This is a genomic window from Antarcticimicrobium sediminis (assembly GCF_004348975.1).
In the GTDB taxonomy this organism is placed as follows: Bacteria; Pseudomonadota; Alphaproteobacteria; order Rhodobacterales; family Rhodobacteraceae; genus Antarcticimicrobium; species Antarcticimicrobium sediminis.
This window is the reverse complement of sequence record NZ_SMFP01000001.1, coordinates 56,908-113,671: the sequence shown is the minus strand read 5'-3', so window position 1 is coordinate 113,671 and position 56,764 is coordinate 56,908. Positions and strand designations below refer to the sequence as shown.

General features: G+C 63.4%; 49 protein-coding genes and 1 tRNA gene (2 of these 50 running past the window's edge). 27 read left to right on the top strand and 23 right to left on the bottom strand.

Annotation, left to right across the window (positions count from 1 at the left end; translation table 11 throughout):
* The 3 genes from E1B25_RS00520 to E1B25_RS00510 all read right to left on the bottom strand — a co-directional run.
* On the bottom strand, positions 1-926 hold the 5' portion of the coding sequence (locus tag E1B25_RS00520) for an acetolactate synthase 3 large subunit (protein ID WP_132826728.1). The gene continues 826 nt to the left of window position 1, outside the view; 926 of the gene's 1,752 nt are visible here — the first part of the coding sequence; its start codon is at positions 924-926; its stop codon lies off the left edge, out of view.
* A gap of 336 nt (positions 927-1,262) precedes the next feature.
* Positions 1,263-1,907: a response regulator transcription factor gene (locus E1B25_RS00515; RefSeq protein WP_132826727.1), complete on the bottom strand. Its 645-nt coding sequence runs from the start codon at positions 1,905-1,907 to the stop codon at positions 1,263-1,265.
* Entirely contained in the window at positions 1,904-3,337 is a 1,434-nt protein-coding gene (locus E1B25_RS00510) for a cache domain-containing protein (protein WP_132826726.1), read from the bottom strand. The genes E1B25_RS00515 and E1B25_RS00510 overlap by 4 nt, the downstream gene beginning before the upstream one ends.
* Before the next feature lie 240 nt (positions 3,338-3,577).
* On the opposite strand from E1B25_RS00510, the gene E1B25_RS00505 reads away from it, so the two are divergent.
* The 3 genes from E1B25_RS00505 (at position 3,578) to E1B25_RS00495 (ending at position 8,098) form a co-directional block, all read left to right on the top strand.
* On the top strand, positions 3,578-4,663 hold the full coding sequence (locus E1B25_RS00505; RefSeq protein WP_132826725.1) for a TRAP transporter substrate-binding protein: 1,086 nt from the start codon (positions 3,578-3,580) through the stop codon (positions 4,661-4,663).
* 136 nt (positions 4,664-4,799) lie between these two features.
* On the top strand, positions 4,800-5,726 hold the full coding sequence (locus E1B25_RS00500) for a TRAP transporter small permease subunit (protein ID WP_132826724.1): 927 nt from the start codon (positions 4,800-4,802) through the stop codon (positions 5,724-5,726).
* 17 nt (positions 5,727-5,743) lie between these two features.
* Positions 5,744-8,098, top strand: a complete 2,355-nt coding sequence (locus E1B25_RS00495) for a TRAP transporter large permease (protein WP_132826723.1) — start codon at positions 5,744-5,746, stop codon at positions 8,096-8,098.
* Between the two features lie 278 nt (positions 8,099-8,376).
* Here the strand turns inward: E1B25_RS00495 and E1B25_RS00490 are convergent, their stop codons facing one another.
* The 4 genes from E1B25_RS00490 to E1B25_RS00475 all read right to left on the bottom strand — a co-directional run bounded on the left by E1B25_RS00490 (position 8,377) and on the right by E1B25_RS00475 (position 10,839).
* Positions 8,377-9,198 (bottom strand): arginyltransferase, encoded by an 822-nt coding sequence (locus E1B25_RS00490; protein ID WP_132826722.1) that lies wholly within the window; start codon positions 9,196-9,198, stop codon positions 8,377-8,379.
* 93 nt (positions 9,199-9,291) lie between these two features.
* Positions 9,292-9,729, bottom strand: coding sequence for an RDD family protein (locus tag E1B25_RS00485; protein WP_132826721.1), 438 nt, complete (start codon positions 9,727-9,729; stop codon positions 9,292-9,294).
* Positions 9,730-9,802: 73 nt separating this feature from the next.
* Positions 9,803-10,258, bottom strand: a complete 456-nt coding sequence (locus E1B25_RS00480) for a DUF2852 domain-containing protein (protein WP_132827225.1) — start codon at positions 10,256-10,258, stop codon at positions 9,803-9,805.
* Between the two features lie 98 nt (positions 10,259-10,356).
* Positions 10,357-10,839 carry a YbaK/EbsC family protein gene (locus tag E1B25_RS00475; RefSeq protein ID WP_132826720.1) on the bottom strand — a complete coding sequence of 161 codons (483 nt, stop codon included), beginning with the start codon at positions 10,837-10,839 and terminating at the stop codon, positions 10,357-10,359.
* An 83-nt stretch (positions 10,840-10,922) separates the two neighbouring features.
* On the opposite strand from E1B25_RS00475, the gene E1B25_RS00470 reads away from it, so the two are divergent.
* From E1B25_RS00470 to E1B25_RS00455, 4 genes are all read left to right on the top strand, one after another.
* Entirely contained in the window at positions 10,923-13,718 is a 2,796-nt protein-coding gene (locus E1B25_RS00470) for a bifunctional [glutamate--ammonia ligase]-adenylyl-L-tyrosine phosphorylase/[glutamate--ammonia-ligase] adenylyltransferase (RefSeq protein ID WP_132826719.1), read from the top strand.
* Entirely contained in the window at positions 13,702-13,974 is a 273-nt protein-coding gene (locus E1B25_RS00465; protein ID WP_132826718.1) for a hypothetical protein, read from the top strand. Before E1B25_RS00470 ends, E1B25_RS00465 begins: the two co-directional genes overlap by 17 nt.
* A 296-nt stretch (positions 13,975-14,270) precedes the next feature.
* Entirely contained in the window at positions 14,271-15,482 is a 1,212-nt protein-coding gene (locus E1B25_RS00460) for an RSP_2647 family RNA methyltransferase (protein ID WP_132826717.1), read from the top strand.
* Complete coding sequence (locus tag E1B25_RS00455) at positions 15,479-16,021, top strand: RSP_2648 family PIN domain-containing protein (RefSeq protein ID WP_132826716.1); 543 nt, start codon at positions 15,479-15,481, stop codon at positions 16,019-16,021. The genes E1B25_RS00460 and E1B25_RS00455 overlap by 4 nt, the downstream gene beginning before the upstream one ends.
* 11 nt (positions 16,022-16,032) lie before the next feature.
* On the opposite strand, the gene E1B25_RS00450 is transcribed toward E1B25_RS00455, so the two are convergent.
* Both E1B25_RS00450 and E1B25_RS00445 read right to left on the bottom strand, forming a co-directional pair.
* Complete coding sequence (locus tag E1B25_RS00450) at positions 16,033-17,022, bottom strand: LLM class flavin-dependent oxidoreductase (protein WP_132826715.1); 990 nt, start codon at positions 17,020-17,022, stop codon at positions 16,033-16,035.
* 30 nt (positions 17,023-17,052) lie between these two features.
* Positions 17,053-17,742 carry a M48 family metallopeptidase gene (locus E1B25_RS00445; protein WP_132826714.1) on the bottom strand — a complete coding sequence of 230 codons (690 nt, stop codon included), beginning with the start codon at positions 17,740-17,742 and terminating at the stop codon, positions 17,053-17,055.
* Positions 17,743-17,855: 113 nt separating this feature from the next.
* On the opposite strand from E1B25_RS00445, the gene E1B25_RS00440 reads away from it, so the two are divergent.
* Positions 17,856-19,016, top strand: a complete 1,161-nt coding sequence (locus E1B25_RS00440; RefSeq protein ID WP_132826713.1) for a WD40/YVTN/BNR-like repeat-containing protein — start codon at positions 17,856-17,858, stop codon at positions 19,014-19,016.
* A gap of 10 nt (positions 19,017-19,026) precedes the next feature.
* On the opposite strand, the gene E1B25_RS00435 is transcribed toward E1B25_RS00440, so the two are convergent.
* The 6 genes from E1B25_RS00435 to E1B25_RS00410 all read right to left on the bottom strand — a co-directional run bounded on the left by E1B25_RS00435 (position 19,027) and on the right by E1B25_RS00410 (position 25,132).
* On the bottom strand, positions 19,027-20,211 hold the full coding sequence (locus E1B25_RS00435) for a vWA domain-containing protein (protein ID WP_132826712.1): 1,185 nt from the start codon (positions 20,209-20,211) through the stop codon (positions 19,027-19,029).
* Positions 20,212-20,221: 10 nt separating this feature from the next.
* A complete protein-coding gene (locus E1B25_RS00430; RefSeq protein WP_132826711.1) occupies positions 20,222-20,389 on the bottom strand; it encodes an apolipoprotein acyltransferase in 168 nt (55 codons plus the stop codon).
* A 7-nt stretch (positions 20,390-20,396) separates the two neighbouring features.
* Positions 20,397-21,710 carry a DUF2927 domain-containing protein gene (locus tag E1B25_RS00425; protein ID WP_425358916.1) on the bottom strand — a complete coding sequence of 438 codons (1,314 nt, stop codon included), beginning with the start codon at positions 21,708-21,710 and terminating at the stop codon, positions 20,397-20,399.
* Positions 21,711-21,763: 53 nt separating this feature from the next.
* Positions 21,764-22,210 (bottom strand): GNAT family N-acetyltransferase, encoded by a 447-nt coding sequence (locus E1B25_RS00420; protein WP_132826709.1) that lies wholly within the window; start codon positions 22,208-22,210, stop codon positions 21,764-21,766.
* A gap of 281 nt (positions 22,211-22,491) precedes the next feature.
* Positions 22,492-23,298, bottom strand: a complete 807-nt coding sequence (dmdD, locus tag E1B25_RS00415) for a methylthioacryloyl-CoA hydratase (RefSeq protein ID WP_132826708.1) — start codon at positions 23,296-23,298, stop codon at positions 22,492-22,494.
* 64 nt (positions 23,299-23,362) lie between these two features.
* The gene (locus tag E1B25_RS00410) at positions 23,363-25,132 is read right to left on the bottom strand and encodes an acyl-CoA dehydrogenase family protein (protein ID WP_132826707.1); all 1,770 of its coding nucleotides are present in this window, start codon (positions 25,130-25,132) and stop codon (positions 23,363-23,365) included.
* Between the two features lie 119 nt (positions 25,133-25,251).
* Here E1B25_RS00410 and E1B25_RS00405 point away from each other — a divergent pair, with 119 nt between their 5' ends.
* The 7 genes from E1B25_RS00405 (at position 25,252) to E1B25_RS00375 (ending at position 33,282) form a co-directional block, all read left to right on the top strand.
* Positions 25,252-26,286 (top strand): AraC family transcriptional regulator, encoded by a 1,035-nt coding sequence (locus E1B25_RS00405; RefSeq protein WP_132826706.1) that lies wholly within the window; start codon positions 25,252-25,254, stop codon positions 26,284-26,286.
* Between the two features lie 341 nt (positions 26,287-26,627).
* Positions 26,628-28,184 carry an ABC transporter substrate-binding protein gene (locus E1B25_RS00400; protein ID WP_132826705.1) on the top strand — a complete coding sequence of 519 codons (1,557 nt, stop codon included), beginning with the start codon at positions 26,628-26,630 and terminating at the stop codon, positions 28,182-28,184.
* A 188-nt stretch (positions 28,185-28,372) separates the two neighbouring features.
* Positions 28,373-29,353: an ABC transporter permease gene (locus E1B25_RS00395; RefSeq protein WP_132826704.1), complete on the top strand. Its 981-nt coding sequence runs from the start codon at positions 28,373-28,375 to the stop codon at positions 29,351-29,353.
* Entirely contained in the window at positions 29,350-30,297 is a 948-nt protein-coding gene (locus E1B25_RS00390) for an ABC transporter permease (protein ID WP_132826703.1), read from the top strand. Before E1B25_RS00395 ends, E1B25_RS00390 begins: the two co-directional genes overlap by 4 nt.
* Before the next feature lie 5 nt (positions 30,298-30,302).
* Positions 30,303-31,295 (top strand): ABC transporter ATP-binding protein, encoded by a 993-nt coding sequence (locus tag E1B25_RS00385; protein WP_132826702.1) that lies wholly within the window; start codon positions 30,303-30,305, stop codon positions 31,293-31,295.
* Positions 31,292-32,329 (top strand): ABC transporter ATP-binding protein, encoded by a 1,038-nt coding sequence (locus E1B25_RS00380; RefSeq protein WP_132826701.1) that lies wholly within the window; start codon positions 31,292-31,294, stop codon positions 32,327-32,329. Before E1B25_RS00385 ends, E1B25_RS00380 begins: the two co-directional genes overlap by 4 nt.
* 44 nt (positions 32,330-32,373) lie before the next feature.
* The gene (locus E1B25_RS00375) at positions 32,374-33,282 is read left to right on the top strand and encodes a LysR family transcriptional regulator (protein WP_132826700.1); all 909 of its coding nucleotides are present in this window, start codon (positions 32,374-32,376) and stop codon (positions 33,280-33,282) included.
* A gap of 117 nt (positions 33,283-33,399) precedes the next feature.
* On the opposite strand, the gene E1B25_RS00370 is transcribed toward E1B25_RS00375, so the two are convergent.
* Positions 33,400-34,239, bottom strand: coding sequence for an AAA family ATPase (locus tag E1B25_RS00370; RefSeq protein WP_132826699.1), 840 nt, complete (start codon positions 34,237-34,239; stop codon positions 33,400-33,402).
* Between the two features lie 185 nt (positions 34,240-34,424).
* On the opposite strand from E1B25_RS00370, the gene dksA reads away from it, so the two are divergent.
* Both dksA and E1B25_RS00360 read left to right on the top strand, forming a co-directional pair.
* Positions 34,425-34,847 (top strand): RNA polymerase-binding protein DksA, encoded by a 423-nt coding sequence (gene dksA, locus E1B25_RS00365; RefSeq protein ID WP_132826698.1) that lies wholly within the window; start codon positions 34,425-34,427, stop codon positions 34,845-34,847.
* 157 nt (positions 34,848-35,004) lie between these two features.
* Positions 35,005-36,174: an FAD-dependent monooxygenase gene (locus E1B25_RS00360; protein ID WP_132826697.1), complete on the top strand. Its 1,170-nt coding sequence runs from the start codon at positions 35,005-35,007 to the stop codon at positions 36,172-36,174.
* Positions 36,175-36,231: 57 nt separating this feature from the next.
* Here E1B25_RS00360 and trpE read toward each other — a convergent pair whose 3' ends face one another.
* From trpE to fabI, 5 genes are all read right to left on the bottom strand, one after another.
* On the bottom strand, positions 36,232-37,743 hold the full coding sequence (trpE, locus tag E1B25_RS00355) for an anthranilate synthase component I (RefSeq protein ID WP_132826696.1): 1,512 nt from the start codon (positions 37,741-37,743) through the stop codon (positions 36,232-36,234).
* A gap of 10 nt (positions 37,744-37,753) precedes the next feature.
* Positions 37,754-39,598 carry a SurA N-terminal domain-containing protein gene (locus tag E1B25_RS00350; protein ID WP_132826695.1) on the bottom strand — a complete coding sequence of 615 codons (1,845 nt, stop codon included), beginning with the start codon at positions 39,596-39,598 and terminating at the stop codon, positions 37,754-37,756.
* Positions 39,599-39,683: 85 nt separating this feature from the next.
* A complete protein-coding gene (locus E1B25_RS00345) occupies positions 39,684-40,859 on the bottom strand; it encodes an aminotransferase (protein WP_132826694.1) in 1,176 nt (391 codons plus the stop codon).
* 83 nt (positions 40,860-40,942) lie between these two features.
* A complete protein-coding gene (gene gpt / locus E1B25_RS00340) occupies positions 40,943-41,446 on the bottom strand; it encodes a xanthine phosphoribosyltransferase (RefSeq protein WP_132826693.1) in 504 nt (167 codons plus the stop codon).
* A gap of 42 nt (positions 41,447-41,488) precedes the next feature.
* Positions 41,489-42,295, bottom strand: a complete 807-nt coding sequence (gene fabI, locus E1B25_RS00335; RefSeq protein ID WP_132826692.1) for an enoyl-ACP reductase FabI — start codon at positions 42,293-42,295, stop codon at positions 41,489-41,491.
* 151 nt (positions 42,296-42,446) lie between these two features.
* On the opposite strand from fabI, the gene pdxH reads away from it, so the two are divergent.
* From pdxH to E1B25_RS00310, 5 genes are all read left to right on the top strand, one after another.
* Positions 42,447-43,052 (top strand): pyridoxamine 5'-phosphate oxidase, encoded by a 606-nt coding sequence (gene pdxH, locus E1B25_RS00330; RefSeq protein WP_132826691.1) that lies wholly within the window; start codon positions 42,447-42,449, stop codon positions 43,050-43,052.
* Between the two features lie 151 nt (positions 43,053-43,203).
* On the top strand, positions 43,204-43,746 hold the full coding sequence (locus tag E1B25_RS00325) for a cold-shock protein (RefSeq protein ID WP_132826690.1): 543 nt from the start codon (positions 43,204-43,206) through the stop codon (positions 43,744-43,746).
* Complete coding sequence (locus E1B25_RS00320) at positions 43,746-44,219, top strand: DUF192 domain-containing protein (RefSeq protein WP_132826689.1); 474 nt, start codon at positions 43,746-43,748, stop codon at positions 44,217-44,219. Before E1B25_RS00325 ends, E1B25_RS00320 begins: the two co-directional genes overlap by 1 nt.
* Positions 44,220-44,261: 42 nt before the next feature.
* Positions 44,262-44,338 (top strand) — tRNA-Pro (locus tag E1B25_RS00315).
* A 561-nt stretch (positions 44,339-44,899) separates the two neighbouring features.
* On the top strand, positions 44,900-48,574 hold the full coding sequence (locus tag E1B25_RS00310; RefSeq protein ID WP_132826688.1) for a vitamin B12-dependent ribonucleotide reductase: 3,675 nt from the start codon (positions 44,900-44,902) through the stop codon (positions 48,572-48,574).
* Positions 48,575-48,938: 364 nt separating this feature from the next.
* On the opposite strand, the gene E1B25_RS00305 is transcribed toward E1B25_RS00310, so the two are convergent.
* The gene (locus E1B25_RS00305) at positions 48,939-49,595 is read right to left on the bottom strand and encodes an FkbM family methyltransferase (protein WP_132826687.1); all 657 of its coding nucleotides are present in this window, start codon (positions 49,593-49,595) and stop codon (positions 48,939-48,941) included.
* A 436-nt stretch (positions 49,596-50,031) separates the two neighbouring features.
* Here E1B25_RS00305 and cysS point away from each other — a divergent pair, with 436 nt between their 5' ends.
* The 3 genes from cysS to E1B25_RS00290 all read left to right on the top strand — a co-directional run bounded on the left by cysS (position 50,032) and on the right by E1B25_RS00290 (position 54,202).
* Complete coding sequence (gene cysS / locus E1B25_RS00300) at positions 50,032-51,453, top strand: cysteine--tRNA ligase (protein WP_132826686.1); 1,422 nt, start codon at positions 50,032-50,034, stop codon at positions 51,451-51,453.
* A gap of 123 nt (positions 51,454-51,576) precedes the next feature.
* On the top strand, positions 51,577-53,253 hold the full coding sequence (gene cimA / locus E1B25_RS00295) for a citramalate synthase (protein WP_132826685.1): 1,677 nt from the start codon (positions 51,577-51,579) through the stop codon (positions 53,251-53,253).
* A 169-nt stretch (positions 53,254-53,422) separates the two neighbouring features.
* The gene (locus E1B25_RS00290; protein ID WP_132826684.1) at positions 53,423-54,202 is read left to right on the top strand and encodes a squalene/phytoene synthase family protein; all 780 of its coding nucleotides are present in this window, start codon (positions 53,423-53,425) and stop codon (positions 54,200-54,202) included.
* A 43-nt stretch (positions 54,203-54,245) separates the two neighbouring features.
* Here the strand turns inward: E1B25_RS00290 and E1B25_RS00285 are convergent, their stop codons facing one another.
* A complete protein-coding gene (locus E1B25_RS00285; protein ID WP_132826683.1) occupies positions 54,246-55,466 on the bottom strand; it encodes an MFS transporter in 1,221 nt (406 codons plus the stop codon).
* Positions 55,467-55,541: 75 nt separating this feature from the next.
* On the opposite strand from E1B25_RS00285, the gene E1B25_RS00280 reads away from it, so the two are divergent.
* Positions 55,542-56,174, top strand: coding sequence for a DNA-3-methyladenine glycosylase family protein (locus E1B25_RS00280; protein WP_132826682.1), 633 nt, complete (start codon positions 55,542-55,544; stop codon positions 56,172-56,174).
* Positions 56,171-56,764: the 5' portion of an alpha/beta hydrolase gene (locus tag E1B25_RS00275; protein ID WP_132826681.1), read on the top strand. The gene runs 72 nt beyond the window's last position; only the first 594 of its 666 coding nucleotides appear in the window; it begins with the start codon at positions 56,171-56,173; its stop codon lies beyond the right edge, outside the window. Before E1B25_RS00280 ends, E1B25_RS00275 begins: the two co-directional genes overlap by 4 nt.

Genomic DNA, 56,764 nt, shown 5'->3' with positions numbered 1-56,764 from the left:
GACGAGGGGTCGATATCGATATGGGCCTTGATCGACTTCGGGCTGAAGGCGTCAAGGCGGCCGGTGATCCGGTCATCAAACCGGGCCCCGATGGCGATCATCAGATCACAGCCATGCATGGCCATGTTCGCCTCGTACAGCCCATGCATCCCCAACATGCCCAGCCAGTTCTTGCCCGAGGCGGGATAGGCCCCCAACCCCATCAGGGTCGAGGTGATGGGAAAGCCGGTGGCATCGACCAGTTCGCGCAACAGCTGGCTTGCGGCGGGGCCGGAGTTGATCACGCCGCCGCCGGTATAAAACACCGGTTTCTTAGCCTTTTCGATCGCGGCCACCAGTTCGGTGATCTCTTCCAGATCGCCCTTGACCCGGGGCTGATAGTGCGAGGTCATGGCTTTCGGGCCGCTATAGATGCCGCCAGCAAACTGCACGTCCTTGGGAATGTCGATCAGCACCGGGCCGGGGCGGCCACTGGTGGCAACATGGAAGGCCTCGTGGATCGTGGCGGACAGCTTGTTGGTGTCCTTGACCAGCCAGTTGTGCTTGGTGCAGGGGCGGGTGATGCCGACGGTGTCAGCCTCCTGAAACGCGTCCGAGCCGATCATGAAGGTTGGCACCTGTCCCGTCAGCACGATGATCGGGATCGAATCCATCAGCGCGTCGGTCAGGCCGGTCACCGCGTTGGTCGCGCCGGGGCCAGAGGTCACCAGCACCACACCGGGCTTGCCGGTCGAGCGGGCATAGCCTTCGGCGGCATGGACCGCGCCCTGTTCGTGACGGACCAGAATATGGCGGATGTCGTTTTGCTGGAAGATTTCGTCATAAATCGGCAGGACGGCACCGCCGGGATATCCGAATATCGTATCCACGCCCTGATCCCTCAGGGCCTGAATGACCATCCTCGCTCCGCTCATCTCACGTGTCATCTGCTTTGCTCCATCCGCGACATCGCTTGCATTCGCCAGCATATAAATTTCATCAGCGCAAAAAAAAGCCCCCGGTTGAACGAGGGCGCATGGGACAGATTATGGTCTACCGTTACCGGCCCATGCGCATGATTCCTACAATTACGACTAGTCTGGCCATGGCCATAGGCTCCTTTTGCTGCGGTGCAGCTTATGTGCAGGGCCAAGGGGCGTCAACCAGCAAGTTTGTGGAAAAGATGCGTCCGGGGGTGAATTTGGGATATTTTATTTCTCCAGCCGTGGTCACGAGGGACATTTCCGGGAAGATCCGGGGGCGGGGAGGGTGCGCGCGGGCTATCAGAATCCGACGCCGGTGCCTTGCAGTACCCCATGTTCGAGCGCATAGCGCGTCAACCCGGCGGTGGAGGAGATGCCGAGCTTGCGCTTGATGTTCTTGCGGTGGGTTTCGACCGTACGCACCGAGATTTCCAGCGCCTGCGCCACCTGTTTGTTGGATTTGCCCTGTGCCAGTTGCAGCAGGATGGTCTGTTCGCGCCCGGTCAGCGGTTCGCGGCCATCACCGGTCTTGGGTTCAAGCGACCCCTTGGCGCCGGTGCACAGATAGCGTTCGCCGCGCATCACGGTGTCGATCGCCTGTTTGATCTCGTCGGTGGGCACGTCTTTCAGCACATAGCCAACCGCGCCATGGCTCAGCGCCGAAGATATGTATTCCGGGCTGTCATGCATCGACAGGATCAGGACGCGCGCGCCGGGGGCCCGCTCCAGCAGGATTTCGGTGGCGCTGAGGCCGCCGAGCCGGGGCATGTTCAGATCCATCAGGATCACGTCTGGGCGCAGCGCCTCGGCCTGTTCGACTGCCGCCTGACCATCGCCAAGGGTGCCGACCACCTCGATATCGTCATAGCTTTCAAGAATCGACTGAATGCCCTCGGCCACCATCGGGTGGTCATCGACGATCAACACGCGGATCGGTGCGGTCATGTCTGGGCCTCCATCTTGGGAGTGGCCGCGTCTTCGGGCGGCAGCAGGTGGCTGAGCGGCAAGTTGGCTTCGATCACTGTGCCCCCCTGCGCGCTGCGTGATGACAGAATTTTCAGTGTCCCGTCAAGCTGTTCGATCCGTTCCTGCATGTTGCGCAGGCCCAGCCCCGGCCCGGCGGCGCCCGGCGGGGTTGCCAATCCGCGCCCGTTATCGGCGATGCGCAGGGTGGCGCCTTTCTTGTGCCCCCGCAGATCCATCGTGACCTTGGACGCACCGGAATGACGTTCGACATTGGTCAGCGCCTCTTGGGCAATACGATAAAGCGCGATCTTGGCGTCCTGATCCAGCCGGTTGCGAAACACTACGGTGGTAAAACTGGTCCGGATACCGGTGCGCTCCTGAAAATCCTCGGCCAGCGCCTTGATCGCCGGGCCAAGACCCAGATCGTCCAGCACACCGGGGCGCAGATCGCGGCTGATCCGGCGCACCTCGGTGATGGCGCTGCCCAGATAGCCAATGCCCTTGTCGAGCGGCACCCCGGCGCCGTCATGATCGCCGCGCTGCAACCGGCGGCGGGCATTGTCCAGCGCATAGCGCACCCCGACCAGAATCTGGCTGATACCGTCATGCAATTCGCGCGCAACGCGGCCGCGCTCTTCCTCCTGGGCATCGAACACGCGTTGGGTCAGTTTCTTGAGCTTGGCATCGGCAAGCCGGCGTTCACGGATATTCACCACCATGCCCGAGCCGAAAACCAACAGCAGCGCGGCCAGCGTGATCGAGATGATATAGGAATAGGTGCGCTGCACCCGGGCCTCGACCTCGGCGCGCGACGCGGCGACCTGGGCCAGCACGTCATCTATGAACACCCCGGTGCCCACCGCCCAATGCCAGTCCTGAAGCCCCAGCACATAGGTGACCATGCGGGCCTCTTGCCCGGTCGAGGGTTTCGGCCAAAGGTGTTCGTGCCATCCCGCCCCCTGCCGGGCGATGTTGATGAACGCGTCAACGATCGGGGTGCCTTCGCTGTCGCTCAGCCCCGCCCAGTTCTGATTGATGAACTCGGTCTGGCGTGGCGACACCAGATTGGTGCCGTCATAGTCATAGACAAAGAAGAACCCTTCGTCGCCATAGATCATCGCGGCAAGGATCTGCAGCACACGTTCCTTGGAGCGTTCGTCGTCCGGCGCGGCGGGGCCGTAGATGAAGTAGAAAGCGTTGCGCGCCTGGGTGACATAGTTGCGCAGCTCGGCCTTCTTGGCCTCCAACAGCTTGTTTTCGAGCGCGTGGATCTCGCTTTCGGCCAATTGCCGCGCCTGGCTGGCGACCAGCACCGAGATCGCGATCCCGGCCAGCAACAACGGCACCGAGGCCAGAAGAAAGATCTTCTGTCCATAGCTCAGGGAGAAGGTATCGCGCAGGCGTCTCATGCCCCGACCATCGCCTGTTGAGATGGGCGAATCAATGGCCCGCTGTGTCACGGCGGGGCGCAGGTGTGCGGCGTATGTTGTGCAAACATATACCGATTTCCCTATTTATGCTCAGAATTTGCGCAGAGACTACGTACAACTAGGTATTTCGCTCTGCAAATCTTACGGCTAACTTGCGTTCACCTTCCCCGTGTCAAGGCGCGGGGATTGAAGAATGTATCCAAATGGGAGGAAACCGAAATGGATCGTCGTTCTTTTTTGAGAACATCCGCACTTGGCGGCTCGGCTGCTGCTGCAACCGCACTGGCCGCACCGGCCTATGCGCAGGGCAAGCGTACCCTGACCATGGTCTCCACTTGGGGTCGCGGTTTGGCGGGCGTCCATGACAGCGCCCAGTACTGCGCTGACACCATCACTGCGCTGACCGGTGGCGATCTGACGGTCGAGCTGAAAGCGGCTGGCGAACTGGTTGGGGCGTTTGAGGTGTTCGATGCGGTGTCCGCCGGCCAGGCCGACATGTATCACGCCGTGGATTACTATTTCCTCGGCCAGCACCCGGCGCTGTCGTTCTTCTCGCAGGTGCCGTTCGGCATGACCTTCCAGGAATTCAACAACTGGTACTATCAGGACGGCGGGATGGCGCTGGCGGACGAGCTGTATTCCATCTTCGGTCTGAAATCCTTTGCCGCAGGCAGTACCGGCCCGCAGTCGGGTGGTTGGTTCAACAAGGAAATCAATGGCCCCGAAGATTTTCAGGGTCTGAAATTCCGGATGCCCGGCCAAGGCGGTCAGGTGCTGGGCAAACTGGGCGCCAGCGTTCAGAACCTGCCGGGCGCGGAAGTGTATCAGGCGCTGTCCTCGGGGGCGATTGACGGCACCGAGTGGATCGGTCCCTGGGCGGACGAAAAGGCCGGTTTCCAGGAAATCACCAAGACCTATTACACCGCTGGCTTCCACGAGCCCGGCCCGATCTTGACGCTGAATCTCAACCTCGATGTCTATGAAAGCCTGACTCCGGCACAGCAGGCGGTGGTCGAGCAGACCGCGCGCGCCTCGAACATCTGGACGATGTCGCTGTTCATGGCCAACAACTCGGCCGCGCTGCAGCGTCTGCAGGCCGGTGGCGTCAAGGTTCTGGAATTCCCTGACTCGGTCTGGGATGCATTCGGCGCCGCAGCGAAAGAGGTCATCGAGGCCCCGATGGATGACGAATTCTACAAGAAGTGCTATGACAGCTACATGGCGTCGATGACCCGTTCCGCCAGCTGGATCAGCCGGTCTGAAGGGGCGTATTCGAACCAGCGGAACCGCGTTTACGGCATGTGATCTGACACGATCATTCAAGGATGTGCCCCCGCAATCGGCGGGGACACATCCACAGCTGCGTTCAGGTGGCCGGGGGTGTTTGCTCCGTGCCGCCGGGACTGCGCCCCGGCTCACTAGCTAATCAGAGGCATCGGCCATGGATGAAACAGCCGCCAACGGGACGTTCGGGGCATTGCTGGACGGACTCTCCTGGGTTCTCAGCAATATCGCCTTGGCATTCTATAATGTCGGTTACGCGATCAGCAATCCGCAGTTGTGGCTGGACTGGTCCGACAAGCAGGCGATCATGCGATTCGTCTATTACGGTGGATCGACCGAGTTCTTTTTCGTTGTCTTCACGCTGTTCCTGATCGTCACGATCATCGGCCTGTGGAAGAACAGCGTTCTATGGGCGGTCGTGCGCGGGCTGGAAGGCTTTGCCAATACGATCGGACGGTTCTTTGCCTGGGCCGGTCTGATCATGGTGCTGCAGCAGGTCGTCATCGTGTTCGTGCAGCGCATCTTTGCGCGACCGGATCTGGTGTTCGGCTTTGGCCTGTCTTTTCAAAAGGATATCAGCTGGTTCGCTGAAGAGCTAAAGCTTTACAACGCGATGGTCGTGGCGCTGTGCGCCGCCTACACCTTTGTGCAGGGCGGGCATGTGCGGGTCGATCTGTTTTATTCCGTGGTCAGCTTCCGTGCCAAGAAGGTGATCGACATGCTCGGCTCAATCGTCTTCATGATGCCGATGGCGGTGCTGATCTGGATGTATGGCTGGTTCTTCCTGTGGCGGCACCTGATCGTGCCGAAGCCCTCGGCCAGCGATACGTTGGAGCGGCTGCTGATGAAATCCCGCGCGCTGCGCTGGAACGTCGAGACCATCGGGTTCAGCCCAAACGGGTTCAACGGCTATTTCCTGTTCAAGATCCTGCTGTGCAGCTTTGCCGCGATGATCTTTCTGCAAGCCATTGCCGTGCTGTACCGATCCTATCTCGAATTCCGTGAAGGCAAGGCCAGCGAATTCAAGTACCTCGACAAGGACAGCCTTGGCGAGGGCGAAGAAGCCTATGAAGGCGCTCACTAAAGCAAGGAACAGCCAGAATGCTATTCGGTCTTGATGGCGTCGAACTCGGCCTGATTATCCTGTTTCTCTGCCTGTTCGGCGGCATCCTGTCGGGGTTTCCGGTGGCGTTTGCAATCGGCGGGGCCGGGATCATCTCGTTCGGGATCATCGCCGGGCTCGACAGTGCAGGGGTCTTGATCCACCAGGCGATCGACACCTCTTCACAAGCGTATACCGACCTGATCGGTACGGGGGTCAAACCCGACGCTATATCCACCTTCCGATATCCGGATCTGCCACGGGTGGCAGAGTCGCTGTTTCCCGGCGGCTGGGAGTTGGCGCTGGACCGCAACGTTTCGTTCATCGTCAACCGGATGAACGAACGGGTGTTCGCTGGCCAGTCGATCGAGACGTTGCTCGCGGTGCTGATGTTCGTGCTGATGGGCATCACGCTGGAACGCTCCAAGATCGCCAACGATCTGCTGACCACCATGGCACGCGTCTTCGGGCCGCTTCCGGGCGGGCTGGCGGTGTCGATCGTGGTTGTGGGGGCCTTCCTTGCCGCCTCGACCGGGATCGTGGGCGCCACGGTGGTGACCATGGGTCTGCTGGCGCTGCCCACGATGTTGCGCAACAATTATTCGCCGGAACTGGCGACCGGGGTGATCGCCGCCTCGGGCACGTTGGGGCAGATCATTCCGCCCTCCATCGTGATCGTCCTGTTGGGTACGTTGGCGGGGGATCTGTATTCCACCGCACAAGAGGCCCGCGCCAGTGCGGCAGGCTGCAGCGATGCGCTGACCTATCTTGGTCAGCCGGCGGTGGTCTCGGTCGGGACGCTGTTTCAGGCGGCACTGCTGCCCGGGATCCTGCTGGCGATGCTCTATGCGCTGTATGCCTTTGTCTATGCGCTGCTCAATCCGAGCAAGGCCCCGGCGGTCGCTATGGGCGAGGCCAGCAACGAGCCGATCACCCGTAACGAAGCGCTGGGCTGGTTCGTGGCGGCCCCGATCGCCCTGATTGGCGGCGCCATCCTGCTGGCCAATGTCGGTCTGATCGGCAGTCAGAACCTGACGGTGTCGAGCTATTCCAACGTTGGCGAGGCCGCCAGCCTGCGCACCAATGTCGGGCCCGAGTGCAAGGGCGCGATGATCGAGCTGCACGGTCAAAAGGCTTGGGACACCGCCGTTGCGGAACAGGCCGCGATCGACGCGTCCGGCGACGACCAGGAAAGCCACAAGCTCACCGATGAAGAACTGGTGCAGGCGCGCAGCGACATGATCGCGGCTGCCGCGCCGATCGGCACCGGCATCTCGGTGCTGATGGTTCTGTTGGGTCTGGTGCTGGTGTTGGCGCGCGGCATATCGCCGTCGTCCGATCCCAAGCCGCTGATCCTGGGCGCGGTGGGGCTGATACTGGTCGCAATGGTGGATGTGACGCTGGTGGCACCCACGACATCTTCCGGGATGACGGTGTTGCTGATGGCGCTGCCCTTCGTGCTGGTGCTTTACGGCTGCAAACATGGGGCGGCACGGCTCGCCAAGAACGATCTGATCCGGGTGGTGTTCCCGCCGCTGGTGCTGATCGTGGCGGTGCTGGGCTCGATCTTGGGCGGCATCACCAACCCGACCCCGGCCGCAGCCTTGGGCGCCGCGGGCGCGATCATGCTGGCGGCGTACCGCAAGCAGCAGGAACAGGGCCGCTCGACCCATGTGATCATCTGGACCACCTTCGCGATCATCATTTGCATCCTGATCGGGGTCAATTTCGACTTGCGCATCTCGCAAGAGGGGGCGAGCCTCGAAAGCTGGATCGCGTTCTTCGGGGCCTATGGCGCCTATCTTTATGCGCTGTTCGGCCTGTTTTACGGCTGTTGGGTGCTGTACTCTGGCGGTGTTCTTTCCCCGGTCGTGCGCGAGACGGCCAAGGTCAGCTCGATGGTGTTCACCATCCTGATCGGCTCGCAGCTTTTGAACCTGGTGGTGATCTCCTTTGGCGGCGAACACTATATCCAGCAATTCCTGAAGAGCTTTGACAACGAATTCACGGTGTTCCTGATCGTGATGTTGGTGCTCTTCATCCTTGGGTTTGTGCTGGATTTCCTCGAGATCATCTACATCGTGATCCCGATTGTCGGGCCGGTGATCTATGGCGGCTCGTTCGATCCGAAATGGGTGACGATCATGGTGGCGGTGAACTTGCAAACCTCGTTCCTGACGCCGCCGTTCGGCTTTGCGCTGTTCTACCTGCGCGGGGTGGCCCCGGCCGAGGTGACGACAGGCCATATCTATCGCGGCATCCTGCCCTTTGTGCTGATCCAGGTCGGCGGGTTGGCACTGTTGTGGTTCTTCCCGGGCATTGTCACCATCATACCGGATCTGATGCCCAAGTAAGGCGCGGCGCATTAAAACGAATAAGCGAGGGGGCCATTGGGGCCCCCTTGTCGTTTGCGCTGTTGGAGGATGAGGGCAGGGCGGGGAGTGCGCCTTAGAGGGAGAGGGGGCGCTGCCCCCGCCGCCTGCGGCGTCTCCCCCGGAGTATTTCAGGCCAGAAAAAGACCGGATCGGGTGGGGGGCGTCTGATGTCAGGTTCCACGGCGAAAGCGAGACCCGGTGGTTCCGGGGGAGGCTTGGTCAAGAAAGGGAGGGCGGCGTCCCTGCGGCAAGGCAGGTCAGGCGCGGGTGGGGCGTCGGTCGGGAAGCGAGATATTGGCAACCTGTTCGGCGATCGGTTCGCCGCCGGGCGGGTGGTCGGCGGTGGAGAATGTCTCGGGGTTGGTCATCTTTTGCCAGCGCCCGCCGGCATAAACCTCAAGCCCGGAGAACTTGGATTTATATCCCATCTTGGGGCTGCCGGGCACCCAATAGCCGAGATAGACGTAAGGAAGCCCGTTCTCGCGCGCGATTGCGATATGATCGAGGATCATCCATGTGCCCAGCGATGCCTGCGGCATGTCGGGGGTGTAGAAGGAATAGACCATGCTCACCCCGTCCTCGAGCACATCGGTCAGGCTGACGGCGATCACCTCTTGCGTGTCTTGGTCGGTATATTCCACCACGCGCGACCGGATCGGGGTTTCCTCGATCATCGCGGCGAATTCGAACACATCCATGTCGGCCATGCCGCCATCGGCATGGCGCGCGTCCAGATAGCGGCGGAACAGGGCGTATTGATCCTCGGTCGCCCAGGGCGAGGTGGCGCGCCGGGCCAGATGCGCATTGCGCTTGAGCGCGCGTTTCTGGCTTTTCGTCGGGCGAAACGCCGCCACGTCGATCCGCGCCGAAAGGCAGGCGGCGCAGTCGGTGCAGGACGGGCGATAGAGCACGTTTTGCGAGCGGCGAAACCCCTGTTGCGACAGCGCATCGTTCAGCCGTTCCGCGCCGTCGCCCTGAAGCGCGGTGAACAGCTTGCGCTCCATCCGGCCATCCAGATAGGGGCAGGGCTGAGGGGCCGTAACGTAGAATTGCGGCGCGATTGGCAGAGTGTGGCGCATGGGTCTCCCGCAGGGTTGTGGCGGGATGATAGCAATGCAACCAAGGCCCGCCAACCCATGATTCGATTCGCCGGGCCTTCACCGTGGACGGGATCAGAACAATGCCCGGCGGTTTAGGGCGACTGTGCCCAGAACCATATCGGTGAGGCCCTGACCTCGGGTCCCGGTCAGCATCATCACCACGGAGATCACCTGCAGAATCGGAACCGCGACACTGATCGTATAGCCGGCGGTATGGGCCAGGGCCCCGCCCAGATCCAACCTAGCCCCGTTTGCGTCGCGTAACTCGATCCCGGCAAAGCGCATCCCCCAAGTGGCCGAGCCGTTCGCGAGGGTCACGACGCGATAGGCGAACCCCAGCGCCAGAAACAGCAGCGGCCAGATCAACAGCCCGACAAAGGCGGTAGCAAGCACGACGCCGAGGCACAGCGCAAAGGTGACGGCGCTGTCGAACAGCCAGGCGATCAGGCGTTTGGTTGGGACGCCGTCATAAAACTGCGGCTGGTTGTACGGGTCGGGGAGGGCGGACATGAAGGGGAACCTCGGCAAAGGGAAATCGCCCCGGGGGGCAAGCGTCCCCGGGGCGTGTCATCTGTTGGTGGCCTCAGGCTTCGGTTGGGGCCGTATCATCGCCGCTTCGGGTCTCCTCGGCGGTGCGCCGCGCGCGGACCTGCATGAAGTCGTCGAACTCGGCCTTGTCCTTGGCCTCGCGCAGGCGTTCGAGAAAGCTCTCGAACTCGACCTGTTCCTGCTCCAACCGGCGCAGGGTTTCGCTTTTGTAGGCATCAAAGGCGGTGTTGCCGGAAGAGGCCATGCCATCCATTCCATGAGAATGATCGCGGGACTGGCGATGGCGGCGGTTGCGGCAGGAGGTGCTGAACATGCGTTTACTCCAGATCATATAGGCAAGAAGGGCAAGGCCGATGGGCCAGAAGAAAACGAAGCCCAGAACCATGACGGCAATCCAGGCGCCTTTGCCCTTGTCGTCAAGCCAAGCTTCGGTCCGGGCGAGCCAACGAGGGCGCGTCAGGCCGGGGGCCGGGTCGGTGAGCGTGGTCATTGTCGGTATCTCCAGATCAGAGGTGATGTGAATGCCTTTCACATTGATTAAGATCGGAACGCTTCCGCCCGTTTGCAAGGTTGGCATGTGAATGTTTTTTACATTAATTGCTGTTCGCGTGTGAAATCAGCAGGTTGCGCCATGGAGAGTCGGAGCAGAGCAGCCGGGGACACGGGGAAGACATGGTGCGGTGTGCCCGCTGCGGCCCAGACCACGTCGAAATCCTGCAGCCGCGGATCAAGAAAGGCGCGGATCGGGTTCAGGTGCCCGATAGGGGCCACGCCGCCGATGGCAAACCCGGTTTGGGACCGCACCAGCGCCGCGTCGGCCTTGCCAAGCGGCTCGCCAGCGATCCGGGCCGCCTTGTCGGGGTCGACCATATTGCCGCCAGCAGTCAGGAACAGGAGCGCCGCGCCGCTGTCCGCGCCGCGAAAGATGATGGATTTGGCGATCTGGTCCACCGCGCAATTCAGCGCGCGGGCGGCATCGGCGGCGGTGCGGGCCAGATCGGTTTCGCGGATCTGCGGGTCCAGTCCGGCGGCCTCAAGGGCGGCGCGGACGCGTTTCATGCTCTTGCTCATGGGGGCAGGATTGCCGCGGGATCGAGTATAAATCAAGCGTTTGACGCATTGACCTTGCGCCGCGCCGCCCGCACCTTGCAGCCATGACGAACCAAATGCAGATTGCGCGGCTGCCGCGCCCTTTCGATCCGGCTTTGGGCGATGAAGCCCGCGCCGCCCTGCCGGGGTTGACCGGTGATCATGCCGCGCTGATCTCTGGCGCCGGTGGCTCCAGCCCCTATCTCAAGGGGTTGATCACCCATGAAGCCCGTTGGCTGGAGGCGGCGCTAGACGATCCCGATGCCGCCGTTATGGGGGTGTTCGAGACCTGTCGCGCCCTTGCGCCGGACCAGCTCAAACCCGGGCTGCGGCAGGCCAAGCGGCGCATTGCCCTGATCACCGCGCTGGCCGATCTGTCCGGGGCCTGGCCGTTGGAGCGGGTCACCGGCGTTTTGACCGATTTCGCCGGGCTGGCCTGTGACGTGGCGCTGAAATCCGAGATCGCGACACTGATCCGGCGCAACAAGCTGCCGGGCATGACGGCCGATGATGTCGAGACCGCCGCCGGGCTGAGCGTGCTGGCGATGGGCAAGATGGGCGCGCATGAGCTGAATTACAGCTCGGACATCGACCTGATCTGCCTGTTCGATGAAACCCGCTATGATCCCGATACCTATCAGGACGCGCGCCATGCGCTGGTGCGCGCCACCCGCAACATGGCGGCGCTACTGTCGGACAAGACCGGCGACGGCTATGTGTTTCGCACCGATCTGCGGCTGCGCCCCGACCCTTCGGTGACGCCGGTCTGTATCTCGATGGCCGCGGCGGAAACCTATTACGAAAGCCTTGGGCGGACATGGGAACGCGCTGCCTATATCAAGGCGCGCCCCTGTGCCGGCGATCTGGAGGCGGGGGCACGATTCCTGCAGGTTCTGCGCCCCTTTGTCTGGCGCAGGCATCTGGATTTCGCCGCCATTCAGGACGCCCATGACATGCGTCTGCGGATTCGAGAAACCAAGGGCACCGGTGGCCGACTCACGGTGCCGGGGCACGACATGAAGCTGGGCCGGGGCGGCATCCGCGAGATCGAATTCTTTACCCAGACGCAACAGTTGATCGCGGGCGGGCGCGATCCAGATCTGCGCCTGCGCGGCACGGTCGAAGGTCTGGCGGCGCTGGCGGAGAAGGAGTGGATCCCCAAAGCCTTGGCCGACAAGTTGTCGGCCCATTACCGCGCCCATCGCGAGGTGGAGCATCGCATCCAGATGGTCCATGACGCCCAGACCCACAAGGTGCCTGCCTCGGAAGAGGGGATCGCGCGGATCGCTTGCCTGATGGGCACCGATGCCGACGCGCTGCAGCAGGATCTGGCCCGGCGTCTGGCTGAGGTGCATGAGCTGACCGAGGCGTTCTTTGCCCCGGAGACTGCGCCCGACTGCGCCCCGGAAGAAACCCAGTTCGATGCCTCGGTTCTGGCGCGCTGGCGCGGATATCCGGCGCTGCGCTCACAGCGGGCGCAGCATATTTTCGACCGGCTGAAACCCGAGATCCTGTCCCGCCTTGCCCGCACCGCGAAACCGGACGAGGCGCTGCTGGCGCTGGACGGGTTTCTCTCCGGTCTGCCGGCGGGGGTTCAGTTGTTTTCCCTGTTCGAGGCGAATCCGCATCTGATCGACCTGCTGGTCGATATCGCGGGCACCTCGCATGCGTTGGCCAGCCATCTGTCGCGTAACGCCAGCGTGTTCGACGCGGTGATTGGCGGCGATTTCTTTGCCGACTGGCCCGGCGAGATGGCGTTGCGCGCCGAGCTCGCGGCGCGGCTTGCGGCAGAGGCGGATTACGAGCAGCAGCTCGACACGGCCCGGCGCTGGATGAAGGAATGGCATTTCCGCATCGGCGTGCATTTGCTGCGCGGGTTGGTGACGCCAGCCGAGGCCGGGCAACATTATGCCGAGCTGGCCGATGCGGTGCTGGCGGCAATCACGCCGCTGGTGCTGGCGCAGTTCGCGCGCAAACACGGGGCGCCTCCGGGGCGCGGCGCGGCGGTGCTGGGGATGGGATCTCTGGGCGCGGCGCGGCTCAATGCCAGCTCAGATCTCGACGTGATCGTGATCTATGACCCGCAAGAGGCCGAAGGCTCTGACGGGCCGCGCCCGCTGGCGGTGCGCCCCTATTACGCGCGGCTGACGCAGGCGCTGATCACCGCCTTGAGCGCGCCGATGGCCGAGGGGCGGCTGTACGAGGTGGACATGCGTTTGCGCCCCTCGGGTCGTCAGGGGCCGGTGGCGACGAGCTGGCCCAGTTTCACCCATTACCAGCGCAACGAGGCCTGGACATGGGAGCATCTGGCGCTGACCCGCGCCCGCGTGGTGGCGGGCGATCCCGATCTGGGCGCGGATATCGAGGCGTTCCGGCGCGAGATCATCGCGCGGCCCCGTGAGCGCGCCGATGTGTTGCGCGAGGTGGCCGAAATGCGCGCGCGGATCGCGGCGGCAAAGACACCGGCGGGCGTCTGGGATGCTAAAACCGGTGCCGGGCGGCTGTTGGAGATCGAATTGGTGGCGCAGGCGGGGGCATTGCTGGCCGGTGTGGTCGCGCGCGATGTGGCCAGCGGGCTTCAGGGCGGTGTCGCCGGGGGCTGGCTGAGCGCCGATGAGGCGGGCGCGCTGCAGGCGGCCTATGACCTGTATTGGGCGGTGCAGACCGCCGCGCGACTGATCTCGGCCAGTGGCATCGGCGAGGATGGGCTGGGCGAGGGCGGGGCGGGCTTTCTCTGTCGCGCCACCGGCTATGAAACCCTCAATGCCTTGCGCGCCGCGTTGGAACAACGCTATGGCCAGGCTGCGGAGCTGATTGATGCCGCGCTGAGCCGGGAGGGCACCGATGAAAGGGGATCATGAGGTTGACCGCAAGGGGCTGATCCGCGAGGCCTATCGCATCGCCGGGATCACCGCACCGGAGTGCCGCAGCATCTTCCTCGACTGGGCGCTGAGCCTGCCCGAGGGCGAGGACAGTGCCGCCGCGTTGCGCCTGCTGCTCGACAGCTACGGTGTTGCCGCGCCGGATCACCCGATGACGCAGGTGCTGAACGACGGGTTGGCCGGGTCCGGTCGGCCGCGTCGGCGCGGCGGCTGGCGGAGTCGAACGCGCGATTGAGCTGTGATCTGGGGCGCGTGGCCTAGGGGCTGGTCGGCGTTTCAGGAACTTGGCGTTGCAGGGGGCTGGCCGCCCCCGCCGCCCTGTCGGGCGTCTCCCCCGCGAGTATTTCTCCAAGGAGAACGGGCAGGGGCACTCTGCTCGGCGAGAGGGGCGAAATTGAGGATCGCTCGGTTGAGCCGGGCCTCGCGGTGGTTTGCCGCTTTGGCAGGGGTGAAGGTCGGGCGCGACAGAGGCGCGGGCAGGGCGCGCTGCACCCTCTTCCCAAGCCCTCCCGTTGGCCCTATGACAGCGCAATGATAGCACCTGATCCAAACCCCGACCTGCCCCGTGTTCGCCTGCTGCCCAAGGCCAATGCCCGCGCCATCCGCCATGGCTTTCCTTGGGTCTATGCCAATGAACTGGTGACCGACCGACGCACCCGCGCGCTGGCGCCCGGCGCGCTGGCGGTGCTGGAAGACAGCGCGCGCACCCCGATGGGGGTGGTGGCGGTGAACCCCGTCTCGCGCATCATGTGTCGCATGCTTGAACGCGATCCGAACGCGCAGGTTGACCGGGCCTGGCTCACCGCGCGCCTGTCCCATGCGCTGGCCTTGCGTACACAGTTGTATGATGCGCCGTTCTACCGCTTGGTTCATGCCGAGGGCGACGGGCTGCCCGGTGTGGTGATCGACCGGTTCGGGGACACCGCCGTGATCCAGCCGAACGCGGCTTGGGCCGAGGCGCGGCTGGAGGATCTGGTGGCGGCCTTGGTCGAGGTCACGGGCGTGAGCACGGTGTTGAAGAACGCAGCCGGGCGCACCCGGGCGTTGGAGGGGCTGGACGATGTCAGTGCGGTTCTGGTCGGCACCGCGCCGCAGGCCCCGCTGCCGGTGCCGATGAACGGGGCCACCTATATGGCTGATCTGACCGGCGGACAGAAAACCGGCCTGTATTATGACCAGCGCCCCAATCACGCCTTTGCGGCCCGTCTGACCGGCAAGGGCACGCGGGTGCTTGACGTATTTTCCCATGTGGGGGGCTTTGCGCTGGCGATGCTGGCGGCGGGAGCAGAACATGCGCTTGCCGTCGATGGCTCCGCCCCGGCGCTGGAACTGGCGGCGCAGGGGGCGGCAGCCTCGGGTGTGGCCGATCGGTTCGAGACCCGGCAGGGCGATGCCTTTGACACGCTTACCGCATTGGCCGAAGAGGGTGCGCAATTTGACGTGGTGGTCTGTGATCCGCCTGCATTCGCGCCCAACAAACAGGCGCTTGAGGCGGGGTTGCGCGCCTATGAGCGTATTGCCCGGCTCGCCGCCACGCTGGTGGCGCCGGGGGGCTATCTGGGTCTGTGTTCCTGTTCGCACGCGGCGGATCTGGAGCGCTTCCGGGCCTCCTGCACCCGTGGCATCGGCAAGGCCGGGCGCGCGGGACAGTTGTTGCAGACCGGCTTTGCCGGGCCGGATCACCCGCAATTGCCGCAACTGGCGGAAACCGGATATCTCAAGGCGCTGTTCTACCGGCTGTGAGGGTCGTTCTGGACACCTGCGTCCTGTATCCCACGGTGATGCGCGAAATGCTGCTGGGCGCGGCGCGGCTGGGGCATTTCACCCCGCTGTGGTCGGCGCGCATCCTTGAGGAATGGGCCCGCGCGGCGCGCAAGCTGGGGCCGACCGGCGAGGATCAGGCGCGCGGCGAGATCGCGCTGGTGCGGGCCGCTTGGCTGGGGGCAGAGCTGCCCGCCGCGCCGGGGATCGAGGCGCGGCTCTGGTTGCCGGATCCGGCGGATCTGCATGTGCTGGCGGTGGCGGTGGCCGGCTCCGCCGACGTGATCGTGACCCTGAACCGCAAGGATTTTCCGAAGAATATCCTTGCCGAAGAGGGGCTGGAGCGTATCGCGCCGGACGAATTTCTGTACGATTTCTGGCTCAAAGACGCCAAAGGGCTGGGTGAGGTCGGCACCCGGGTGCTGGCGCAGGCCAATGCGATGGCGGGCGGCGGCTGGGACATCCGGGCGCTGATGAAAAAGGCGCGCCTGCCGCGTCTGGGCAAGGCGCTGGCCGGGTAGGCGCAGGCAACTCAGGGGGCGAGCCCCTGCATCACCTCTGCCGCGATCTCGAACGAGCGGATCCGCGCCGCCGGGTCGTGGATCTGGCCCGAGATCATCACCTCGTCCGGTTGGTAGCGGGCGATCAGGGCAGCGGTTTGATCTCGCACCATGTCGGGCGTGCCGGTGGCGCTGACCGAAAGCGCGTGATCCACCGCGCTGATCCAGCGCCGGTCTGCGACATCCTCGATCCGCGCCACTGGGCGGGGCAGTTTGCTGGGCATCCCGGAGCGCAGACGAACAAAGGCCTGCTGCATCGAGGTTTTCAGTCGCACCGCTTCATCCGCGTCATCGGCGGCAAAGATGTTCATCGCCATCATGAAATAGGGTTTCTCAAGGACTGCCGAGGGCTGGAACCCGCGGCGGTAAACTTCGGCGGCCTCGCTTAGCGCATCGGGCGCGAAATGCGAGGCAAAGGCGTAAGGAAGCCCCAGATGCGCCGCCAGTTGCGCGCCATACAGCGACGAGCCGAGGATCCAGACCGGAACCTTGGTGCCCTCGCCGGGGATCGCATGCAGGCGCTGGCCCGGTTCCGGATCGCCCAGATAGGCCATCAGTTCCACCACGTCCTGCGGAAAGGTGTCTTGCGCCGCCATGTTGCGGCGCAGCGCGCGGGCGGTTTCCATGTCGGTGCCCGGCGCGCGCCCGATCCCGAGGTCGATGCGATCGCCGTGGATCGTGGCCAGCGTGCCGAACTGCTCCGCGATCACCAGCGGCGCATGGTTGGGCAGCATGACGCCGCCAGAGCCGACCCGCATCCGGGTGGTGGCCGCCGCGATATGGCCGATCATCACCGCCGTGGCTGACGAGGCGATGCCGGGCATGTTGTGATGTTCCGCCAGCCAGTAGCGGTGAAAGCCCAACGCCTCGGCGGCGCGGGCCAGCGCGACGGAGTTGCGCATCGCTTGGGCGGCGTCTGCGCCCTCGGGGATCGGGGCGAGATCGAGCAGGGAATAGTGCATGTTTGTCCTTAGGTTTTTCTGGTCGCTGGCTCAGCGCGACGCGCCCCAGCGCGCCTCCAGCCGGTCCAGCGCGGCGATGCGTTCAGCGGTTTTGGGGTGGCTCATCAGCCAGGCGGGCGAGACGCCGGCGCGCGATTGGGTCAGCTGTTCGAGCTTGGTGAAAAGGGATTTTTGTGGCCCCATGCCGATCCCGGCCTTGGTCAGCAGGGCGGCGGCATATTCATCGGCCTCGTATTCGTCGCCGCGCGAAAGCCGCGCCGCCAGCAGCCCGGTCAGCGCATTGGCGATCCAGACGCCCGCCACCGGAATGATGCGGCCCAGCACCATCACCAGAGCGGTGCGCAGGGCGTTCTGGCCCGAGAAATCCAGCATCCTCCGCCGCGCATGACCCAGCGCCACATGGCCCAGTTCATGGGCGATGACCGATGCCATCTCTTCGCCCGTGACCTCGCCGTTGCGGTATTTTCGGTAAAACCCCCGGGTGATGAAAATCCGCCCGTCGGGCGCTGCCAGTCCGTTCACCGGGTCGATCTCATAGATATAGACCGGGATACGGGCCACCCCCAGCGCGGCGGCGAGCCGGTCGGTCAGGCGCTTGAGTCGCACATCGGCCAGTTCGGTCGATTTCGCGTCCAACTCCCGATGGGTGCGCCAGACCGAAACGCGGTACATCACCAGCGCATAGATCACGGCGAGCAGGATGGGGGTGAAACGTAACATGCATTGGATATGGGCTGACAAACGGCGAGGGGCAAGGGCGCCGTTGCGGCGGGGCCACATGCTTTGAGGCCAAAAAGATGGTATTCTAGCCTGACAACAGCGGAGGGGAGAGGATGCCGGAGGGGAAGATCACGGTGCTTCTGGGCACCACCAAGGGGGCCTTTTTGCTGCGCGGTGACAGCGACCGGGCGGGTTGGGTCGTCTCGGGGCCATTCTGCGACGGTTGGCCGGTCAACCACGTGATCGGGGATGCAGCCTCTGGCGTGTTCTGGGCCGGGGGCGGCGGCGACTGGTACGGCGCCGCGGTCTGGCGGTCCGAGGATGGCGGTGAGACCTGGCAAAAGACCCGGCTGAGCAAGGGCACGATCGACGAGTGGGCGGCGGAGGACGCGGATTTTGCCGAGATGTTCGGGGTCACTGGCGACCCCTTGCCCTTTGACGACCAGTTCGCGCAGGTCTGGTCGCTGTGTCATGCCCACGGCGCGCTGTATGCCGGGACCAAGCCCGCGACGCTTCTGGTCAGTCGCGATGGCGGCGGCACATGGGCGCGGGTGGACGGGCTGACTGATCACCCGTCCGCGGCAGACTGGACCCCGGGCGCGGCGGGGCTGACGCTTCACACCATCCTGTCGCACCCGACCGACCCGCAGCGGATCTGGATTGGGATCTCCGCCGCCGGTGTCTTTGCCACTAAGGATGGCGGTCAAAGCTGGGAGCGGCGCAATCGGCTGTCCAACGCCGCCGCCTGCCCGCAACACGCCCACCCGGCGGCCCCGCGAGACGGCGAGACCGGCCATTGCGTGCACAACATGATGCTGGCGCCGGGCGAGGGGGAAATACTGTACCAACAGAACCACCACGGGGTCTGGCGTTCCCCCGATGGTGGCCGCAGTTGGGAGGATATCAACGACGGGCTGCCCTCGACCTTCGGGTTTCCGATCCATGTCCATCCGCGCGACCCGGACATGATCTGGACGCTGCCGTTGAATGGCGACGACATCGGGCGGTTCCCGCCCGGCGCGGCGGCAGCGGTCTGGCGATCCCGCGACGGTGGACAAAGCTGGCAAGATCACCGCGCCGGGCTGCCACAGACCGGCTGTTTCTTTACCGTCCTGCGTCAGGCCATGGCGGGCGACAGCCGCGATCCCGCCGGGGTCTATTTCGGGACCAACAGCGGATCGGTCTTTGCCAGCCGGGACGAGGGCGAGAGCTGGTCCGAGATTGCCCGCCACCTGCCGACGATCCTGTCGGTCGAACTGGTCGAGGGGATCTGAGGCACCGCGCTTAGCGCGTCAGCGCCTTCATGCCCTTTTCCAGCCCTGACAGGGTCATCGGCACCATGCTGGAATCGAAGATCTCGCGGATCATCTGGATCGAATGGGTATAGTCCCAGTATTTTTCGGGCACCGGGTTGATCCACAGGTTGTCTTTCCACTGTTCGCGCGCGCGTTGCAGCCAGACTTGCCCGGCCTCGGCGTTCCAGTGCTCATTGGCGCCGCCGGGATAGGCGATCTCATAGGGTGACATGCTGGCGTCGCCGACAAAGATGCACTTGTAGTCCGGGCCATAGGTGTTCAGCACTTCCCACGTGGGGGTCTGCGCATCCCAGCGGCGGCGGTTGTCGCGCCAGACGCCCTCGTACAGGCAGTTGTGGAAATAGAAGTATTCCAGATGCTTGAACTCGGTCCGGGCGGCGGAAAACAGCTCTTCCACCACCTTGATATGCGGGTCCATCGAGCCGCCGATGTCGAGAAACAACAGCACCTTGACGGCATTGTGCCGCTCGGGCCGGGTCTTGACGTCGAGATAGCCATGCTCGGCGGTGGCGCGGATGGTGCCGTCAAGGTCAAGCTCTTCATTGGCGCCTTCGCGGGCCCAGCGGCGCAGACGTTTCAGCGCCACCTTGATGTTGCGCGTGCCCAGTTCGACGGTGTCGTCGAGGTTCTTGAATTCGCGTTTGTCCCAGACTTTGACCGCGCGCTGGTGGCGGCTTTCCTTCTGGCCGATGCGCACGCCTTCGGGGTTATAGCCATAGGCGCCAAACGGCGAGGTGCCGGCGGTGCCGACCCATTTGTTGCCGCCCTGGTGGCGGCCTTGCTGTTCCTTCAGCCGTTCGCGCAGGGTCTCCATCAGCTTGTCAAACCCGCCCAGGGCCTCGATCTCGGCTTTTTCCTCGGCGCTCAGGTGTTTTTCGGCCATCTTTTCCAGCCAGTCGGCGGGCAGGTCGACTGCCTCCAGCACCTGATCAAGGGTGATCTGTTCCAGCCCTTCAAAGCTGGCGGAAAAGGCGCGGTCGAACTTGTCGAGATTGCGCTCGTCCTTCACCATCGCGGTGCGGGCAAGGTAATAGAACGCCTCGACGTCATAGGTGACCAGCCCGGCTTTCACCCCCTCCAGAAAACTCAGATACTCCCGCAAGCTGACGGGGATGCCGGATTTACGCAGATTTTCAAAGAAGGGCAGAAACATCGGACCTCGCCTATAGGGATGCGCGGTGGATCATGATCGTCGCCAGCATCCCCACGATCGCAAATCCGATCGCATAGACGGCCGCGTATTGGGCAATATCGGCGAGCTTGCCGCCACGTTTCTTGGCCGTCACACCGCCCAGAAGGGCGCCGATCAGCGCCGCTGAAAATACGATCATCTTGGTTTTATCCGCGCCCTCTGTTCTGGGGGTTCAGCGCCGCGATTTCGCGCATCTTGGCCCGTACCGCCCAATCGGAACCAAACCCGTAACGTGCCCATCCCAAGCTGTCCAGTCTGACGCTGCGGGCCGCGTCGGGATGTCCGGTCAGATCCAGCGCCTCGGCCTTGAGCAGCATCAGCGTCGACAGCAGTGCCGCATTCTCGGAGCGGGCGGCTTCATCAAGCGCCGGGTTGATTTCACGCAGCGCCTGGGCCCCATCGCCGGTGGCAATGGCATAGGCGGCGGTCTGGGTCACCACATAGGCGGCATGCAGCCGGGTGTTGGGGTCGCGTGACAGATAGCTCAGCGCGGCGCGGAAGTGCTGTTGCGCAGCCTCGGGATCGCTCGCCTGGGTGATGCGGCCCAGCATATAGTGGCTGAAGGCGCGGCGTTGGTCCTGCCAACCAAGAGACTGTGCGGTGCGCGCGGCGGTATCGGCGGCCGCACGGCGCGCAACGGGGGAGGCGCCGGGGCCAAGCGCGGTCTGGACCGCGTCGATCCAGTTGCGTGGCGTTTCCGAGACCGGGACAGCGGGGCGCCGGGTGCCCGCCGGGTTCAGACGCGCCAGCAGCGCCGGCAATTTTGCCGCGACCTGACCCTCGGTCATGCCGCTGTGCAGTTCCGGCGCATATGTGGCGCGCAGGATCAGCATGTCAAACCCGGTCAGAACCGTATGCACATTGTCGTCGTTAAAGACCGAATCCGGCAGCCGGTACAGATCGTTGAGCGGCCCCAGCGCCTGCGCCAGTTCTTCGTGCAGGCAATCGCGCAGCTCTTGCGGGCTGGTGTCATAGGGCACGAAGATGCCCAGTCGCGTGCGGGTGCGCAGCACCGCCCAGTTGGTCTTGGGCTTGCGCCGGTCGCGGCGGAATTCGTCGAAGCTGGAGACATTGGGCACCACGAAACAGGCCGCCGCCGGAATGGCGCGGCGAAGCTCGGCGCGGCTGACCGCCTCGATGGTGATATTGGCGCTGCCTTGGGTGACCTGACGAATGTCGATCCCGGCCTCGCGCCGCAGCCGGCTCAGCAATCCGCGCAGGTCGGGGGCCAGACTGGGGGGCGGGGCGCCGGTGACGCGCACGGTGACGGGGGTTTCGAACCGGGTGAAATAGTCCAGCTTGCGGCCGCTCTCCAACCGGAAGTGCAGCGACAGGAAATCAGCGGCGATATTGGCGTTGGACCGGGTTGGCGCGCTGGGATGCGGGCTGGCAAAGGCCTTCATCGGTGGCAGCGTGCTGTCGCTGATCTTGGCCCGCGTTGGCGTGTCGGCCAAGGGCACGGTGTTGCACCCAACCAATGGCAGAGCAAGACAGAGCAGGAGCGCGGCACGGATCATGGGCGCTGATACTTGATAAAGGGCGTGAGCACGCCAACCCGGTCATACAGCTTGCGGGCGGTGGCGTTGAAGTCTTGCGTCAACCAATAGACCGAGGGCGAGCCATTGGCATCCGCTGCGGCGTAGACCGCTTCGATCAGCGCCCGGCCGATGCCCTGACCGCGCAGATCTGGCACCGCGTAAAGGTCTTGCAGGTAACAGACATTCTCGATCTTCCAGCCGTGGCGGTGAAACAGATAATGGGTCAGCCCCACCAGCCTGCCGTCAACCTCGGCCACCAAGGCGCTGAAATCCTGCGGATCCTCGCCCAGCAGCCGGGCATAGGTGCCGTCATAGATCGCATCTGGCACCGTGGTTTCGTAATACTCCAGATAGGCGCGCCACAACGCGGCCCACTGGGGGCGATCCTCGGGGCGCAGGGCGCGGATGATCAGGTCGGTCATGACAACATCGGGTCCGTCCAATGAACAAGTCTTGCCACGACGATCAGAGCCGAAGCTGGTGACACTAGAATGACTTGAGGATATTCCCGAATGCCCCGCGCCGCAATGGTGACGGTGAGGCGGATCGCGAAGGGGCGGTTCCCTGCGCAAGGACTGGCGCGCTTACGTCTTTGGTTGTCTGGGCACGTTTCGAGGCCGGGCAGGGGGCGCGGGCCTCCCCCCGGCGCAGATCGCCTATGGCTGACCCGCACCTTTGGAAGAGAGGCCCGTTGCCTGTCCGCTTAGCTGTTGGGGCGCACCCGGGCGGCGGATTTGTCGGCAAAGGCGGCCAGACGGGCGCGCGCTTCGGGCTGGGTGTTGACGATCCCGGCCACGACGGATTCGGCATAGGCCGCATCCAGTGCCGACATGTTCTGCACATGGCTGATCGCCGAGCAGATGGCGAAATTGGTCAGCGGCAGGTTCTGCGCCGCGCGGCGTGCCAGTTCCATCGCCTTGTCCAGACTGGAGCCTTCGACAATGTATTGCGCCAAGCCCAGATCAACGGCCTCTTGCCCCTGATAGACCCGGCCCATCAGGATCATGTCGATCATCCGCGCCTTGCCGATCAGATCTGCGACCCGGATGGTGGCACCGCCGCCGGTGAACAGGCCGCGTTGCCCTTCGGGCAGGGCGAAATAGGCGCTTTGATCCATCACCCGCACATGCGCGGCACTGGCCAGTTCCAGCCCGCCGCCGACCACGGCCCCCTGCAGCGCCGCGATCACCGGGACGCCGCCGTATTCCATCTTGTTGAACGCCTCGTGCCAGCGCAGGCAGACATGCATGAAATCGGCCGGGCTGCGGTCGGCGTCATGGTGTTCGATCAGGTCGAGCCCGGCGCAGAAATGATCGCCGGCCCCGGCCAGAACCACCGCCTTGACCCCGGCGCGCGGGGCGGTGGAAAAGAAGTCCACCATCTCTTCGACCGTGACCAGATCCAGCGCGTTGCGCTTTTCGGGCCGGTTCAGGGTGACAACCCAGACGCCATCCTCCTGCGGGTCGAGGGCAAGGCGGGAATAGCGGGAGATGTCGATCTCAACGGTCATGTTTGTGTCCTTTCAAATAGGGTCAAATCCGGGAAAGCGCGATCAAAGCACAGTCAAAGCGCTGTCAAAGTACGGCATCGAGCAGGCTTTCGGCCCCCTCGGTGATGCGCAGGCGTTGGGTTTCGGTCTCAGGCAGGATGTGGTCGCCATAGAACCGCGCGGTGGCGATCTTGGCCGCCATGAACTCGGTCTCCTCGCCGCGCGCCAGTGCCGCTTCGGCCACCAGCAACGACCGGGCCAACTGCCAGCCCGCCATCAGGTTCCCGGCCAGCATGAGATAGGGCACGCTGGCCCCATAGGCGGCGTTGGGATCGCTGCGCCCGATGCTGCACAGGTGGTCCACCGCGGCCTCAAAGGCACCACGCGCAGTCGCCAAGCGGGCACCCACCGCTTGCGCGACAGGGCTGGCCGCGGACAGCTCCGCCTCGGTCTGGGCGATCCGTGCCGCCAACCGCCGCGCGGTGGCGCCGCCGTCGCGCAGGGTCTTGCGGCCCAGCAGGTCATTAGCCTGAATCGCGGTGGTGCCCTCATAGATCGGCAGGATGCGGGCGTCGCGGTAATGCTGCGCCGCGCCGGTTTCCTCGATGAAACCCATGCCGCCATGCACCTGCACCCCGATCGAGGCGACCTCCACTCCCATTTCGGTGCAGTACCCTTTGACCAGCGGCACCATGAATTCGGCGAGCGCGCTCGCCTCGGCGCGGGTCTCGGGCGTTTCTCCATGATGGGCCAGCTCTTGCCAACCGGCGGTGGTGGCGGCCATGGCGCGGCCCGCTTCGGTCAGCGCCCGCATCCGCAGCAGCAGGCGGCGCACGTCGGGGTGACGGATGATGCTCACCGCCTCGCGCGACGAGCCGTCGACCGGGCGGCTCTGCACCCGGTCCCTGGCATAGGCCAGCGCCTGTTGGCGGGCGCGTTCGGCGATGGCGATGCCCTGAATCCCCACCGCATAGCGCGCGGCATTCATCATCACGAACATATAATCGAGGCCGCAATTTTCCTCGCCGATCAGAAAGCCGGTGGCGCCCTCATACTCCAACACCGCCGTCGGGCTGGCCTTGACGCCGAGCTTGTGCTCGACCGAGACGCAGCGCACCGCATTGCGGGGGCCAAACGTGCCATCGGCTTCGACCGGGTATTTCGGAACAAGGAACAGGCTGATCCCCTTGACCCCGGCCGGGGCGTCCGGGGTGCGGGCCAACACCAGATGCACGGTGTTTTCCGCCATGTCATGTTCGCCATAGGTGATAAAGATCTTGGTGCCGGTGATGCGATAGCTGCCGTTCTCCTGCCGCTCGGCGCGGCTGCGCACCAGCGCCAGATCGCTGCCCGCCTGCGGTTCGGTCAGATTCATCGTTCCGGTCCAGCGGCCTGATACCAGCGGCTCCAGATAGGTGGCTTTCTGCGCCTCGGAGCCGGCGGTCAGCAGCGCCTCGATCGCGCCATCGGTCAGCAGCGGGCACAGCGCGAAACTCATGTTGGCGGCGTTCAGGATCTCGGTTGCTGCCGCCCCCACGGCACGCGGCAGGTCTTGGCCGCCAAAGGCCTCGGGGTGTTGCAAGCCTTGCCAGCCCATCTCGACAAACTGCGCATAGGCTTCGGTGAAACCATCGGGCAGCACCACCTTGCCGTTCTCAAACCGCGAGGCGGCGCGGTCGCCCGGCGCGTTCAGCGGGGCGATCTTTTCGGCGCAAAAGCGCCCGAATTCCTCAAGCACCGCCGAGACATCGTCAAGCTCCAGCCCGGCATGACGGGGCAGGCCGGCGATGTCGGGCCAGCCCGACAGGTGTTCGATATTGAAAAGAAGATCCCTGACAGGGGCGTTGAAGGTCATCGGGCGGTCTCCCCAAAATGCGTTTGAGTGCCATATAAAAGGGGAAAACCCGTGGTGCTATCTCTCTCATGGACGCAGGATTTGCAAAAAGTGACAAATTCCGGGATGTTGGCCCGGCCATGACCCTATCGCCCGTCGCCCTCCAGACCTCACCGGTCCTGTCCACCGTGTCCTTCGCCCTTGTCGAGGATTGGCTTGCTGCGCTGCGGGCCTATTGCCCACCGCAGCAACTGGCCGGGTTTCTGGAGCAGACCGGGCTTGCCGCCGCTGCCAGCCAGCCCCGCGCGCGAGTGACGCATGACCAGATCGTGCGCTTGTATCAATTGGTCGCGGTGGGCACTGGCGATGAGATGATGGGGCTGTGGAGCCGGCCGATGCGCTCGGGCGCGCTCAAGCATCTGTGCGTTTCGGTGCGCGGGGCCTCGTCGCTGGGGGCCGCGCTGTATCGCTTTACCACCTTCTGGAACCTGTTGCTGGACGATCACCGCCTGACGCTGGAGGAAGAGGGCGAGGGGCTGCGCCTGTCGATCCTGCCGCGCGGCGCGGCGGTGCCGCAGCGGTTCGGCCATATGCTGCTGTTGAAACTGGCCCATGGCATCGCCTCGTGGCTGGCCGGGCGCGAAGTGCCGCTGCGCGAGGTCAGCTTTGTCTTTGCCCGCCCGGGGTTTGCCGAGGATTACCCGATCCTGTTTCCTGCCCCGATCCGGTTTTCGCAGCCCTGTTCGTCGATCACCCTTGACCGGGCCTTGGGCGCGCTGCCGGTGGCGCGCAGCGAGGCCGAGATGCAGGAGTTTCTGCTCCGGGCCCCGCGCGACTGGATCTTTACCGGCTATCGCGAACACGCCCTACCGCTGCGGCTGCGCGAGCTGCTGTTGCTGTCGGATCGGATGGGCTTTCACCTGAGCGACGCCGCCAATGCGCTGAACCTGACGCCGCGCACCCTGATGCGGCGGCTGGAGGATGAGGGCACCTCGTTTCAGGATATCAAGGACGGGCTGCGCCGCGACATCGCCATTCGCGACCTGACCCAAGGGGGCAAAAGCCTTGAGGGGATCTCGCAGGATATCGGCTTTGCCTCGGTGGCGAATTTTCACCGGGCGTTCAAACGCTGGACCGGGGTGACCCCCGGCGTCTATCGCCGCGACCGCTGCTGATCTGGCGGACGGGAGGGGGCCCCGCGCCTGCGCATTCGGGGGGGATGCAAGCACAGGCCAAGGCGTCAGAGGTCATGCGCCGATGTCACGCAGGAAAGCCATGAAATCGGGGCGAAAATCAACTGCCGTGCCCTGTTCTGTGGTCTGCTGACGTATGGTCAGCTGACTATGTTTGCGCATCAAGTCCTTGAAAACGTGCCTTTATTGCGGGGGTATTCGCGTTTTGCATGGATGATTTGAAATTGGCATTGGTCAGGGGGCGAGGCTTTCCAATAGGGTTCCCTCGCCTAAACCGGAGACCAAACACTGGTCCCATCTGGTCCCTTCATGGAGGAAATGAAATGAGCTCTTTTCTACGCATCGCCGCGGTTGGCGCGATGTCTGTCATGCTCGGCAATGCCGCGCTGGCAGAGACCACCGTCAGGGTGGCCTATGACGCGGACCCCGTGTCGCTTGATCCGCATGAGCAACTGTCCGGCGGGACGCTGCAACTGTCTCATATGGCGTTCGATCCGCTGGTCCGCTGGACACAGGATCTGCAGTTCGAACCGCGGCTGGCGACGAGCTGGGAACAGATCGACGACACCACCGTGCGGTTTCATCTGCGCGACGGCGTCAAGTTCCACAGCGGCAACATGCTGACGACTGCCGATGTGAAATGGACCTTTGATCGCCTGAAAAGCAGCCCGGATTTCAAGGGGATCTTCGAGCCCTTTACCGCGTTGGACGTGATCGACAGCCTGACCTTCGACCTCAAGACCTCGGCGGCCTATCCGCTGGTGCTGCACACCGCGACCTATCTGTTCCCGATGGACAGCAAATTCTACACCGGCACCACCGCCGACGGCAAAGACAAGGCCGAGCTGGTCAAGCATGGCGACAGCTTTGCCTCGCGCAACCTGTCGGGCACCGGCCCCTATGTCGTGACCGAGCGTGAGCAAGGCGTGCGCATGGTGTTCGAGCGCTTCGACGGCTATTGGGACACCGCCTCGAAAGGTAATGTCGACAAGATCATCCTGACCCCGATCAAGGAAGACCCGACCCGCGTCGCGGCCTTGCTGTCGGGCGATGTGGACTTTATCGCGCCAGTGCCGCCGACCGATCTCAAGCGGGTGGACGAGGCCGAGGGCACCGCACTGGTGACCATGCCGGGCACCCGGATCATCACCCTGCAGTTGAACCAGAACCGGGTCGAGGCGTTCAAGGATGCCCGCGTCCGTCTGGCGATCGACTATGCGGTGAACAACGCCGGGATCGTCGACCGCATCATGCGCGGTTTCGGCACCGTGGCAGGGCAGGCCAGCCCGGCCGGCTATCTGGGCTATGACGCAGCACTTGCGCCGCGTTTCGATCTGGACAAAGCCAAGGCCTTGATGGCCGAAGCCGGTTACGCCGATGGGTTTTCCATCACCATGATGGCGCCCAACAACCGCTATGTGAACGACGACAAGATCGCGCAGGCGGTGACCTCGATGCTGTCGAAGATCAACATCAAGGTTGATCTGCAAACCATGCCCAAGGCGCAATACTGGCCCAAGTTCGACGAGCGCGCGGCAGACATCATGATGATCGGCTGGCACTCGGACACCGAGGATTCGGCCAACTTCCACCAGTTCCTGACCGCCTGCCCGGACTCTGAGACCGGCAATGGCCAGTACAACTCGGGCAACTACTGCAACCCGGAAGCTGATGCGCTGATGGCCGCCTCCAACGTCGAGACCGACCCGGCCAAACGCGGCGCAATGCTGAAACAGCTGGAAACCATTCTGTACAACGAGGCGGCGTTTGTCCCGCTTCACTGGCAGAACCTGGCCTGGGGCGCGCGCAAAGGCGTTCATGCCGAGGGCATCGTCAACGCGATGAACTTCCCCTATTTCGGCGATCTGGTGGTCGACTGATCCACTAGCATGTTATTCCCTGGGGCGGGCTTTTGCCTGCCCCGGGGTGTCTGTCGCTTCCGATTTCCAGTCATACTTTCATGCGCATGGTCCTGTCGTGGCCCGTTTTCGTGCTCCGTTTTCGTGACTATGGCCCGTGCGCATCAATACGTGACTCAAGCCCGTGACCCAAAAAGGGACCCTGACAAATGCTCGCCTACCTCGTGAAACGTGTGTTTCAGGCCATCGCGGTGATGTTCGCCATCTCTTTGATCGGCTTTGCCATTCAGGACAATCTGGGCGACCCCCTGCGCGCACTTGTGGGCGTGAGCGTCTCAGAAGAGGTGCGTGACCAGCTGCGCGACGAGCTTGGGCTGAATGATGGGTTCGTCACGCAATACCTACGGTTTCTCGGCAATGCCCTGCATGGGGATCTCGGCACCAGCTATTTTTTCAAGGAACCGGCGCTGGACGTGATCCTGAAAAAGATGCCCGCTACGCTGGAACTGGTCCTTGGCGCCACACTGATCATCGTCGGGCTGTCGGTGCCGCTGGGGGTCTATACGGCGATCAAACCGAAATCGATCCTGTCGGGGATCATCATGGGCCTGTCAATCGTCGGCATCTCGATCCCGGTGTTCCTGACCGCGATCCTGATGATCTTCGTCTTTGCGGTCAATCTGGGCTGGTTCCCGTCTTACGGGCGCGGCGAGGTGGTGCATGTCTTTGGCTCTTGGGACACCAATTTCGCCAGCTTTGATGGTCTCATGCATGTCTTGCTGCCCTCGGTGGCGCTGGCCTCGATCATGTTGCCGCTGTTCGTGCGGCTGATCCGGGCCGAGATGATGGAGGTATTGCAAAGCGAATATGTCAAATTCGCCAAGGCCAAGGGGTTGCGTCCGATGCGGATCTATTTCGTGCATGCGCTGAAGAATACGCTTCTGCCGGTGATCACCGTGGGCGGCGTGCAGATCGGCACCATGGTGGCCTATACCATCCTGACCGAAACCGTGTTCCAGTGGCCGGGCATGGGCTTCATGTTTCTTGAGGCGGTGAACCGCGTCGATACCCCCTTGATCGTGGCCTATCTGATCGTCGTCGGCTTTATCTTCGTGGTGACCAACACCATCGTCGATCTGATCTATGGGCTGGTGAACCCGACCGTTAATCTGGCGAGGATGGGCGCATGAGCAGTCTGAGCACGAACGAGATCCCGGCAAGCCGCTGGTCGCGCATCTGGAATTCGAAAATGGGCCACAGCTTTCGCGGCAACCCGGTGGCGGTGGTGTCGCTGGCGATTTTTCTGGTCATTGCCTTTGGTGCGATCTTTGCGCCGCTGATCGCGCCGTTCGATCCCTATGATCCCGGGCAGATCGACATCATGAACAGCGAATACCCGCCGATCTGGATCGAGGGGGCAGACCCGCAATTCCTGTTCGGGACCGACGATCAGGGCCGCGATCTGTGGTCCACCATCCTGTATGGCACCCGGCTGTCGCTGATGATCGGGCTTTGCGCTGTGGCACTGCAGGCGGTGCTGGGCATCAGCATCGGGTTGCTGGCGGGCTATATCGGCGGGCGGCTCGACAGCCTTCTGATGCGGCTTGCCGACATCCAGTTGTCGTTCTCGACCTTGATGGTGGCGATCATCTTTCTCGCCGTGACCCAAGCGATGTTCGGCAGCGAGACCTTTAACCAATATGCGATCTATTTCCTGATCGCGGTGATCGGGGTGGCGGAATGGCCGCAATACGCCCGCACCGTGCGCGCCACCGTGCTGGCCGAGAAAAAGAAGGAATATGTCGACAGCGCCCGCGTGCTGGGCTTTGGCCCGATGCGGATCATGGTGCGCCACATCCTGCCCAACTCGCTGTCGCCGATCTTTGTGATCTCGACCGTGCAGGTGGCCAATGCGATCATTTCCGAGGCCTCGCTCAGCTTTCTCGGGCTGGGGATGCCGCCAAGCCAGCCCTCGCTGGGGTCGCTGATTTCCTCTGGCTTTGACTATATCTTTTCCGGCAGCTGGTGGATCACCGCCATTCCCGGCGTGGTGCTGGTGGTGCTGGTGCTGGTCATCAATCTTCTGGGCGACTGGATGCGCGATGTCCTGAACCCGAAACTCTACAAAGGATGACCGAGATGTCGTTGCTTTCCGTCCGCGACCTGACGGTTAAATTCGCTATGCGGGATCAGACCGTGACCGCGTTGAACCAGATTTCATTCGACGTGCGCCGGGGCGAACGGCTGGGGATCGTCGGTGAATCCGGGGCCGGTAAATCGATCACCGGATTTGCGCTGATGAACCTGCTCAGCCAGCCGGGCTATATCGACAGCGGCCATGTCATGTTCGGCGGCGAGGATATCGTGCGGTTTTCCGATGCGCAGATGCGCCGGATCCGGGGCAACCGCATGGCGATGATCTTTCAGGATCCGATGGTCACGCTGAACCCGGTGCTGACCATCGGGCAGCAGATGGTCGAAACCCTGCGGGCGCACCGCAAGCTGAGCCGGGCCGAGGCCGAGCAGATTTCGATCCTGAAGCTGCGCGAGGTCTATATCCCCTCGCCGGAAGAGCGGCTGGAGCAATACCCGCACGAGCTATCGGGGGGGATGCGCCAACGCATCGTCATCGCCATCGCGCTGCTTCTGGACCCGGAGCTGATCATCGCGGACGAACCCACAACCGCGCTCGACGTGACGATTCAGGCCGACATCATGGATCTGTTGCTGGAGCTGTGCCAGTCGAACAAGGTGGGGTTGATCCTGATCACCCACGACCTTGGCGTGGTCAGCCAGATGACCGAACGCACACTGGTGATGTATGCCGGTCGCATCATCGAGGCCGGCCCCACGCGCCAGATCATCAACGATCCGCAGCACCCCTATACGCAGGGGCTGATCAATGCGCTGCCGCAGCAGACCCTGCCGGGCCACCGGCTGAAACAGATTCCCGGCAACATGCCGTCGCCAGCCGCGCTTCCTGCCGGCTGCCCGTTCCACCCCAGATGCGACTTTGCCGTGGACATCTGCCGTCGCGTCCGACCGGAAATCATGCGCTTTGCCGAGGTCGAGATCGCCTGCCACGAGGTCAGCCGCCTGCACGGCATCCCCTACAAGGAAGAAAGCGCATGACCGATATCATCGCCCCCGACAGCCGCCCCCTGTTGGAACTGAAACAGCTGGAAAAGCGCTTCGTGCTCGACAAGGGCTTTCTTGAAACCCTCAAACTGCGGCGGGGACGAATCGTGCGCGAACGCCGCGCGGTGCATGCGGTCAACGACGTGTCGCTGTCGGTGGCGCGCGGCGAGGCGCTTTGCGTCGTGGGGGAATCCGGCTGCGGCAAATCCACCGTGGCGCGGCTGGTCGCCGGGCTGCTGACCCCCTCGGGCGGCGAGATCCTGTATGACGGCGCGCGCACCGACAACCGCTCGCGCGCGGGGATGATGCCGCTGCGCAAGAAAATGCAGATGATCTTCCAGAATCCCTATGCTTCGCTCAATCCGCGGATGACGATCCGGCAAGCCTTGGAAGAGCCGATGCACTATCACAACCCGGCCATGTCGCGCGCCGAAGTGCGTGACAAGGTGGCCGAGGTGATGCGCACGGTCGGCGTCGACCCAAGCTGGTCGATGCGCTATCCGCATGAATTCTCAGGTGGGCAACGCCAGCGGATCGCCATCGCGCGCGCCCTGACGGTGGACCCCGAATTCATCATCGCGGATGAACCGATCTCGGCGCTGGACGTCTCGATTCAGGCGCAGGTGCTGAACCTGATGCTGGAGGCCAAGGAACAACGCGGGTTGACCTATCTGTTCATCACCCATGATCTGAGCGTGGTGGAACATTTCGGCACCCGTGTTGCCGTGCTGTATCTGGGCACGCTGTGCGAACTGGCCGACACGCGCACGCTGTTCGAGAATCCCAAGCACCCCTATACGCGTGCGCTGCTCTCGGCGGTGCCGCAGCTTTCAGATGACCACCCCAAGCATATCCGCCTGAAGGGGGAAATCCCGACCCCGATCAATCTGCCGCAGGGCTGCCCCTTTTACAGCCGCTGCACCTATGCCAATGATCGGTGCCGGGTGGAACGGCCGCTGCCGGTGCAAAAGCCAGACGGTAGCGCGGTGGCCTGTCACGCGGTAGAAGAAGACCGACTGGACGGCTGATTTCCCGCTGCCCGCAAGACAGATCCAGGACGGACCCCGACGATTTGGACATCATTTGGCTCAGAGATTTCGAAGCGCTCACGGTGCACAAGAACTTTTCCCGTGCCGCCGAGGATCGCAACGTCAGCCAGCCGGCCTTTTCCCGACGCATTCGTGCGCTTGAGGACGAGGTTGGCGTCGGGCTGATCGACCGTCAGACCCTGCCGCTGTCGCTGACTCCGGCGGGCGAGGTGTTCCTGTCGCAGGCGCGGATCATCCTGCGGACCTATTCCGAAACGCTGGAACGCTGCCAGACCATCGCGGCGGCGGGCGAGAACGTGATCCGACTGGCCTCGCCACAGTCGCTGTTCATGACGCATTACCGCAGCTATATCGAACCGCTGGCCGACGCCGGCGGGTTGGAGCTTGACCTGAATTCCACCAGTTGGGGCGCAGATCAGTTCGTGACCGCGTTGCAGCAAAGCTATTGCGACCTGATCCTGACCTATTGGCACCCGGCGATGGATTTCCTGTCGCCGCTGGAAGGGGGGCGCTGTGACTATCTGACCCTGTCTCGCGATGACTTCATCCCGGTGTCGCGCTGCGGGCCGGATGGGCGCCCGTTGTTCACCCTTGATCCGGGACAGAAACGACCGGTGCCGCTACTGTCCTATGGGGCGGCCTCGGCGCTCAGATCGGTGCTGGACCATGTGCTGCGCCAGCAGATCGACCCGCCGGGCGTTCTGGTGGTCAACCAGAATGCGCTGGCCAATTCGGTCAAGGCGATGATCCTCGAAGGGTTTGGTCTGGGCTGGCTCCCGCGCGAGATCTGCCGCGAGGAACTGGCGGATGGCCGGTTGCAGATCGTCGGCGCGAAAAGCCACCTCTGCCCGCTTGAGGTCCGGATCTATCGCTATCCGCACAATCGCAAACCGACGCTGGACAGCCTGTGGTCGCGGCTGGAGGCCCGATAGGGATCTGCGCGGCCCCGGGCCTGTGGTGGGCGCGATCAGGGGGCAGGGCGGGCTTGGTTCGCGGCGTCATCGTGGCCCCAGAGGCACCGCGATGACGCGCAAACCTGTTCCGATCTTCTAACGCTTGCTACGGGCCATGAAGGCCAGCCGCTCGAACAGATGCACGTCCTGTTCGTTTTTCAACAGCGCGCCATGCAGTTTGGGCAGGGCATTCACCCCGTCGCGCTTGAGATCTTCGGCGTCGAGATCCTCGGCCAGCAGCAATTTCAGCCAATCCAGCACTTCCGAGGTCGAAGGTTTCTTTTTCAACCCAGAGGTTTCGCGCAGCTCATAAAACTGGGTCAACGCCGTTGTCAGCAGCGATTCCTTGATACCGGGGTGGTGCACCTCGACAATCTTGCGCATGGTCGCCTCGTCGGGGAAGCGGATATAGTGAAAGAAGCAGCGGCGCAGAAAGGCGTCGGGCAACTCTTTCTCGTTGTTGGATGTGATGATGACGATCGGACGCTGCTTTGCGCGAATGGTCTCGCCGGTTTCGTAGACGAAGAATTCCATTTTATCGAGTTCTTGCAGCAGATCGTTGGGGAATTCGATATCGGCCTTGTCGATTTCGTCGATCAGCAGCACCAACCGTTCGTCTGCATCAAAGGCCTGCCAGAGCTTGCCCTTTTTGATGTAGTTGCGCACATCCTGCACGCGCTCATCGCCCAACTGGCTGTCCCGCAGCCGGCTGACGGCATCGTATTCATACAGGCCCTGCTGCGCGCGGGTGGTGGATTTGATGTTCCACTCGATCATCTTCAGACCCAGCGCATCGGCGACCTGTCGCGCCAGTTCGGTCTTGCCGGTGCCCGGCTCGCCTTTGACCAGAAGCGGGCGCTCCAGCGCGACCGCCGCATTCACCGCAATGGTGAGGTCTTCGGTGGCCACGTAATCTTTGGTGCCCTGAAATCTCATGTTTTTCCAACCCTTTGCTGTTCGCAGTTCCGCGCTTCGGCTTGGCGGCTGTTTTAGCTTAACCGAGACACTATTGTGTAGTGACAATCTGGAATCTCTCGGATAAACGCAGCGGCAAAAGGGGGCGCCAGATGTCTACACCAACAAAATTGCAAGACGTCGTTGGCCAAACTGAGGGGACCGGAATGAAGCAGGAAACTTTTCTACCGGAGAATTACCGTCCAGCCGAAGATGAACCATTCATGAACGATCGGCAGATCGAGTGGTTTCGCCGTGAATTGCTGCGGCAAAAAAACGAACTTCTGAATGAAAGCAAATCCACCATCGCCGGATTGCAGGACGGCACGCGCAACATTCCCGATGTGGCCGACCGCGCCAGCGAAGAGACCGACCGCGCGCTGGAGCTGCGCATCCGGGACCGCCAGCGCAAGCTGGTAAGCAAGATCGATGGGGCGCTGCGCCGCATCGACGAGGGCGAGTTCGGATATTGCAAGGAAACCGGCGAGCAGATCTCGCTCAAACGTCTGGTGGCGCGGCCAACCACCACGTTGAGCCTTGAGGCGCAGGAGCGCCATGAGCGCCGAGAAAAAGTACACCGTGACGACTGATCCCCGTCATTGAGATGCGGTGAGGCGCGGTAAAAATTGAGAGAACGCCGGGGTCAACCGCCCTGGCGTTTTTCATTGGCGGCACAGGCCGCGATACGGGCCATGACACGGGCCATGACACGGGCCGCGACAGGCACAGACAGACAGGCGGACGAGAATGGCGCTGACGGGCCGGAACATCATTGTGGCAGGGGCTGGGATCGGCGGGCTGGCGGCGGCGCTGGCCCTGCGTGCGCGCGGTGCCGAGGTGACGGTGCTGGAACAGGCCTGCGAAATCACCGAGGTCGGTGCCGGCCTTCAGATCAGCCCCAATGGGGTGGCGGTGTTGCGCGCGCTGGGGCTGGAACAGGATCTGGCACGGGTTGCGACGCCGTCGCGCGCGGTGGTGCTGCGCGATTATCGCCGCCCGGGCGAGGTGTTGCGGCTGGATCTGGCGCGCCATGCCCCCGATCAGGCCTTTTACCTCGTGCATCGCGCCGATTTGATCGATCTGCTGGTCCGCGCGGTGCGGGCCGCCGACATACCCCTGCGGCTTTTGCAGCGGGTTGATCGTGTCGTGCCCGGTCCGGTGCCCGAGTTGCATCTGGCCAATGGGGCGCAGGCGCGCGCCGATCTGGTGGTCGGGGCGGACGGGCTGTCATCGCGGATGCGGCTGGCGCTGAACGGGGCGGATCGGCCGTTCTTTACCGGTCAGGTGGCGTGGCGCGCGACGGTGCCCAATACCTTGAATTTGCCGCCCGAGGCGCAGATCTTCATGGGGCCGGGACGCCATCTTGTCTGCTATCCGCTGCGCGATGGCAAACTGGTCAATATCGTTGCCGTGCAGGAGCGCAAGCTTTGGGCCGACGAGGGCTGGCACCACAGCGACGATCCCGACAACCTGCGCGCCGCCTTTGCCGATTTTCGCGGCCTTCCGTCCGAGCTGTTGGCGCAAGTGCGCGAGGTGGCGCTTTGGGGGCTGTTCCGCCATCCGGTGGCCGAACACTGGCACGGCGAAGGGGTGGCGATCCTTGGCGATGCGGCCCATCCCACGCTGCCGTTTCTGGCGCAGGGCGCCAATCTGGCGCTGGAAGACGGGTGGGTGCTGGCCGATTGTCTGGCGGCACAAAAAGATCAGGCGGCGGCGCTTGCCAGCTATCAGGCGCGTCGGCGTGACCGGGCGGCGCGGGTGATCGCGGCGGCCAATGGCAACGCATGGAAATATCATTTCAAGCTGTCGCCGCTGCGCGAGATCGGGCATCTGGCGCTGCGGGTCGGGGGGGCGCTGGCGCCCGCGCGCGCGGTGCGCCAGTTCGATTGGCTCTATGGCTATGACGTCACCGCGTAGGGCGACCGTTAAGCGGGGCAACCGCGAACGCCTGCTGCCGCCAACCCGGCTGCGCGCTCAGCGGTTGCCGCGGCCAGAGAAGCGGGCGGCGTCGCTGGCGGCCATCCGGATTGCGTTCGATTTATGCACCGTTTCCATATACTCGGACTCAGGGTCGCTGTCATAGACGACACCGCCACCGGCCTGAATATAAAGCTTTTTGTCCTTCACGATCGCGGTGCGCAGCGCAATGCACATATCCATGTCGCCACCGGCTGAAAAGTAGCCGACGCCACCGCCATAGATGCCGCGCTTTTCCGGCTCTAGCTCGTCGATGATCTCCATCGCGCGAACCTTGGGTGCACCCGAGACGGTGCCAGCGGGCATACCGGCGAAAAAGGCATCCAGCGCGTCCTTGTCATCGGCCAGTTCGCCGACCACGTTGGACACGATATGCATCACGTGGCTATAGCGTTCGATGGTGAATTTCTCGGTCGGGCGGACGGTGCCGATCTTGGCGACCCGCCCGACATCGTTGCGCCCGAGATCAAGCAGCATCAGATGTTCGGCCAGTTCCTTCTGATCCGCCAGCAGCTCGACTTCCAGCGCGCGGTCCTGCTCGGGGGTGGCGCCACGGGGGCGGGTGCCGGCGATCGGGCGCACGGTCACCTCGTTGCCAAAGACCCGCACCAGGATCTCGGGGCTGGCGCCAACCACCTGAAAGCCGCCGAAATTGAAATAGAACATGAACGGCGACGGGTTGGTGCGGCGCAGCGAGCGGTACAGCGCGAAAGGCGGCAGCGGAAAATCCTGGGTCCAGCGTTGTGCCGGGACCACCTGAAAGATGTCGCCAGCGCGGATATACTCCCGGGCGGTTTGCACGGCGGATTTATACTGCTCGCGGGTAAAGTTCGACACCGGCGCGGCCATCTCTTGCGCCTCGCCCAGATCGCGGGTTTCGGCCGGCATCGCGCGTTCCAGATCGCGCACCGCGTCCATCACCCGCTCGGCAGCTTGCGCATAGGCGGCGCGCGCGGTCTGCCCGTCGCTGACCCAAGCGGGGGCGACGACGGTAACCTCGCCCTTGACGCCATCCAGCACCGCCACGACCGAGGGGCGCAGCATCAGCGCATCGGGCAGGCCCAGCGGATCGGGGTTCACATCGGGCAGATGCTCGATCAGCCGCACCATGTCATAGCCGAGATAGCCAAACAGCCCCGCCGCCGATTGCGGCAGATCCTCGGGCAGATCAATCCGGCTTTCGGCGATCAGGGCGCGCAGGCTGGCGAGCGGATCGGCCTGCTCGGGCGCAAAGCCGTCGGGGTCGAACCGCGCCTGACGGTTCAGCGCGGCCTTGTCGCCGTCGCAGCGCCAGATCAGGTCCGGTTTCAGCCCGATGATGGAAAAGCGCCCGCGCACCTCGCCGCCGGTCACCGATTCCAGCATGAAGGCATCCTTTTGCCCGCTTGCCAGTTTCAGCATCAACGAGACAGGCGTGTCCAGATCGGCGGCAAGCCGGGTATAGACCACCTGGTTCTGCCCGGCGTCATAGGCGCGGGCGAACGTGTCGAAATCCGGGGTCAAAGCCATGATGTGGGTCCTATTGGAAGCTCGACTGGACCGCATTCACCGCGCGTTGGTCCAGCATCGGGTGGGCGCGCAGCTGGGCATCGCGGGCAAAGGCATCGAACAGCGCCTGCGCCAGGGCCTGGTCCAGTTCTTGCCCGAAGGCGCTGCGCATGCGGTCCAGATCTGCGGTGGTCTCGGGGGGCAGAACCGCGTCAAGCCGCACGATCTGTACCCGGTCGCCTGTGCCGATCACGCGCAGCGCGCCGGGCTCCATCTCGAACACTTGGGTCATGAAATCCGGCGGTGTGCCGTCAAGATAGGCGGTGCGCGTCAGCCCGGTTTCGACCTGGACATCAAGCCCGACCGCGGCGAAATCGCCCTCCGCGCCCATCTCTTGCACCAAGGCCTCGGCCTGTGCCGTCAAGGCGGCGCCGGTCTGTTGCAATTGCCAGCCCTCAATCACCCGCGCGCGGGCGGATTCAAAGGGTTCCGGGCGCGGCGCCAGCGTGTCATCAAGCCGCAGGGCAAAGATGCCGCCGTCCTCAAGAAAGCCGACCTCGGGGAAATCCTCGGGGCTGACGGTCTGCGCCACTTCGCGAAAGGCGTCATAGGCTGCGACAGCATCGGCGCTGTCACTGGTCCAGTCGATCTGGCCCAGCTCCATGTCGGTTTCCTTGGCCAGATCCTCCAGCGTGGCACCGCCCGCCAAGAGATCGTCGATATCGCGGGCGCGGGTCTCGATCAGCCGACGGGCGCGTTCCCCTGCCAATTCATCGCGCAGCTCGTCGCTGGCGTCTTCAAACGAGGTTTCACGCGCTTCGAGTTTGCCGTTCACACGGTACAGCGCAGGCCCCAGATCCGAGGGCAGGGGGCCCACGACCTGATTCATGTCAGCGGCAAAGATCGGCACGCTGGCGGTGCCCAGTTCGGCGGCGGACATATCGCCCATATCCACATCGCTCAGCGCCAGCCCACGCGCCTTGACCAGCGCCTCGAAGGTGGTTCCGCCCACTTCGATCTGCGCCATGGCAGACGAGGCCGCCGCTTCGTCAGGAAACACCAGCCGTTCGATCAGCCGACGTTCGGGAATGCTGTAGTCGTCGCTGCGGTCTTCATAAAGCTGGCGCAGCGCGGCGTCGTCCACCTCGACCTGATCAAGGATCATCTCGGGGGTCAAGGTGACATAGGTGATCTGCTTGGTCTCGGGCAGGGTGAACTGTTCGGGGTGCGCGTCGTAATAGGCCTGCAACGCGCTCTCGTCGGGTTCGGGCAGCGGGGCGTCAAGATCCGTCGCCGTCAGCGTTGCCACGGTAAAGCTGCGGCGCGCGGCGACATAGTCGACCAGCGTGTTGATCAGCGTGTCGGGCATCGAAACGCCGTCGATGATCGCGCCCTGCACCAGTGTGCGGGCGGCCTCGGCGCGCAGGTCGGCCTCGAATTCGGCCTCGTTCAGCCCGGCCTGATCCAGGGCAAAGCGATAGGATTCGCGGTCGAACTTGCCGTCGGGGCCCTGAAACGCGGAAATCGCCATGACTTCCTGTTGCAGCTTCGCATCGCCCACGGACAGGCCAAGCTCTGCTACCTCGTTGTCGATCGAGGCCAGCGAGATCAGGCGCGCCAGCACCTGTTGATCCAGCCCGCGCGCGCGGGCCTCGCTCATCTGCATCGCTTGCCCGGTTTGTGCCTCGACCGCGCGAATTTCGCGCTGGAGATCGCGGGCATAGGCGTCGACGCTGACGGTCTGATCGCCGACCGTCGCGACCGTGCGCACGGTGCCGGACAGATTGGTGGCGCCGAACCCGGCCAGACCGGCGATCAGCAGGCCGAGCAGAATCCAGACAAAGGTTTTCGATAACTGTTTGACCCGTGCGGCCATGATGCCCCCTTTACTGGCGCTAGTTTATTGGCGCTACCCTGTGCATTGGCGCCCTGCATACGACGCGCGCCAAGGGGGGGCAAGATCAGATGGACAGCGCCGTGAGCCGGTCCACCAGCGTGGCGATCCCGGCCCGGTCGAGATTGGCAAAGGCGACGCGCACATGACGCGCGCCGGTGGGGTCGCTGTCGGGGACGAACATGGTCGCGGGCAACAGCAACACGCCCGCCTCGCGCACCAGATGCGGCGCGAGCAGGTCAGAGGGCATGTCATAGGGATGCGCCAGATAGGCGAAATAGGCGCCCGATCCCTTCAGTGCCCACCCCTTCGCCGCCAGCGCCGGTGCGCCTTCGACAATCGCGGCGCGACGGTCAAGAATCTCGTCGCGTTCAGCGGCCAGCCATTGATCGAGCGTCTCGATTCCCTTGAGCGCCGCATACTGGCCAACCTGACTGGGGCAGATCGTGACGCAGTCGATGAATTTCTCGGCCTCGTCCAGCAGTTCTGGCGCGCCCAGCATCGCGCCGACCCGGTGTCCTGTCAGCCGGTAGGCCTTGGAAAACGAATACAGATGGATCAGCGTGCGGTCCCAGTCGGGATCGGCAAACAGATCATGCGGCGCGCCGGTCTGGCTATGGAAATCGCGATAGGTCTCATCGACGATCAGCTTGATCCCACGCGCCTGCGCCAACTCGTAGAAGGCCCGCAGCAGATCGGCGGGGTATTCCGCGCCGGTGGGGTTGTTCGGGGTGATCAGAACGATCGCGCGGGTGCGCTCGGTGATCAGCGCTGCCGCGCGGTCGGGATCTGGCAACAGGTCGGCCTCGATCGGCAGCGGCACCGACTCGACCCCGGCCATGTCGAGCCACATCTTGTGATTGAAATACCACGGCGTCGGCACGATCACCGAGTCGCCCTCAGCGGTGGTCGCGGCAATGGCGGCGGCAAACGCCTGATTGCACCCCGAGGTGATGGCGACCTGCACCGCGGTGACCGCGCCGCCGTAAATCCGCGCGGTCCGCTCCGCCAGCGCCGTGCGCAACTCCGGCATCCCGAGCACGGGGCCGTACAGATGCGCCTCGGTCCTGTACTGAACGAACTCGGCCATGGCGTGGCGCAGCGAGTCCGGCGGCGGCGCCAGCGGCGCGGCCTGGCTGACATTGATCAGCGGCCGCTCGGGGGCAAAGGTGACCCCGTTCAGCCATTTGCTCGCGGCGACGATGGGGGCGGCAAAACTGGCCTTGGTGCGTACGTTTGACATTGCCTCTCCTGACCCTTTCTGCGGTCCGGTGCCAGTGGTCTGGCCAGTGGTCTGGTCTGTGATCAGCGACTCGTCGCGCCCGTTCAGTCGTGGCCGCGATAGGGTTCCACATATTGCAGCGCCATATCCCAAGGGAAAAAGATCCAGGTGTCCTGGCTGACCTCGGTGATATAGGTGTCGACCATCGGCCGCCCCTTGGGCTTGGCATAGACGGTGGCAACATGCGCCTTGGGCATGTGCTGGCGCACCACTTCAAGCGTACGACCGGTATCGACCAGATCATCGACGATCAGCACGCCGGTGCCGTCGCCCACCACCGCCATGTCGGGCGATTTGATCACCACCGGGGCGCTTTGGGTCTGGTTGTCATAGGATTTCACGCTGATGGTATCGACCGTGCGGATATCCAGCTCGCGCGCGACGATCATCGCCGGGGCCATGCCGCCGCGGGTGATCGCCACCACCGCGCGCCAACCGCCGTCCTCGGGCGCGCTGCCCTGCAGGCGCCAGGCCAGGGCGCGGGCGTCGCGATGCAACTGATCCCAGCTTACGTGAAAGCCCTTTTCATGCGGCAAGCGGTCGGTCATGGCAGCGGATCCTTTCGTTGGTCCTTGGAGGAGGCGGGGCGGTCAGCCCTTGGCAATGTCGGGGGCGTCCACGGCCTTCATGCCAACGGCGTGATAGCCGGCGTCCACATGCAGCACCTCGCCGGTGACACCGGACCCCAGATCGGACAACAGATACAGCGCCGACTTGCCGACATCGTCGATGGTCACGTTGCGACGCAGCGGCGAGTTGTATTCGTTCCACTTCATGATGTAGCGGAAATCGCCGATGCCAGAAGCGGCCAGCGTCTTGATCGGGCCGGCGCTGATCGCGTTGACGCGGATGCCGTCCTTGCCCAGATCCTCGGCGAGATAGCGCACCGAAGCCTCCAGCGCGGCCTTGGCCACGCCCATCACGTTATAATGCGGCATCACCTTTTCAGCACCATAGTAGGTCAGCGTCAGACAGCTTCCGCCCTCGGACATCATCTTTTCGGCGCGCTGCACCACGGCGGTAAAGGAATAGACCGAGATATCCATGCTCAGCTGGAAATTGGCGCGGCTGGTATCGACATAGCGCCCGCGCAGTTCGTTCTTGTCGGAAAACCCGATGGCATGCACCACGAAGTCCAACGTGCCCCAGCGCTCTTGCAGGCCCGAGAACAGCGCGTCGATCGAACCTTCGTCGCCTACATCGCAGGGCAGCACGATATCGCTGCCAAGTTGGGCCGCAAGCGGGTCGACCCGTTTCTTCAGCGCATCGCCCTGATAGGAAAACGCCAGCTCGGCGCCAGCGCCGGCCAGAGCCCGAGCGATGCCCCAGGCGATGGATTTGTCATTGGCCAGGCCCATGATCAGGCCGCGTTTGCCGGCCAGCAACTGATTTGACATGAAGGATCTCCGCCTCTGTGTACGGTGTGAGAACGACGTTTAGGCGATTGGTCCTGAGGCATCAAGAGGATCAGATTTGCCGCAGCGTATCAGGCTTGCCGCGCGCCGGGGCGCGCTCTACGCTCGATGCTGGAACGTTGATGGGGATATTATGGCCGACAGAAGTGGTATTTTTGCGGGCGATGACCCGTTCGTGATCGCCAGCGAATGGCTTGCCGAAGCCGAGCGGGCCGAAGTGAACGATCCGAATGCGATCGCGCTTTCAACGGTGGACGGGCAGGGCATGCCGAATGTGCGCATGGTCCTGCTCAAGGAGATCGAGCCGGCGGCGTTCGTCTTTTACACCAACTACGGCAGCACCAAGGCGCAAGAGTTGGATCAGGCCGGCATGGCCGCCTTTGTGCTGCACTGGAAATCGCTGCGCCGCCAGATCCGGGTGCGCGGCAGGATCAGCCGTGAAGACGGGCCGCAGGCGGATGCCTATTACAAGTCGCGTTCGCTCAAGAGCCGCCTTGGCGCCTGGGCCTCGCACCAGTCGCAACCGTTGGAGAGTCGCGCGACGCTGCTGGCTGACGTGGCGAAATTGACCCCGCAACTGGGGCTCAACCCGCCGCGGCCGCCGTTTTGGGGCGGATATCGGCTGATCCCGCTGGAGATCGAATTCTGGGCGGATGGCGCGTTCCGGTTGCATGACAGGTTCGTCTGGCGCCGCGAAACCGCTGAAACCGTGTGGAAAATTGACCGTCTGAGCCCCTGATATTCACGTGACGTGAAATGCAAGGCTTTGAAAATATATGCGGATTTTCGCCCATTTGGATGTTTTCAACTTGAATTGTTACGCTTACATATTGCACAAATCCCGGCACATGCCGTTCCGGCATGACAGCACAAAATGCGGAAAAGCAGACGTGGCAGAAGATCTGAGTAGTATGGACCACATCAAAGGTCAGGTGAAATGGTTCGACCCGGCCAAGGGCTATGGCTTTGTTGTCTCGGACCAAGGCGGCCCGGATATCCTGCTTCATATGAACGTGTTGCGGAATTTCGGGCAAAGTTCTGTGGCCGACGGGGCGGGAATCGAGCTGATGACGCAGCATACGGATCGCGGTGTGCAGGCGATCGAAGTGCTTTCCGTGACGCCGCCCGAGCGTGAGGAAGAGGGCCCGGTTCTGTCCGACTTCAGCCATCTTGACCCGATCGAGATCCAGCAAAGACCGTTGGAACCGGCGCGGGTGAAATGGTTCGACAAGGCCAAAGGGTTCGGCTTCGCCAATATCTTCGGGCGCAACGAGGATGTATTCTTGCATATCGAGGTGCTGCGCCGCTCGGGTCTGGCGGATCTGCAGCCGGGCGAAGCGCTGGCAATGCGTGTCATCGAGGGGCGTCGCGGTCGCATGGCCGCCGAGGTGATGGCCTGGGAAGTCGCGCTGACCGAGCAGGTGGCGTTGTAATGCGCCGGCTTGTCGCTGTTCTGGTCCTGATTCTGGGCGCGGCGGCGGCGCAGGCCGACACCACCAGCGCGTGTCGCGACGACCGGGTCGATCTGCGGGGCGACTGGGGCCAGACCCAGTTCACCATCGAGCTTGCCGATACGCCGGCGGCACGCGGTCGCGGGCTGATGTTTCGCGAAACTATGCCGCGCGGGGCCGGGATGCTGTTCGTCTATGAACGCCCGCAACGGGCCAGCTTCTGGATGAAAAATACCCTGATCCCGCTCGACATGATCTTTGTCGACCAGACCGGGCGCGTGACCCGGGTGCATTCCGGGGCGATTCCCGGCGATCTGACGCCGATCGACGGCGGGCCGGGCGTGTTCGCCGTGTTGGAAATCAACGCCACCTTGGCCGCGCGCTATGGGATCGCGCCGGGGTCCATGCTGCGTCACCCGGTTTTTTCCGGGGAAGCGGTCGCTTGGCCCTGTTAGGGCTTTCCAAGCAAGAGAACTCCCGCTAGACAGACCTCGGATCGGGGCGTGGCGCAGTCTGGTAGCGCACCTGTTTTGGGAACAGGGGGTCGTGAGTTCGAGTCTCTCCGCCCCGACCAACATTCGGCGATTCGCTGGCCTCATATAGAGGTCGGCAGCCGATACCTCCCATATATTGTGGTTAGCACAGAATTTCCGCGCAAATGCTGCGCGGATGCTGCGGTGCAACCGCGCGCAGGGGGCTGCACCGGGGTTTTCCTTTGTATAAAAACAGGTTCAACGGCGCTGTTGAGGCGGGCTGTGAACTGCTGCCCCGCAGCATTCTGTGCAGCATCCTGTGGAGGAATCGGGGCGTCTCGCGACGACAGCAAGGGTCAACGGAAAATTTGGCCCGATAGGGCAAATAAAGTCGTTGACCACCCCCGCCCATTTGCTTCAAATTGTGTAGGTCAGCCGACGAGCCACTAAATCTAGTGCCTAAAACTAGGGCTCCCGGCGGGTGAGAGCGGAAAACAAGCATTTCATGGCATCGGCAAAATGCCGGATGCGGTGGCCCCTAGGCGGCCCCGCAGCAGGATATGGCTCGAAAATGCATCCGCCGGAAAAAGGGCGCCGCGTGCGTCAAAGGGACTGGTCCGGACCCCGGGCTGAACGCGAAGCGAAGATCAGAGGCAGCAAGCATGAAAATCGAAAGAAACTTCACCAAAGCAGGGCAGGACGCATACGCTGATCTCGATTTCGTGTCCGCGACCTCCGAGATCCGCAACCCGGACGGCACCATCGTGTTCCGGTTGGAGAATATCGAGATTCCTGCACGCTGGAGCCAAGTCGCCAGCGATGTGATCGCACAGAAATACTTCCGCAAGGCCGGCGTGCCGACGCGTTTGAAGACGGTCCGCGAAAAGGGCGTGCCCGAGTTCCTGTGGCGGTCGGTCCCGGATGGCGACGATGTCGAGACAGTGGGCGAGACATCGTCCAAGCAAGTGTTTGACCGTCTTGCCGGGGCTTGGGCCTATTGGGGTTGGAAGGGCGGCTATTTTTCGACCGAGAAGGACGCCCGCGCCTATTTTGACGAGATGCGCTATATGCTGGCCACCCAGCGCGCCGCGCCGAACTCGCCGCAATGGTTCAACACCGGGCTGCACTGGGCCTATGGCATCGACGGTCCGGCGCAGGGCCATTACTATGTCGATTACAAAAGCGGCAAGCTGACCAAGTCGAAATCCAGCTATGAGCATCCGCAGCCGCATGCCTGCTTCATCCAGTCGGTCAAGGACGATCTGGTGAACGAAGGCGGCATCATGGATCTTTGGGTGCGAGAGGCGCGGCTGTTCAAATACGGCTCGGGCACCGGCACCAATTTCAGCCGGTTGCGCGCCGAGGGCGAGTCGCTTTCGGGCGGTGGCAAGTCGAGCGGGCTGATGGGCTTTCTCAAGATCGGCGACCGGGCGGCGGGCGCGATCAAATCGGGCGGCACCACGCGACGCGCGGCCAAGATGGTCATCGTCGATGCCGATCACCCCGATATCGAGGAATTCATCGACTGGAAGGTGCTGGAAGAGCAGAAAGTGGCCAGCATCGTTGCCGGCTCCAAGATGCACGAGCTGAAACTCAACGGAATCTTTGCGGCGATCAAATCCTGGGATGGCAGTATCGAGGATGCCTGCGACCCCAAGACCAACGCCACCCTGAAATCGGCGATCCGCGACGCCAAGAGATCGGCGATCCCCGAGACCTATGTCAAACGGGTGCTGGATTACGCCAAGCAGGGCTATACCAGCATCGAGTTCCCGACCTATGACACCGATTGGGATTCCGAGGCCTATAGCTCGGTCTCGGGCCAGAACTCCAACAACTCGATCCGGGTCACCGACGCCTTTCTCAAGGCCGTGCGCGAGGATGGCGACTGGGACCTGATCAACCGCACCAATGGCGCAGTGCAAAAAACCGTCAAGGCGCGCGATCTGTGGGAAAAGGTCGGCCATGCTGCTTGGGCCTGTGCTGATCCGGGGATCCAGTTCCACGATACCGTGAACGCCTGGCATACCTGCCCGGCAGATGGTCCGATCCGCGGCTCGAACCCTTGTTCGGAATACATGTTTCTCGACGACACCGCCTGCAATCTGGCGTCGATGAACCTGCTGACCTTCTACAAGGACGGTGTGTTTCAGGCCGAAGATTACATGCACGCCACCCGGCTGTGGACGCTGACGCTGGAGATCAGCGTGACGATGGCGCAGTTCCCGTCGAAAGAGATCGCGCAGCTGTCCTATGACTTCCGCACGCTGGGTCTGGGCTATGCCAATATCGGTGGCCTGCTGATGAACATGGGCCTGAGCTATGACAGCGACGGCGGCCGCGCTATGGCGGGTGCGCTGACCGCGATCATGACCGGCACCGCCTATGCCACCAGCGCCGAAATCGCGGGTGAACTGGGGGCTTTTGCCAGCTATGACCGCAACGCCAAGCATATGCTGCGCGTCATCCGCAACCACCGCAACGCGGCGCAGGGCAATGGTGCGGGCTATGAAGAGCTTGCCGTCAAACCGGTGCCGCTGGATCATGCCAACTGCCCCGACGCGCGGCTGGTCGAACTGGCGATGTCGTCCTGGGACGACGCGCTGCGGCTGGGCGAAAAACACGGCTATCGCAACGCGCAGGTTTCGGTGATCGCGCCGACCGGCACGATCGGGCTGGTGATGGATTGCGACACCACCGGGATCGAGCCTGACTTTGCGCTGGTGAAGTTCAAGAAACTGGCGGGCGGCGGATATTTCAAGATCATCAACCGCTCGGTTCCTGCGGCGCTTGAAAACCTCGGCTACTCCAGCGCCGAGATCGAAGAGATCGTCGCCTATGCGGTGGGCCATGGCAGCATCGGCAACGCCCCGGCGATCAACGCGACCACGCTGATCGGGCATGGCTTTGGCGAGAACGAGTTGGCCAAGATCGAAGCCTCGCTGGAAAGCGCCTTTGATATCCGCTTTGTCTTCAACCAGTGGACGCTGGGCGAAGAGTTCTGCAAAAGCGTGCTGGGCATCCCGGCTGAAAAGCTGAACGATCCCAGTTTTGATCTGCTGCGGCATCTGGGCTATTCCCGCGCGGATATCGAGGCGGCGAATGACCATGTCTGCGGAACCATGACGCTGGAAGGCGCGCCGCATCTGCGCGAGGAGCATTACAGCATCTTCGATTGCGCCAACCCCTGCGGCAAAAAGGGCAAGCGGTTCCTTGGCGTGAACAGCCACATCACTATGATGGCGGCGGCGCAAAGCTTTATCTCGGGCGCGATCTCCAAGACGATCAACATGCCCAATGACGCCAGCATCGAGGATTGCCAGAAAGCCTATGAGCTGAGCTGGAGCTTGGGCGTGAAAGCCAACGCGCTGTATCGCGACGGCTCCAAGCTGAGCCAGCCTTTGGCGGCGGCGCTGGTCGAGGACGATGAAGAGGCCGAAGACATCCTCGCCACCGGATCGGCGCAGGAAAAGGCGGTGACACTGGCGCAGAAGGTGATCGAAAAAGTCGTCATCAAAGAGGTCGCGCGCGGCCGTGAAAAGATGCCGACACGGCGCAAGGGCTATACCCAAAAATCCATCGTTGGCGGGCACAAGGTCTATCTGCGCACCGGCGAATACGAGGATGGCCATCTGGGCGAGATCTTTATCGACATGCACAAGGAGGGGGCCGGCTTTCGCGCGATGATGAACAACTTCGCCATCGCCATCTCGGTTGGCCTGCAATACGGCGTGCCGCTGGAGGAATTCGTCGATGCCTTCACCTTCACCAAGTTCGAACCGGCGGGCATGGTGCAGGGCAATGACAGCATCAAGAATGCCACCTCGATCCTTGATTACATCTTCCGCGAACTTGCGGTCAGCTATCTCGACCGCACCGATCTGGCCCATATCAAACCGCAGGGCACCAGCTTTGACGATCTGGGGCATGGCGAGTCCGACGGGGTTTCGAACATTTCCGAGATGAGCGAATCCGCCGCCAGCCGCTCGCTGGAAGTGCTGAAACAGATCAGCTCCACCGGCTATCTGCGCAAGCGGCTGCCACAGGAACTGATCGTGCTGAGCGGCGGTCAAAGCCTGGGCGCAACCGCGCTGAAAGGCGCCAGCGATCCTGGCGCGGCCCTGCACACGCTGGTGCCTGAAACCGCATCGGCCAGCACCCTTGCCGCCAGCAGCACCGCCATGAGCAGCGGCACCGTGTCGATGGATGCCCGCGTCAAAGCCAAGATGCAGGGCTATGAGGGCGAGGCCTGCGGCGAATGCGGCAACTACACGCTGGTGCGCAACGGCACCTGCATGAAATGCAACACCTGCGGCGGAACGTCGGGGTGTAGCTGAGCGAACAGCGCCGGCAACGGCGTTCAGGGGCAGAGGTGGCCTTCGGGTCCGGCCCCGACGAATTTGGCTGAGGGCGGCAACGCCCGGCCAGAACAGACACGGTGCGGGCCTTTGCAGAAACCTTTGGTTTCCGCTCTGTCCCGCCCGGCGGAAAATCTCTGATTTTCCGCGCGCACAGGGTGGGGCTGGCTATCGTCCTTCCCACTCTCTCCAGGGGCGGGTGCGCTCGCCCCCGACGACGTCCAGGCCGCAGGCAAAAACACACATTGAGCAGTCAACGAGATGAGCCTGGATGGCGAAACTGAAGGGGGGCCGGTGGCCCCCCTATTTTTCTGTCAGCGCTTGCTGGGAATTCCTTATGAATTCAGGCCTTGATCCGCCATTCTTCCCATATGAACGGGTACGACCAAGCCGGATCATGGGTCAGCGACAGCCGCTTGAGGATGGCGCCGCGCGCGGATTGATATTCGGGTTTGAACAGGTGGAACTGCACCATCAGCCGCGCGATCTGGCCGATCAGCCCGGCCTCTATCAGCGCCGGCAACAGATCATACTCGCCGCCCTCGATATTTATCTTGGCCACTTGCACCTTGCCGATCTTCTGCTCGGCAAAGAAATCGCGCACGGCGACCACGGGGGCGGTAAAGCTGCGGGTGTGATCGTCGACCGCCGAGGAGGCATTGCCAGCATCCGACAACGACAGCGTTCCAGCGAACCGCCCCAGTGCGAAGTCATGCACACAGACGCCCGGCCGATCCTTGTACTTCTCGCGCAGCGCAGCGGCATAGCGGGGATGGGGCTCGAACACATGCACGCGGGCTTCGGGCTGTGCAGCCAGAACCGCATCGGTCCAATCGCCTTCGAAGCCGCCGAAATCAAGCGCGACAGAGCCGGGTTCAAGATCGAAGAAATCACGCAGCCGGGCGGCGGCCTTGTCCTTGCGGAAGCGACGGAAGGAGTCGAAAGCAATGCCTTTCCACGGATTGCGCCGGCGGTCCAGCCAGCGTTTCAGTGATGCCATTGCGGTTTCTCCCTTAGCGTGTATCGCGACATCATAGGGGGCAGATCAGGGGAAGGGCAAGGCGTGTCACCCTCGCCCGACGGTTAAACGTGCCCGCCTTTCAGACCTGCCGCTCGGCAAAGGTACAAAGCGTCCTCAGGGCCTCGGCGAAGGCCACGTCCACAAGGGTTATCGCCATGCGGCGGTAACCCGTCCTTGGGGCGGGCCTGCACCTCGAAGGGGGCAGGGCGGAGGCTATGGCGGCGTTCATTTCATCTTCCCACTGCCGCGCGCCCATGCTATCGGGGATGCCATGAACCGCATTTGCCGCACCATTATTTGCTGCATTATTCCGCGCTGATCGCACCAGCGGGCCGGTTTCTGTCGTTTTCATCTCCGAGACAAGTTGCTAAGCCCGCGCCACGCGCCACGCGCTGCGCCGTTGAGGAGTCACGTCATGACGACGATCAAACTGCAGAACACCCGCACCCGGACAAAAGAGGTGTTCACCCCGATCGACCCGGACAATGTGCGCATGTATGTCTGCGGCCCGACCGTCTATGACCGGGCGCATCTGGGCAATGCGCGCCCGGTGGTGGTGTTTGACGTGCTGTATCGACTGCTGCGCCATGTCTATGGCCCCGATCATGTCACTTATGTGCGCAACTTCACCGATGTGGACGACAAGATCATCAAGCGCGCCGAAGAAAGCGGGCGGGAGATCAGCCAGATCACCGAAGAGACCACGCAATGGTTTCTCGAGGACATGGGGGCGCTTGGCGCGCTGGAACCTGACGCCATGCCGCGCGCGACCGAGTTTATCCCGCAGATGGTCACCATGATCGAAGAGCTGATCGCGGGCGGCCACGCCTATGCCGCCGAGGGGCACGTGCTGTTCGCGGTGGAAAGCTACAAGACCTACGGTGCGCTCTCGGGCCGGGCGGTCGATGACATGATCGCTGGCGCCCGGGTCGAGGTGGCGCCTTACAAGCGTAACCCGATGGACTTCGTGCTGTGGAAACCCTCTGAGCCCGACCAGCCCGGTTGGGACAGTCCTTGGGGGCGCGGGCGGCCCGGCTGGCATATCGAATGCTCGGCGATGAGCTATGAACTGCTGGGGGAGTCCTTTGACATCCACGGCGGCGGCAACGACCTGATGTTCCCGCACCACGAGAACGAGATCGCGCAAAGCTGCTGCGCCCACCCCAAGGGAGAGTTCGCCCGCTATTGGCTGCACAACGAGATGTTGCAGGTCGAGGGCAAGAAGATGTCCAAATCGCTGGGCAATTTCTTTACCGTGCGCGATTTGCTGGACGGAAACTGGAGCGGTGGCTGGAAAGTACCCGGAGAAGTCATCCGCTTTGTTTTTCTCAGCACGCACTATCGAAAGCCGATGGACTGGACCGCGAAGAAGGCCGAGGAGGCGAAAAAACGCCTCGAGGATTGGATGCGTCTCACCGTTGATCTCGAGCCGAGCGAAAAGGGCTCCTTCGAACCGGCTGCGGCTGCCATCGAAGCTTTGAACGATGATTTGAACACGCATTTGGCCCTAGTGGCTCTGAATGCGATGCGGAGCGATCCGCAAAAGTTGCTCGATAACGCGAGGTGGCTGGGCTTCCTGAGTGATGATACTCGTGAGGGATACAAGCGCTCTCAGTCAGGTGTCGTTTTTGTTGCGAGGTCGGTCGACCTTTCGGCCCATGAGGCACGGCTTGCCGCAGCGCGGCAGGCGGCGATGGAGAGCAAGGATTTCGCGGAGGTCGACCGGCTGAAGGCGACCTATGTCGAGGCGGGCCTGGAAGTGCGGATGAGCAAGCAGGGGGTGGAACTGGTCCCCGGCCCAAACTTCGACCCCACCAAGCTGGAGGGCCTCGAATGACACGCCTTGCTCAACAGTCAGACCACCGCGCCCCGTGGGGGGGCGGGACGGGCGCTGCCCGCGTTGCGGGCAAGGGGGCCATGATCGGGCCAAAGACGCAATACCCGCAGGAGGAGATGCATCATGTCTAAGGGCACACTGTCGAAGGCCCCTCTGTCTAAAGATCGTCTCTACATCTATGACACCACCCTGCGCGACGGGCAGCAGACCCAAGGCGTGCAATTCTCCACGCCCGAGAAGATCCGCATCGCCCAAGCGCTGGATGCCCTTGGCGTCGATTACATCGAGGGCGGCTGGCCCGGGGCCAACCCCACCGACAGCGCCTTTTTCGACGAGGCCCCGGCGACAAAGGCCCGGTTGACCGCCTTTGGCATGACCAAACGCGCCGGACGCTCGGCCGAGAATGATGATGTGCTGGCCGCCGTGATGAACGCCGGCACCGGTTCGGTCTGTCTTGTCGGCAAGACCCATGATTACCACGTCGAGACCGCGCTCGGCATCACGCTGGCGGAAAACCTTGAAAACATCGGTGCTTCGATCGCCCATATCGGGACGCAGGGGCGCGAGGCGCTGTTCGATGCCGAGCATTTCTTCGACGGCTACAAGGCCAACCCCGCCTATGCGCTGGACTGCTTGCGCGCCGCGCAGGAGGCGGGCGCGCGCTGGATCGTGCTGTGCGACACCAATGGCGGCACGCTGCCCGGCGAACTGGCCGGCATCGTGTCCAAGGTGATTGCCGCCGGCATCCCCGGCGACTCCCTTGGTATCCATACCCACAACGACACCGAGAACGCGGTAGCCTGCACCCTTGCGGCGGTGGATGCCGGGGTGCGGCAGGTGCAGGGCACGCTGAACGGGCTGGGGGAACGCTGCGGCAATGCCAACCTGACCTCGCTGATCCCGACGCTGCTGTTGAAGGAACCCTATGCCAGCACGCTGGAGACGGGCATCACGATGGAGGCGCTCAAGCGGCTGACGCGGGTGTCGCGGATGCTTGATGACATCCTGAATCGGGTGCCGATGAAACAGGCGCCCTATGTCGGGGCCTCGGCCTTTGCCCACAAGGCCGGTCTGCATGCCAGCGCCATCCTCAAGGATCCGGCGACCTATGAACATATCCTGCCCGATCTGGTCGGCAACAGCCGCATCATCCCGATGTCGAACCAGGCCGGGCAATCCAACCTGCGCCGCCGTCTGTCCGAGGCCGGGCTGGAGGTCGCGCCGCGCGATCCTGCCCTTGGCCGCATTCTGGATCGGATCAAGGCGCGCGAGGATGAAGGCTATGCCTATGACACCGCACAGGCGAGCTTTGAGCTGCTGGCGCGCGAAGAGCTGGGGCAACTGCCCGAGTTTTTCGAGGTCAAGCGCTACAAGGTGACAGTGGAGCGGCGCAAGAACAAGTACAACCAAGTGGTCAGCCTGTCCGAGGCCGTCGTGGTGGTGAAGGTGGACGGGGAAAAGAAGCTTTCGGTCAGCGAGTCGGTTGATGAGCAGGGCAGCGATCGCGGCCCGGTCAACGCCCTGTCCAAGGCGCTGTCCAAGGATCTGGGCCGCTATCAGGCCATCATCGACGATATGCGACTGGTGGATTTCAAGGTGCGCGTCACCCAAGGCGGCACCGAGGCGGTGACCCGTGTCATCATCGACAGCGCCGACGGCGAGGGGCGGCGTTGGTCCACCGTGGGGGTCAGCCCGAACATCGTCGATGCCAGTTTCGAGGCGTTGCTGGACGCGATCCGCTGGAAGCTGATCCGCGATACCCCGGCGCTCGAGGCGACCGGGACGGTAGCGGAGGTATGACACAGACCCCGCCGGGCGACGCACAGCTTGCCCGGTACGAGGTTTCCGTTTCACTAAGGGGTGACTATATGCTTGATATCAATGTGTTACCTGATCTTCTTCTTGGTTTGGATAAGACGATTTATGCCGCCATACCCCCGGCCAACGGTCGCGCTGGTGGGGCATTCTCTTGACCGTCTCCACTGACGATCTGGCGGCCTGCGCCGGGCTGGTGCAGCGCGGCGACCCCGACCGCTTTCTCGCCGCCATGGCCGCCCCGCCACCGGCGCGGGCGGTGCTGTTCCCGCTGTTCGCGATGAATGTCGAGGTGTCGCGCGCGCCTTGGGTCACGCAAGAGGCGATGATCGCCGAGATGCGGTTGCAGTGGTGGCGCGATGCACTGGAAGAAATCGCCGCTGCCGCTGCGGTGCGCCGCCATGAGGTCGTCAGCCCGCTGGCCGGGATTTTGAGCCCGGATCAAGCTAAGACTTTGGATGAGTATATCGCCGTAAGGCGTTGGGATATCTATAAAGACCCGTTCGAGGACGAGGCGCATTTCGACCGCTATATCGATCACAGCTCTGGCAGCCTGATGTGGGCTGCGGCTCGCGCTCTGGGCGAGGCCGACGAGCAGGTGGTGCGCGATTTTGGCTTCGCGGCAGGGCTGGCCAACTGGTTCTGCGCCGTGCCCGGGCTTGAGGCGCGCGGCCGCATTCCGTTTCTGGATGGGCGGCCCGCAGCGTTGCGCGGTCTGGCGGAACAGGGGCTTGATCGCCTGTCGCGGGCCCGTCGTCAGCGCGGGGCGATCTCACCACAGGCGCGGCCGGCGCTGTTGTCGGGGTGGCAGGCCGGGGTGATCCTGCGGCAGGTGCGCGATGATCCCACCCGGGTTGCTACGGGGGCCTTGGGCCAGAGCGAGGCGCGCAAGCGGCTGTCGCTGATGGCGCGGGCGGCCTCGGGGCGCTGGTAGCGCGGCGCAGGGCGCGCCGCACCGTCTTTGCTTCATCAAGCAGTCAGGCCGTGTCTTCGCGCCCTTGTTCAGGCTGGAACATCAGCCACAGCAGCGCGCCGCCCGCCAGCATCAGGAAGGGGGCCATCGCCATGTTCACGGCGGTCCAGCCCTCTTGTGCGGTGCCGCCTGAGCAGTTCATCAACCCGCCCGACGCCAGCGAGGCCATGGTGACGCCGCCAAACACCAGCAGGTCGTTCAGCCCCTGCATCCGGCCACGTTCATGCGAATGATGCGCGCCCGCCAGCATGGTGGTGGCGCCGATGAACCCAAAGTTCCAGCCGACGCCCAGCAGCACCAGCGCGAAAAAGAAGTTCCCCAGATCGACCCCGTTCAGCGCGACGACCCCGGCACTGGCCAGAATGGCGAGCCCGGCGGCCATGATCTTTTCGACGCCGAAGCGGGCGATCAGATGGCCGGTGAAGAACGAGGGGATATACATCGCCAGCACATGGCTGGTCACCACATCCGCCGCGTTGCCCTGATTATAGCCACAGCCGACCACCGCCAGCGGGGTCGATGTCATTACCAGATTCATCAGCGCATAGGAGACCATGGCGCAGATCACCGCGACCAGAATACGCGGCGTGGTCAGCAGCTCCCACCGGGTCCGTCCCCTTGGCGCGTCGGCCGCCGGGGGGCGGGGTTTCGGGATCTTGAGGAAGAGGAACAGCAGCGAGCCGACCACATTGACCCCGATCACCGTCAGATAGGTGCCGAGAAAGGGGATCACCATTGCCTGCGACGTGACCTTGACCAGCTGCGGCCCGATCACCGCCGACAACAGCCCCCCGGCCATGACATAGGAAATCGCCTTGGGGCGAAAGGCGTCCGAGGCGGTATCGGCGGCGGCAAAGCGATAGAAGCCCTGCGCGCTCATGTACAATCCGGTCAGGAAACTGCCCAGAAGGAACACCGGGAACGAGCCGAGATACAGCCCATAGGCCCCGACCGCGCCGCCGACGGCTCCGCCCGTGGCGCCCAGCAGAAAGCCGGCGCGGCGGCCCCATTTCTGCATGATGGCCGAAACCGGTGTGGCCGACAGCATCGAGCCCAGCACGATCAGCGAGATCGGCAGCGTGGCCAGACAGGCATTGCTCGCCAGAGATTGGCCCGCCAGTCCGCCGACGGTGAAAATCATTGGCATCTGCGCACCCAGAATGGCTTGGGCGGCGACTAGAACGGCCACATTGCGCTTGGCCTTGGTATCGTCAATATCATGCATGACGCTTGCGTAACGTTGAATGTGAAGCGGCACAAGATGGCTTGCGCGGCCCGGTGCATTTCCTATGGTTCGGGCATGAACGTGGGACGGATCATCGAAACAGACGCCTGCGTGGCCGAGGGCGCGGCCTGGCTTGCTGCGCGCGATGCGCGCTTTGCTTCGGCGCTGGAGCAGACCGGCCCTTTACCGCTGCGCCGTCGCCCGGACGGGTTTGCGCAATTGCTCTCGGCGATCGTCAGCCAGCAGGTAAGCGTTGCCTCCGCCACTGCGATCTGGGGCCGGATGACGGACGCGCGCCTGACCGGCCCGCGCAAGATTCAGTGGGCCAGCGACGATGATCTGCGCGCCGTTGGCCTTAGTCGGCAAAAGATCCGCTATGCCCGCGCGCTGGCCGAGGCGCGGCTCGACTTTGCCGCGCTGCGAACCGCGCCGACCACGCAGGTGATCGAGACCATGACACAGGTGTCCGGCATCGGCATCTGGACCGCCGAGATCTATGCCATGTTCAGCCTTGGCCGCGCCGATGTCTTTGCCTCGGGCGATCTGGCGTTGCAGGAATCCGCGCGCCTGCTGTTCGATCTGCCCGAGCGTCCGCGCGACCGCGCGCTGCGCCAGATGGCCGAGGATTGGGCGCCTTGGCGCTCGGTTGCGGCGCGTCTGCTCTGGGCCTATTACCGGGTGGCAAAAGACAGGGAAGGGATCAGATGACTCGTGTTTTGAACGCTGGCCGCAAGGACCCGATTTCGGGCACGACACGCTCGGTCGTGGTATTTCTGCATGGCTATGGTGCCAATGGCGCCGATCTGCTGGGGTTGGCGGATCCGCTGGGGGAGCATTTGCCCGATACGCTGTTCGTGGCGCCTGATGCGCCTGAAAGCTGCGCCGGCGCGCCGTTCGGCTTTCAGTGGTTCCCGATCCCCTGGATCGACGGCTCGTCCGAGGAAGAGGCCGAGCGGGGGCTGCAAGCCGCCGTCGCCGATATCAACGCCTTTCTCGACGCGCTGATGGTGGATGAAGACGTGTTGCCGGAACAGGTGGCGCTGGTGGGGTTTTCGCAGGGTTCTATGATGAGCCTGCATGTCGCCCCCCGGCGTGAGGATCCGGTGGCCGGTATCGTCGCCTTTTCGGGTCGGTTGCTGGACGGCGAAGGCCTGAAAGACGAGGTGGTCAGCCGTATGCCGATCCTGCTGGTTCATGGCGATCAGGATGACGTGGTGCCGCCGCAATCGCTGCCCGAGGCCGCCGAGGCGTTGCAGGAGGCCGGTTTCAAAGAGGTCTTTGCCCATATCGAAAAGGGC

What these genes read in the sequence shown, in the direction of transcription:
- E1B25_RS00385 (WP_132826702.1), top strand. Translation starts at nt 30,303, where the DNA reads ATGTCGTTGCTTTCCGTCCGCGACCTGACGGTTAAATTCGCTATGCGG.
- E1B25_RS00470 (WP_132826719.1), top strand. Translation starts at nt 10,923, where the DNA reads ATGACGAACCAAATGCAGATTGCGCGGCTGCCGCGCCCTTTCGATCCG.
- E1B25_RS00430 (WP_132826711.1), bottom strand. Translation starts at nt 20,389, where the DNA reads ATGATCGTATTTTCAGCGGCGCTGATCGGCGCCCTTCTGGGCGGTGTG.
- E1B25_RS00320 (WP_132826689.1), top strand. Translation starts at nt 43,746, where the DNA reads ATGCGCCGGCTTGTCGCTGTTCTGGTCCTGATTCTGGGCGCGGCGGCG.
- E1B25_RS00305 (WP_132826687.1), bottom strand. Translation starts at nt 49,595, where the DNA reads ATGGCATCACTGAAACGCTGGCTGGACCGCCGGCGCAATCCGTGGAAA.
- E1B25_RS00515 (WP_132826727.1), bottom strand. Translation starts at nt 1,907, where the DNA reads ATGACCGCACCGATCCGCGTGTTGATCGTCGATGACCACCCGATGGTG.
- E1B25_RS00490 (WP_132826722.1), bottom strand. Translation starts at nt 9,198, where the DNA reads ATGCGCCACACTCTGCCAATCGCGCCGCAATTCTACGTTACGGCCCCT.
- E1B25_RS00345 (WP_132826694.1), bottom strand. Translation starts at nt 40,859, where the DNA reads ATGTCAAACGTACGCACCAAGGCCAGTTTTGCCGCCCCCATCGTCGCC.
- E1B25_RS00440 (WP_132826713.1), top strand. Translation starts at nt 17,856, where the DNA reads ATGCCGGAGGGGAAGATCACGGTGCTTCTGGGCACCACCAAGGGGGCC.
- cysS (WP_132826686.1), top strand. Translation starts at nt 50,032, where the DNA reads ATGACGACGATCAAACTGCAGAACACCCGCACCCGGACAAAAGAGGTG.
- E1B25_RS00465 (WP_132826718.1), top strand. Translation starts at nt 13,702, where the DNA reads ATGAAAGGGGATCATGAGGTTGACCGCAAGGGGCTGATCCGCGAGGCC.
- E1B25_RS00395 (WP_132826704.1), top strand. Translation starts at nt 28,373, where the DNA reads ATGCTCGCCTACCTCGTGAAACGTGTGTTTCAGGCCATCGCGGTGATG.
- E1B25_RS00310 (WP_132826688.1), top strand. Translation starts at nt 44,900, where the DNA reads ATGAAAATCGAAAGAAACTTCACCAAAGCAGGGCAGGACGCATACGCT.
- E1B25_RS00400 (WP_132826705.1), top strand. Translation starts at nt 26,628, where the DNA reads ATGAGCTCTTTTCTACGCATCGCCGCGGTTGGCGCGATGTCTGTCATG.
- cimA (WP_132826685.1), top strand. Translation starts at nt 51,577, where the DNA reads ATGTCTAAGGGCACACTGTCGAAGGCCCCTCTGTCTAAAGATCGTCTC.
- E1B25_RS00505 (WP_132826725.1), top strand. Translation starts at nt 3,578, where the DNA reads ATGGATCGTCGTTCTTTTTTGAGAACATCCGCACTTGGCGGCTCGGCT.
- E1B25_RS00380 (WP_132826701.1), top strand. Translation starts at nt 31,292, where the DNA reads ATGACCGATATCATCGCCCCCGACAGCCGCCCCCTGTTGGAACTGAAA.
- E1B25_RS00370 (WP_132826699.1), bottom strand. Translation starts at nt 34,239, where the DNA reads ATGAGATTTCAGGGCACCAAAGATTACGTGGCCACCGAAGACCTCACC.
- E1B25_RS00360 (WP_132826697.1), top strand. Translation starts at nt 35,005, where the DNA reads ATGGCGCTGACGGGCCGGAACATCATTGTGGCAGGGGCTGGGATCGGC.
- E1B25_RS00410 (WP_132826707.1), bottom strand. Translation starts at nt 25,132, where the DNA reads ATGACCTTCAACGCCCCTGTCAGGGATCTTCTTTTCAATATCGAACAC.
- E1B25_RS00280 (WP_132826682.1), top strand. Translation starts at nt 55,542, where the DNA reads ATGAACGTGGGACGGATCATCGAAACAGACGCCTGCGTGGCCGAGGGC.
- dmdD (WP_132826708.1), bottom strand. Translation starts at nt 23,298, where the DNA reads ATGACCGTTGAGATCGACATCTCCCGCTATTCCCGCCTTGCCCTCGAC.
- E1B25_RS00405 (WP_132826706.1), top strand. Translation starts at nt 25,252, where the DNA reads ATGACCCTATCGCCCGTCGCCCTCCAGACCTCACCGGTCCTGTCCACC.
- E1B25_RS00390 (WP_132826703.1), top strand. Translation starts at nt 29,350, where the DNA reads ATGAGCAGTCTGAGCACGAACGAGATCCCGGCAAGCCGCTGGTCGCGC.
- E1B25_RS00480 (WP_132827225.1), bottom strand. Translation starts at nt 10,258, where the DNA reads ATGACCACGCTCACCGACCCGGCCCCCGGCCTGACGCGCCCTCGTTGG.
- fabI (WP_132826692.1), bottom strand. Translation starts at nt 42,295, where the DNA reads ATGTCAAATCAGTTGCTGGCCGGCAAACGCGGCCTGATCATGGGCCTG.
- E1B25_RS00475 (WP_132826720.1), bottom strand. Translation starts at nt 10,839, where the DNA reads ATGAGCAAGAGCATGAAACGCGTCCGCGCCGCCCTTGAGGCCGCCGGA.
- E1B25_RS00450 (WP_132826715.1), bottom strand. Translation starts at nt 17,022, where the DNA reads ATGCACTATTCCCTGCTCGATCTCGCCCCGATCCCCGAGGGCGCAGAC.
- E1B25_RS00485 (WP_132826721.1), bottom strand. Translation starts at nt 9,729, where the DNA reads ATGTCCGCCCTCCCCGACCCGTACAACCAGCCGCAGTTTTATGACGGC.
- trpE (WP_132826696.1), bottom strand. Translation starts at nt 37,743, where the DNA reads ATGGCTTTGACCCCGGATTTCGACACGTTCGCCCGCGCCTATGACGCC.
- E1B25_RS00460 (WP_132826717.1), top strand. Translation starts at nt 14,271, where the DNA reads ATGATAGCACCTGATCCAAACCCCGACCTGCCCCGTGTTCGCCTGCTG.
- pdxH (WP_132826691.1), top strand. Translation starts at nt 42,447, where the DNA reads ATGGCCGACAGAAGTGGTATTTTTGCGGGCGATGACCCGTTCGTGATC.
- E1B25_RS00445 (WP_132826714.1), bottom strand. Translation starts at nt 17,742, where the DNA reads ATGTTACGTTTCACCCCCATCCTGCTCGCCGTGATCTATGCGCTGGTG.
- E1B25_RS00350 (WP_132826695.1), bottom strand. Translation starts at nt 39,598, where the DNA reads ATGGCCGCACGGGTCAAACAGTTATCGAAAACCTTTGTCTGGATTCTG.
- E1B25_RS00510 (WP_132826726.1), bottom strand. Translation starts at nt 3,337, where the DNA reads ATGAGACGCCTGCGCGATACCTTCTCCCTGAGCTATGGACAGAAGATC.
- E1B25_RS00285 (WP_132826683.1), bottom strand. Translation starts at nt 55,466, where the DNA reads ATGCATGATATTGACGATACCAAGGCCAAGCGCAATGTGGCCGTTCTA.
- E1B25_RS00495 (WP_132826723.1), top strand. Translation starts at nt 5,744, where the DNA reads ATGCTATTCGGTCTTGATGGCGTCGAACTCGGCCTGATTATCCTGTTT.
- gpt (WP_132826693.1), bottom strand. Translation starts at nt 41,446, where the DNA reads ATGACCGACCGCTTGCCGCATGAAAAGGGCTTTCACGTAAGCTGGGAT.
- E1B25_RS00420 (WP_132826709.1), bottom strand. Translation starts at nt 22,210, where the DNA reads ATGACCGACCTGATCATCCGCGCCCTGCGCCCCGAGGATCGCCCCCAG.
- dksA (WP_132826698.1), top strand. Translation starts at nt 34,425, where the DNA reads ATGAAGCAGGAAACTTTTCTACCGGAGAATTACCGTCCAGCCGAAGAT.
- E1B25_RS00500 (WP_132826724.1), top strand. Translation starts at nt 4,800, where the DNA reads ATGGATGAAACAGCCGCCAACGGGACGTTCGGGGCATTGCTGGACGGA.
- E1B25_RS00435 (WP_132826712.1), bottom strand. Translation starts at nt 20,211, where the DNA reads ATGTTTCTGCCCTTCTTTGAAAATCTGCGTAAATCCGGCATCCCCGTC.